Source organism: Pseudomonas sp. P5_152 (genome assembly GCF_033989915.1).
Classification (GTDB): domain Bacteria; phylum Pseudomonadota; class Gammaproteobacteria; order Pseudomonadales; family Pseudomonadaceae; genus Aquipseudomonas.
This window is the reverse complement of record NZ_JASFAH010000002.1, coordinates 1828295-1884607: the sequence shown is the minus strand read 5'-3', so window position 1 is coordinate 1884607 and position 56313 is coordinate 1828295. Positions and strand designations below refer to the sequence as shown.

The following is a 56313-nucleotide window of genomic DNA, read 5'->3' as shown; positions in this document are numbered from 1 at the left end:
GCCTTCGTGCGGCTCCCAGTCACGGGTGCGGCTGACGGCTTTTTTCCAGCCAGCGTAGAGTTTTTCCTTGGCGCTTTCTTCCAGTTGCGGGTCGAATTCGCGCTCGATCACCGCCTTGCCGCGCAGTTCGTCCAGGCTGGCCCAGAAGCCGCAGGCCAGGCCTGCCAGATAGGCAGCGCCGAGTGCCGTGGTCTCGCGCATTTGCGGGCGCTCGACCTGGGTGCCGAGGATGTCGGCCTGGAACTGCATGAGGAAGTTGTTCGCCACCGCACCGCCGTCCACGCGCAAGGCCTTGAGGCGTTCGCCGGAATCCTGTTGCATGGCGTCGAGCACGTCGCGGGTCTGGTAGGCAATCGACTCCAGGGCTGCGCGAATGATGTGGTCGACCCGTACGCCGCGAGTCAAGCCGAACAGGGCGCCGCGGGCATAGGGGTCCCAGTACGGCGCGCCGAGGCCGGTGAAGGCGGGCACCAGGTACACACCGTTGCTGTCCTTGACCTTGTTGGCGAAGTACTCAGTGTCGTGGGCGTCGTTGATGATCTTCAGTTCGTCGCGCAGCCACTGCACGGTGGAGCCGCCGTTGAACACTGCGCCCTCGAGGGCATAGGCCACCTCACCGCGCGGACCGCAGGCGATGGTGGTGAGCATGCCATGGCTGGATTTGACTGCCTTGCTGCCGGTATTCATCAGCAGGAAGCAGCCGGTGCCGTAGGTGTTTTTCGCCTGGCCGGGCTCCACGCACATCTGGCCGAACAAGGCCGCTTGCTGGTCGCCGGCGATACCGCCGATGGCAATGCCGCTCTTGGTGTGGCCATAAATTTCCGACGAGGACTTCACCTGCGGCAGCATCTCGCGGGGGATGTCCAGCAGCTCGAGCATCTTCGCGTCCCACTCCAGGGTGTGGATGTTGAAGAGCATGGTGCGCGAGGCGTTGGTGTAGTCGGTGACGTGGGTCTTGCCGCCGGTAAATTTCCAGATCAACCAGCTGTCGACTGTGCCGAACAGCAACTCGCCGTTGCGTGCACGCTCCCGGCTGCCTTCGACGTTGTCGAGGATCCACTTCAGCTTGGTGCCGGAAAAGTACGGGTCGGTGACCAGGCCGGTGGTGTCGCTGATGTATTGCTCGTGGCCGTCGCGCTTGAGCTGCTGGCAGATCTCGGTGCTGCGCCGGCATTGCCAGACAATGGCGTTGTAGATCGGCCGGCCGCTGGTCTTGTCCCAGACCACGGTGGTTTCGCGCTGGTTGGTGATGCCGATGGCGGCCACCTGGTCGTGATGCAGGCCTGCTTGTGCCAGGGCCTCGACCATCACCGCGCTCTGGGTGGCGAAGATCTCCATCGGGTCATGTTCGACCCAGCCGGCTTGTGGGTAATGCTGGGCGAATTCGCGTTGAGCGGTGCAGACCACGTTGGCGTCGCGGTCGAAAATGATCGCGCGCGAGCTGGTCGTACCCTGATCAAGGGCAATGATGTAGTTCTTATTCTGTGTGTCGGTCATGTCGATTGCCTTGGACGAAATAAGGGAGTGGATCGGGGCGCGTGATCAATGGTGGGCAGGATCACGCGCCGCCGCTATCAGGAAATTCGGGTTTTGCCATCCATCGCCGGTTCTGCCTTTGTTGTAGCAGGTACGGCGCCGGGCAGGTGACGGGCAATCAGCCCGCGATAGGCCGCAGCACCGAGGCAGGCACCGACAATCGGAGCAAAAATCGGAATCAGGAAATAGGGAATATCCCGGCCGCCAGTGAAGGAAATTTCACCCCAGCCAGCGAAGAAAGTCATCAGTTTAGGACCGAAATCCCGTGCCGGGTTCATCGCGAAGCCGGTCAGCGGCCCCATCGAGCTGCCGATCACGGCGATCAGCAGGCCAATCAGCAGCGGTGCCAGCGGACCCTTGGGCAGGCCGTTGTTATCGTCGGTCAGGGACATGATCACGCCCATCAGGATCGCGGTGATGATCATCTCGACCAGGAACGCCTGACCGGTAGACAGCGCCGGGTTGGGGAAGGTAGAGAATACCGACGCCAACTCCAGGCTGGCCTGGCTGCCGCGAACCATTTGCTGGGTTTGTTCGAAATCGAAGAACAGGTTGCTGTAAAGCGTGTAAACCAACAACGCGCCACAGAAGGCGCCCGCCACCTGGGACAAGATGTAGAAGGGCAGTTTGCGCTTTTCAAAATCGGTGAAAATGCTTAGGGCGATGCTGACGGCCGGGTTCAGGTGGGCACCGGAAACGCCCGCAGTCAGGTAGATAGCCATACTGACGCCGACGCCCCAGATGATGCTGATTTCCCACAGGCCAAAGCTGGCGCCCGCGACTTTGAGGGCGGCGACGCAGCCAGTGCCAAAAAAGATCAGCAGTGCAGTCCCCAGGAACTCGGCCATGCATTGGCTCGAGAGCGGTGGTTGTTGTAAAGCAGTGGTCATGAAAACCTCGTTTTTTGTTGTTGTCGGGCGCTCGTCCCACAGGAGATCGGGCGCGATTTTCACCAAGGCAGGATCCCCATCCTGGTCTCGGCTTACTGCTGGGTGCTGCGTAGGATTATTCGCATGGTATTCGGAAACGAAAAAATATAGACAAGAAACGCTGATGTCAAAGGTCGAAAGTGAATCATCAGTCACAAATCAACTATTGTTCGGGTGAATGATCGCGTCTTGAGGGGGGTGGCAACGTTGCAGATTTACCTGGCCGGCAGCGCCGACGACTGGATAGCGGGGCGGTCTTGGAGCCTTTTGCTGCGTGATGACCTAGAATCCGGCGCAGCATTTGTTGTTCTTTCGTTGGCTTGGAGCTGCCATGACCCCCGCATTGGATCTGCTGAAAAAAGTTCGTGCCGAACATCGTGTACACAGTTATGAACATGATCCCAAGGCCGCTTCATACGGGTTGGAGGCGGCGGAAAAGCTTGGGTTGCAGCCGGCCCAGGTGTTCAAGACCTTGCTTGCGGCCAGTGAGAAAGCCGAGTTGCTGGTCGCTGTGGTGCCGGTCGTCGGAAGTCTGGACTTGAAGGCGCTGGCCCATGCGGCAGGGGTCAAGAAAGTCGAGATGGCCGACCCCGCTGCCGCGCAGCGGGCAACCGGGTACTTATTGGGGGGAATTAGCCCGTTGGGGCAGAAGAAGCGGCTGCGTACCTTTATCGATAGCAGTGCCCAAGCTTTTGCGACTATTTATGTCAGTGCCGGTCGACGGGGGCTGGAAGTCGAATTGGCCCCTGCGGTGCTGGCCGAGCATACCCAGGCCAGGTTCGCTGACATCGGCCGGGCTTGACCCGTTCGCTGTATGGTGAAAATCCACTGGCTCTGTCACTGGTGAGCCAGCCACCGCTGCTGCATGCTCGCGCTCGCCTACACAAAAGGAGAGTAGTCATGGAGTTAGCGTTTCATCAGGTCGATGCCTTCAGCGACCGTCCGTTCAGTGGCAACCCGGCGATGGTCTACCGGCTCGAGGCTTGGCTCAGTGATGAACTGATGCAAAACATCGCCGCCGAGCACAACCTCGCCGAGACCGCGTTTGTGGTGCGTGAGGCCCAGGGTTGGCATATCCGTTGGTTCACCCCGACCACGGAAGTGCCGTTGTGCGGCCACGCGACCCTGGCCAGCGCCCATGTGTTGTTCGACCAGTATGAGGAACCGTCGCAAAGCCTGGATTTCATCAGTAAATCCGGGCCGTTGCGCGTGACCCGCGAAGGCGGGCAGCTATGGCTGGATTTCCCGATGATCGCACCGCGTGCGGTGGCGGCCAATCCGCTGATAGCCGCAGCGCTGGGGGTGCAGCCCATCGAGGTGCTGGGTTCCAATGAGTTGTTTGTGGTGCTCGAATCGGAGCAGGCCGTGCGCGATTGCCAGCCCGACATGGTGGCCCTGGCGAAGTTGCCCTGGCTGGGGGCAATCGTCACCGCGCGCGGCACGCAGCATGATTTTGTCTCGCGCTATTTTGCCCCGGCCATCGGCATCAACGAAGACCCGGTCACCGGTTCGACCCATTGCCTGCTGATCCCTTACTGGGCGCAGCAACTGGATAAAACCAGTCTGACGGCCTATCAGTGTTCGGCGCGGGGCGGGGAGTTGTTCTGTCGCCTGGAAGGCGATCGAGTGAAGATTGGCGGGACTGCGACGTTGGTGGCCAGCGGGACGTTGCTGCTGGGCTGACACTGACGTCGCTGCCTGACTGGATGTGTAGGAGCGTGGATCAACTGGCGGTGCTGTACCGGCGGACTCCGGATTCGACGGCCGGTATCTGTGCCGCGGTGCTGCCGGATGCCTGGAACAGCACCAGGTGTTCGGCGGCCACGCGAATGCCGACATCGGCACCCACCAGGTGGTCGGCGTGGCTCGGGAAGATCGATTCCAGCTGGCTGCCGGTGGGCAGTTGCAGGCGGTACAACGTCGAGGCGCCAAGGAAGGTCTTGCCGATGATCCGCGCTTTCAGCGGGCTATCCGGGGCGTAGACGATATCGTCGGGACGCAGCAGCACGTCCACGGCGCCGCCGGTCGGCCAGGTATAGGCGCGGTTGCCACGCAGCTCGCCAAGTTCGGTCTGCACCGACTCGGGGGTCTGCAACTGGCCACGAATGAAGTAACCCTGGCCGATGAAGCTCGCGACGAAAGGTGTCAGCGGCTCGTGGTACAGGTTGTAGGGCGTGTCCCACTGCTCCAGCCGACCTTCCTTGAACACCCCGACCTGATCGCTGACCGCGAAGGCTTCTTCCTGGTCGTGGGTCACCAGAATCGCACTGGTGCCACGGCTCTTGAGGATGTCGCGGACTTCGTGGCTGAGCTTGCGGCGCAATTCGCCATCGAGGTTGGAGAAGGGTTCATCGAGCAGCAGCAGTTGCGGCTCCGGGGCCAGTGCGCGAGCCAGGGCCACCCGTTGTTGCTGGCCGCCGGAAAGCTCGTGGGGGAAGCGCTTGCCGAGGTTCTTCAGGTTCACCAGTTCGAGCATCTCGGCGGTGACCCGGTCTTTGTGCGGGTGCTTGCGAATGCCGAAGGCGATGTTGTCAGCCACGCTCAGGTGCGGGAACAGTGCGTAGTCCTGGAACACCATGCCGATCCGGCGTTTCTCCGGGGCGAGGGTGAAACCGGCACTGGAGATGGTTTCTCCCGCCAGCTGAATTTCCCCTTCGTGGACCGGTTCAAAACCGGCGATGGCCCGCAGGGTGGTGGTCTTGCCACAACCGGAGGAGCCAAGCAGGCAGCCGATATCGCCAGCATTGAGGTGCAGGTTGAGGTTCTGGACAACGCGCTGGTCCTGGTAGCCGCAGGCCAGGTTGCGCAGGTTCAGCAGTAATGTATGACTCATGCGTGGTGGTACGCCGGGGGAACGAGGAATTCGAGCAAGGCCTTTTGCGCGTGCAGGCGGTTTTCTGCCTGGTCCCAGGCCACCGAGCGGCCGTCGTCGAGCAGGTCGAGGCTGATTTCTTCGCCGCGGTGGGCAGGCAGGCAGTGCATGAACAGGACATCCTCGGCCGCCAGGTCGAGCAGGGCGCGGTTGACCTGGTAGGGCGCAAACAGTTTGAGGCGCTTGGCGGTTTCTTCTTCCTGGCCCATGGAGGTCCAGACATCGGTGCTCACCAGGTGTGCGCCACGCACGGCATCCTTGGGGTCGCGGACGATGGTCACGCGATCGCCGGCTGCCGCCACGAATTGCGGGTTGGGCTCGTAGCCCTCGGGGCAGGCGATGCGCAACTGGAAGTCGAACTGGATGGCCGCTTCTATATAGCTGTTGCACATGTTGTTGCCGTCGCCGATCCAGGCCACGGTCTTGCCCTGGATCGAACCGCGATGCTCAAGGAAGGTTTGCATGTCGGCCAGCAACTGGCACGGGTGCAGGTCATCGGACAGGCCGTTGATCACGGGCACGCGGGAGTTGGCGGCGAATTCGGTCAGGGTGCTGTGGGCAAAGGTGCGGATCATCACGGCGTCGAGCATGCGCGACATGACGATGGCGCAGTCGCCAATCGGTTCGCCACGGCCCAGTTGGGTGTCGCGCGGCGAGAGGAAGATGGCCTGGCCGCCGAGCTGGATCATGCCGGCTTCGAACGACAGGCGAGTGCGGGTCGAGGACTTCTCGAAGATCATCCCCAGGACGCGGTTTTTCAACGGCTCGAACAGTACGCCGCGGTTACGCAGGTCTTTGAGCTCAATGCCTCGACGGATCACGCTGACCAGCTCTTCGGGCGTGCAATCCATCAGGGAGAGAAAGTGCCTTGCGCTCATCATTGACTACCTTTTGCAACGGACCGCAGATACTCAAGGCCTTGTTTAATTAAAAAAACGGGCGAGACCTGCGGCGTAAGCCGCACGGGGCGACGAAATAGGGGAAGGCGCAATATTGACATTAAATGTCGCGCCTTACCAATAGGCTACGGTGTTTAGGGGATTTCAGAGGGGCTACGGGGTGACCGCAGTAGCGCTTTTGAAGCCTGTTTCCTGACAGCAGCAAGCCCTTTGTACACTGCCCCCGCGCGCCTTGGCAATCGAGCGCAGCGCACAGGCGGGCGTACCAGGCGGTTTTTGCCCTGCCGGTCGCCAACTGGCGGGGTGCTATCGGCAGGCCTGATGGCCGCCGATTCACAAGACGAACGTCGCTGGTGCAGTGGTCGGACTCGGCCCATAGTTTTACTCCCGCAACCGCGCTCTGGTTGCCCCGAATAAAACAGAGACTGGCCATGACCAAGACTCTTAACCACCGTGCGTGCCACCTGTGTGAAGCCATCTGCGGCTTGACCATCGAAACCACCGCCAGCGACAACGCGGGCCTGCAGATCACTTCGATCAAGGGGGACCCGCTGGATAGCTTCAGTCGCGGTCATATCTGCCCCAAGGCGGTGGCGTTGCAAGATATCCAGAACGATCCCGATCGCCTGCGCCAGCCCATGCAACGCGTCGGCAACGAGTGGCAGGCGATTGGTTGGGACGAGGCCTTTGTGCTGGTCGCCGAGCGCCTGGCGACGATCCAGGAGCGTCATGGGCAGAACGCGGTGGCGGTGTATCAGGGCAACCCCAGCGTGCATAACTACGGGCTGATGACCCACAGCAATTATTTTCTTGGGTTACTGAAGAGCCGCAATCGCTTCTCCGCGACGTCCGTCGATCAGTTGCCCCATCACCTGACCAGCCACTTGATGTATGGCCATGGGTTGCTGCTGCCGATTCCAGACATCGATCACACCGATTTCATGCTGATCCTGGGCGCTAATCCACTGGCGTCCAACGGCAGCATCATGACCGTGCCGGATGTGGAGAAACGCTTGAAGGCGATCCAGGCGCGTGGCGGCAAAGTGGTGGTGGTCGACCCGCGGCGCAGCGAGACGGCGGCGATGGCCGACCAGCATGTATTTGTTCGGCCTGGGGGTGATGCGGCGTTGCTGTTTGGCGTGCTCAATACCTTGTTCAGCGAAGGCCTGAGTCGCGACAGTCATTTGCCGGTGGATGGGCTGGATCAGGTGCGCCAGGCAATTGCTCCATTCGATGCCGAGGCCATGAGCCCGTTGTGTGCCGTGCCGGTCGAGCAGATCCGCCAATTGGCGCGCGATTTTGCCGCCGCGCCGACGGCGGTCTGTTATGGGCGCATGGGGGTTTCGACCCAGGCCTTTGGCACCTTGTGTCATTGGCTGGTGCAGTTGATCAACCTGGTCACCGGCAACCTGGACCGGGTCGGCGGGGCACTGTGCACTGAACCGGCGGTTGACCTGGTGGCGTCGACCTCGGGCGGGCATTTCAATCTGTGGCAAAGCCGGGTCTCCGGGCGGCCGGAATACGCGGGTGAGTTGCCGGTATCGGCCCTGGCCGAAGAAATGCTCACGGGCGGCGAGGGGCAGATTCGCGCACTGATCACGGTTGCAGGCAATCCGGTGTTGTCGACGCCCAATGGCCGGCAACTGGAGCAGGCGCTGGACGGCCTGGAGTTCATGGTCAGCGTCGACCTGTACATCAACGAAACCACGCGTTACGCCGACCTGATCCTGCCTTCGACCTCGGCGTTGGAAAACGATCACTACGACACCACGTTCAATATGTTCGCGGTGCGCAATGTCAGCCGCTTCAACCGGGCGATCCTGCCCAAGCCCGAGGGCGCGCTGCATGATTGGGAAATCTTCGTCGGCCTGGCCAAGGCCTTTGCGGCCAGGACCGGCAAGGAACTCAAGCCTACGCTGCCACCGGCACAGATGATCGACTTTGCCTTGCGTGCCGGTCGCTACGGTGACGCCTCCGAGCACAAGCTGTCGGTGACCAGCCTGTTCGATCATCCCCATGGCGTCGACCTGGGGGCGCTGAAGGCCAACCTGGGGCCGCGCCTGAAAACGCCCAACCAGCACGTGCAAGCGGCGCCAGCGGCGATACTCGCGGACCTGCAGCGCTTTGCCGCCCTGCAAGCGCCGGCGGCGGATGAGTTGTTGATGATTGGCCGACGCCATGTGCGCAGCAACAATTCGTGGATGCACAACTACCACCGCCTGGTGAAAGGCAAGCCGCGTCATCAGTTGTTGATGCACCCGGACGACCTCGCTCAGCGCGGGCTCAGCGACGGCCAGCGGGTGCGGGTCAGTTCGCGGGTCGGCGAGATCGAAGTCGAGGTGCTCGGCAGTCCCGAGATGATGCGGGGCGTGGTCAGCCTGCCCCACGGCTGGGGCCATGCCCGGCCTGGAGTGCAGATGGGCATCGCCACGGCGCAACCGGGGTCCAGCGCCAACGACCTGACAGATGAGCGTCAGCTTGATGAGTTGTCGGGAAACGCAGCGCTCAATGGTGTGCCGGTGACGGTGGCAGCGGCCTAGGTATGTCTGTCGGGGAGACCGAGCATCGCGTCGGTCTTTCCGTTACAATGCGCCACCGTGCCGACAACTGAGTCGGAAAAGTTCAGCCGAGGTGCTCCATGGATATCATCGAAACTATTAAAGAGCAGATTGCCAACAACACCATTCTGCTTTACATGAAAGGCTCGCCGAATGCCCCACAATGTGGCTTCTCCGCGAAAGCCGCGCAGGCCGTCATGGGCTGTGGTGAGAAGTTCGCTTACGTGGACATCCTGCAGAACCCGGAAATCCGCGCCAACCTGCCAAAGTACGCCAACTGGCCAACCTTCCCACAGCTGTGGGTCGGTGGTGAATTGGTTGGCGGTAGCGACATCATGACCGAAATGGCCGCTGACGGTTCGCTGCAGTCGACCATCAAGGCTGCTGTGGAAAAGGCTGCTGCTGGCAAGACCGAAGCCTAAGTGGTGTAGGCGCTGGTTTGCCAGCGAACCCTCGCAGCAGATCAAAAAAAGCCCCGCCTCTCTATAAGAGGGCGGGGCTTTTTAATGGGTGGTAACTTTGCGTTATTCACCCATCTGCGATTGCAGATAGTTCTCGATTCCAACTTTATCGATCAGGCCCAGTTGGGTTTCCAGCCAGTCGATATGTTCTTCCTCGGACTCGAGAATGTCTTCGAGCAGTTCACGGCTGCCGAAGTCGCCAACGGTCTCGCAGTGGGCGATGGCGGTTTTCAGGTCGGCGTGACCGGTACGCTCGATGCGCAGGTCGCACTCGAGCATTTCCTTGGTGTGCTCGCCGATGTGCAGCTTGCCCAGGTCCTGGACGTTCGGCAGGCCTTCGAGAAACAGGATGCGCTTGATCAGCTTGTCCGCGTGTTTCATCTCGTCGATGGATTCTTTGTACTCGTGCTTGCCCAGCTTGTTCAGGCCCCAATCTTCATACATGCGGGCATGCAGGAAGTACTGATTGATTGCGACCAGCTCATTGGCAAGGATCTTGTTGAGATGCTGGATGACTGTTACGTCGCCTTTCATGATGGGGGTCCTGTCCTTAAGTGCGGTATATAAGGCCGAGTTTGAGCCTGCAACTTCTTAGTGTCAAACCTAAGTTATTGAATAATATATGAAAATTAATCGGAATAAGAATGTTTGTGTTCCGCATCCTGACGCTAAGCGATTGAATTACAGACATAAAAAAACCGGACACTAAGTCCGGTTCTCTGAAATTGGTTACTTATGCGGCGGAAAATTCTACGGGAAAGGGAATCGCCGCCTGGCTCATCTGCAAGTCGGCAAGGGTTTCGCGAACCACCTGCTTGGCAAGGCAGGCGCATTTGCCGCATTGGCTAGCAACGCCGGTGGCTTCACGCACCTCACGGTAGCTACAGCAACCTTCGTAGATTGCATCGCGGATCTTGCCGTCGGTGACGCCAGTGCAGAGGCAGACATACATAGAGTGAGAACCCATCGCTGGTTATGGCTCAATTGCGATGGATCTTAATGTTAACGAGAATGATTGTCAAAGTGGTTTCCGTGCCTGTTGTGATCGATCGTCACTTGCCTGACGAACGGCTACATGGCGACAGGTCAAAAACGCAGTGTATGATGGTCGGTCTTTGCGAACGGTAGCCGTTTCACGAAGCTGTCGTTTACCGGCGGCAGACTGGATCGCTACCTTTCTTCACGCACTACACCAGGAGATATCCAATGAGCGTACTCGTAGGCAAACAAGCCCCTGACTTCACCGTACCGGCCGTACTCGGCAATGGCGAAATCGTCGACAGCTTCACCCTGTCCTCGGCCATCAAAGGCAAATACGGCCTGGTGTTCTTCTACCCGTTGGACTTCACCTTCGTTTGCCCGTCCGAGCTGATCGCTCTGGACCACCGCATGGCTGACTTCAAGGCGCGTAACGTGGAAGTGATCGCGGTGTCGATCGACTCGCACTTCACCCACAACGCCTGGCGCAACACCCCAATCAATGCCGGCGGCATCGGTCAGGTCCAGTACATCATGGCTGCTGACATGAAGCACGACATCGCCAAGGCGTACGACGTTGAATCCGACGGCGGCGTAGCTTTCCGTGGCGCGTTCCTGATCGACGACAAAGGTGTTGTCCGCTCGCAGATCGTCAACGACCTGCCACTGGGCCGTAACATGGAAGAGCTGATCCGTCTGGTCGACGCGCTGCAATTCCACGAAGAGCACGGCGAAGTTTGCCCGGCTAACTGGAAAAAAGGCGACAAAGGTATGACTGCTTCGCCAGAAGGCGTTGCTGCTTACCTGTCCGAGAACGCTGGCAAGCTGTAAGCCACGCGCCTCAGGCACAAAAAAACCGGCCCAAGTGGCCGGTTTTTTTGTGGGTTGAGAAAAACCTGCGACCGATCAGTCGTTGAAGTCTTCCCAGCCGCCCATTTGTTTCCAGCGGTTGACGATGCCGCAGAACAGATCAGCGGTCTTCTCGGTGTCGTAGCGAGCCGAGTGGGCCTCGCGACCGTCGAAGTCGATGTCTGCTGCCTGGCAGGCCTTGGCCAGCACGGTTTGGCCGTAGGCCAGGCCCGCCAGTGTCGCGGTGTCGAAGCTGGAGAACGGGTGGAACGGGTTGCGCTTCATGTCCAGGCGCGCCACGGCGGCATTGAGGAAGCCCAGGTCGAAACTGCTGTTGTGACCGACCAGGATTGCCCGTTTGCAGCCATTGGCTTTCAACGCCTTGCGCACGCCGCGGAAGATATCGGTCAGGGCCGTCTCTTCACTCACGGCCATGCGCAGCGGATGATCGAGCTTGATGCCGGTGAACTCCAGCGCCGCAGCTTCGATGTTGGCGCCTTCGAACGGCTCTACACGGAAGAAGTAGGTGTGGTCCGGGAACACAAAACCCTTTTCGTCCATGGCGATGGTCGTCGCGGCAATTTCCAGCAGGGCGTCAGTGGCACAGTTGAAACCACCGGTTTCAACGTCAACGACGACTGGCAGATATCCCCGAAACCTGGCTGCCATCGGGTGACGTGAGCCGCCACCACCTTGACCTTCCTGTTCGTCGTCGTAATGGTCTTCACTCACGCGTGTTCCTCCAGCAGGCGCCAGCGCAGTTTTTCACCGGCGCGCAGCGGGATGACAGTCAGCTCGCCGAAGGGCAGGCTGGTTGGGGCGGTCCATTCTTCGCGGACCAGGGTAATGCGATCGGTGTTCGCTGGCAGGCCGTAGAAACGCGGGCCGTTGAGGCTGGCGAAGGCTTCGAGCTTGTCCAGCGCGTTACGCTGTTCAAACGCCTCGGCGTACAGCTCGATCGCGGCATAGGCGGTGTAGCAGCCGGCACAGCCACAGGCGGCTTCCTTGGCGTGCTGGGCATGGGGAGCCGAGTCGGTACCGAGGAAGAACTTTTCACTGCCACTGGTAGCGGCATCCAGCAGGGCGACCTGGTGGGTGTTGCGCTTGAGGATCGGCAGGCAGTAGAAGTGCGGGCGAATCCCGCCAACCAGCATGTGATTGCGGTTGTACAGCAAGTGGTGCGCGGTGATGGTGGCGCCGACGTTGGCCGAGGCCTCGTTGACGAACTGCACGGCATCGCCGGTGGTGATGTGTTCGAACACCACCTTGAGCGTTGGAAAACGCTCGACGAGCCGACGCATGTGCTCGTCGATGAAGATTTTCTCGCGATCGAAGACGTCGACGTCGCCGCGGGTGATTTCACCGTGGATCAGCAAGGGCATCCCGACTTCGGCCATGGCCTCGATCGCTGGGAAGATCTTGTCGATGCTGGTGACACCGGAGTCCGAGTTGGTCGTTGCACCGGCCGGATACAGCTTGGCGGCGTGCACGAAACCGCTGGCCTTGGCGGTGCGGATTTCGTCCGCGGTGGTGCGGTCGGTCAGGTAGAGCACCATCAGCGGCTCAAAGCGGCTGCCGGCCGGGCGCGCAGCGAGAATGCGCTGGCGGTAGGCGTCGGCTTCAGCGGCATTGCGCACCGGTGGTACCAGGTTGGGCATGATGATGGCGCGACCAAAGGTGCGCGCGACATCCGCGACAGTATTGGGCAACGCAGCACCATCGCGAAGATGAATATGCCAGTCGTCGGGACGCAGCAGGGTCAGGCGGTCGGACATTGGGGATTCCAGGCGGGTCAAACTCATGGGAATGCTACCGGAAAAGACTCTTGCAGGCACTCGCTATCAAGTTTTGTCGGACGTAACCGATATCACCAAGGTATGCCGTAAACATGTGTGTCGGTCTTTTTGTTGCAGAAGTCAGTGGAGCCTCCCGTGCGCCAGCGTTATCTAGCCTTGCTCAGTGTGTTCGCCAGCCTTCCTGCCATGGCACTCACTTTCCAGACGCGCCTGGAGAGCACTGAGTGGAAGGTCGAGGGCGACAAGTTCGAATGCCGCCTGAGCCAACCGATCACCGATTTTGGTGCGGGCGAGTTCGTGCGGCGGGCGGGCGAGCAGGCCACCTTTCGGTTGAAAGCCTATAACCCGATGCTCAGTGGTGGCTCGGCGACCTTGCTGGCGGCGGCGGCACCCTGGCAGCCAGGGCGCGCGGACATCAACCTGGGCTCGGTCAGGTTGGGCAGTGGCGAGGTGCTGTTCAACAGTTCGCAGGCGCAGGCCGGTCGCCTGATCGGTGGTTTGATGGAGGGCCGCAGTCCGTTGATCCGGCATTCGGCGCCTGACGGTCGAGTGTCGGAAGTGCGCCTGCTACCGGTCAGTTTCAGCAAGGCCTATGCCGATTACCAGGGCTGCGTAGCCAAATTGCTACCGATGAACTACGAGCAGGTGAAGCAGGCGGCGGTAGGTTTTCCAGGGGGCGGAATCGAACTGGATGCACAGGCGAAAAGCCGCTTGCAGGCCATGCTGAGCTTCATGAAGGCCGATCCGACGGTCAATCATATTCAAATTGACGGCCATTCCGATAACAGCGGCAATCGCCTGACCAACCGTGACCTGTCGCGACGCAGGGCGCTGGCCGTGATGGATTACCTCAAGGCCAACGGCATCCAGGAATCACAGGTGACCCTGCGCTTTCACGGCGAACGGTATCCAGTGGCACCCAACAGCAGTGCCGCCAACCGGGCGAAAAACCGTCGGGTCAGCGTGCAGCTCGAACGACTCGAACCTGCGGCCGATCCTGCCCCTCAAGTCAGCTCTGCGGGTGGCGCGGCAGCGACCTCCTGAACCCGTCGAAATCGTCGCCCGCTCGACATAATCTGTCGCTTCGTCGTCATAAGCTGTCGCGCCTCTGTAATTTATCCGCTCGCAGCGTTAGACTTATCGGCTTTCCGTAGAACCCCGTGGAGTGATGGCATGGCGGACGTAAACAAGGTCGTTCTGGCGTATTCCGGCGGCCTGGACACTTCGGTGATCCTCAAGTGGCTGCAGGATACTTATAACTGTGAAGTGGTGACATTCACCGCTGACCTGGGTCAAGGCGAAGAGGTCGAACCGGCTCGCGCCAAGGCACAAGCCATGGGCGTCAAAGAAATCTACATCGACGATCTGCGCGAAGAATTCGTGCGTGATTTCGTGTTCCCGATGTTCCGTGCCAACACCGTATACGAAGGCGAGTACCTGCTGGGTACTTCCATCGCACGTCCGTTGATCGCCAAACGCCTCATCGAAATCGCCAATGAAACCGGTGCTGACGCCATTTCCCACGGTGCCACCGGCAAAGGCAACGACCAGGTTCGTTTTGAGCTGGGTGCCTATGCCCTCAAGCCAGGGGTAAAAGTCATTGCTCCATGGCGTGAGTGGGACCTGCTGTCCCGCGAGAAGCTGATGGACTACGCCGAGAAGCACGCGATCCCGATCGAGCGCCATGGCAAGAAGAAATCCCCGTACTCGATGGATGCCAACCTGCTGCACATCTCCTATGAAGGCGGCGTGCTGGAAGATACCTGGACCGAGCACGAAGAAGACATGTGGAAATGGACCGTCTCCCCGGAGAACGCTCCAGATAAACCGCAGTACCTGGAACTGACCTACCGCAACGGCGACATCGTTGCATTGGACGGCGTCGAAATGACCCCGGCCACCGTGCTGGCGACCCTCAACCGTATTGGTGGCGAACACGGTATCGGTCGTCTCGACATCGTCGAGAACCGTTACGTGGGCATGAAGTCCCGTGGCTGCTACGAAACCCCAGGCGGCACCATCATGCTACGCGCCCACCGGGCGATCGAATCGATCACCCTGGACCGTGAAGTGGCTCACCTCAAAGACGAGCTGATGCCCAAGTATGCCAGCCTGATCTACACCGGCTACTGGTGGAGCCCTGAGCGTCTGATGCTGCAACAGATGATCGACGCTTCCCAGGTGCACGTGAACGGCGTGGTTCGCCTGAAACTGTACAAGGGCAACGTGATCGTTACCGGTCGCAAGTCCGACGAGTCGTTGTTCGACGCCAACATCGCCACCTTCGAAGAAGATGGCGGCGCTTACAACCAGGCGGATGCTGCTGGCTTCATCAAGCTCAACGCCCTGCGTATGCGTATTGCTGCCAACAAGGGCCGCAAGTTGTTCTGATGCTGTTGCGCTGATCAACCGTTGTGCGCCTGCTTGAAGCGGGGGCACAACGGTCGCGATCTATTCTGTGGGCCTCGATGGCCAAGCGTTAATCTGTCATCCGGGCAGTAGCGCCGTTATCCGCAATACCGCCAGCTTCCCCCTCCCTTTGTTCCTGCCTCGATGAAAAACCATCTTGCCGGTCTGTCACTGCATCAAGACGGGAATCAGTCTTGCGAACGACAGTCACTGCCTGCGTGCTCACGTTATAGAACAGGCACACGGAATCCTGAGCATTGAGTGCTTTTACATCAGACTTCTTCAACTTTTCATTGATCACTGGCTCCGACTCCTGACAAGTCAGCAGCATTGTCAGTCTCGGTTGGCTTGGCCGGGGTTGGTCGAGTTTCTCCATCAACTGACAGGTGTCCTTTTTCTTGCGGATCCACCGGGCATCGACGATACGTATGTATTGCACCGAAGCGGGCATGGATAACTGCTGTTGAGGGCGCAGGTGGGTGTAGAAGGTGATGCCAGGTGGCGGGTCCTGCGTGCTGGGAAGCAAGTAGTCGGGCTTGGTTTTGACCGCCCCAGGGCTCTTGCGCGGGTCTGGGCGTGCGGGGTTGACCTTGCTTGCTTGGGCCGTGGCAGAAGCGGATTTTTTCTCGCCTCGGGTGGCGTCATCGATCACCTTCAAAAACTGCTTGCTCTTCTGGAAGTCCGAAGGTGCATACAGGGATTTGTAGTTGAAGTTGAGGGTGATGAAAAATAGGAATAGCAGGTAGAAGGGGAAACTGATTAAAAACCATATATATACTTCCCGGTTCTCATCATCGAGGAAGGGCAATGACACCGCGGCGGAAGTTTCGGACAGTGCTGCGAAGATCGCAATGATTGTCATGGGGTTGGCGATTTTTTTCTGAAGTACGTTCATTCTGGCTACTCGCTTGATATTTGAATGAGCTTTGATGGCAATGTTAAGGGGCAACCAGCCTGCGTGGTGCCATAATATCTTTGAAGGGACACTTGTTACGATAAAACTTAATTGGTTTCTCGGTTGTCAGGGTTGTTTCTAGATATTTTTTTGGGTGTTGGTTAGTTTGAGTGTTACCTGGCTTTTATGTGGGGTGGCGGAGTTCCGTTCAAGATTAAAGGTTCTTCAAGTGCTGTTCGCTAGGCTCGACTCATTGTTGTTGGGGTGAGGTTTAGCGAAGGAAGACGCAGTTGCATCCTAAATCTTAGTTTGATCTTCACACCTTGTCATGGGCGAAAATTCGTTATTGGTGCAGGGGGGATGGGGGTCTTAAACTTTAAGCGACATTGTTTTTTGTGATTTCCTGTGGGAATAATCCTTGATGTTTGTAGGGATTGTCTCTCGCAGGGGGGGCTTGCCTTGGGCGGGATCCCCAGGTCGAAACGACTAGGCTATTGTGCTGACTCTAAAAATTCGAACAGCGAAAATTGGACTTGCCCATGAATAAAGTGCTGATCGTGGATGATCACCCCGTCATTCGACTTGCTGTACGCATGCTAATGGAGCGTCATGGCTACGAAGTTATTGCTGAAACGGACAATGGCGTGGATGCATTACAACTTGCCCGTGAACACATGCCGGATATCGTCATACTGGATATAGGCATTCCCAAGCTGGATGGTCTGGAAGTCATTGCGCGTTTGAATTCGATGAGCTTTTCCGTGAAAGTGTTAGTCCTGACTTCACAGACGCCCGGGCATTTTTCGATGCGCTGCATGCAGGCGGGGGCAATTGGATATGTCTGCAAACAGCAGGAGCTCACCGAGCTACTCAGCGCTATCAAGGCAGTATTGTCTGGGTACAGCTATTTTCCGAACCAGGCATTGCACTCGGTCCGCTCGTCGCTGGGTAATACCAGTGAGTCGGATATGGTAGAGCGCTTGTCCGGAAGAGAGATGATGGTGTTGCAACAATTGGCCCGGGGCAAGACCAACAAGGAAATAGCCGATGGCATGTTTCTCAGTAATAAAACCGTCAGTACTTACAAGACTCGGCTTCTGCTCAAGCTGAACGCTCGCTCGCTTGTCGATCTGATTGAACTGGCCCAGCGAAATGGACTGGTCTGAGGTGCGAGGGTACAAGACGGCTAGCCCGACACTTCGCCACCGAAGTACTTTTTGGGGCACGGATCGCTAAATGACAAAAGCCTCCACGGAGGGAGGCTTTCAGCGGTCAGAGGTCAAAGTCGTAATCGGCCAACTGCTTTTGCAGACGTCGCTCCTCCAGGAGATTATCGATGGTGCGGCGCTTGTTCAGGTTGGTCTTGGCGACCTCCACCATAGGTTCTGCATCATCGCTCTCAACAGGGGCGAAGTCGTCTTCTACGTCCAGTTGTTCTTTGCCAGTACTCATCAGGTTAACTCCAGGCTAAGAGAGCCATTGGCGCCCCTTATATCGACAATCTCCTGGCGGGTAAAAAAGATTTTTTCAATCGATAAATCAATAAAACCAATAGCGCCTCAATCGTCGGAGGTTTTTTGCTTGAATTCGCACAGGTCTTCGATCCTGCAACTGCCACACCGGGGCTTACGCGCCAGGCACACATAGCGGCCATGCAAGATCAGCCAGTGGTGGGAGTCGAGGAGAAATTGCTTGGGCACAAACTTCATCAGCTTGTGTTCGACTTCGACGACATTCTTCCCGGGGGCAATACCGGTTCGGTTACTGACCCGGAAAATATGGGTGTCGACGGCCATGGTCAACTGTCGGAACGCCGTGTTCAGCACCACATTTGCAGTCTTTCTGCCGACTCCTGGCAGTGCCTCAAGCTCTTCCCGGGTTTGCGGCACCTCACCGCCATGCAGCTCCACCAGCATGCGGCAGGTCTCGATGACATTCTTCGCCTTGCTGTTGTACAGCCCGATAGTCTTGATGTACTCGGACAAGCCCTCGACGCCGAGCGCATGAATCGCCGCCGGGGTGTTGGCTACCGGGAACAGCTTGGCCGTGGCTTTATTGACGCCGACATCGGTAGATTGCGCAGAGAGGATCACCGCGATCAACAGTTCGAAGGGCGATGAATAGGCCAGCTCGGTTTTCGGTTCTGGATTGTCTTCGTGGAACCTGCGGAAAATTTCCAGGCGTTTTGCGGCATTCATGGGCAGAGCAATTCCTTGCAGGCGTTCAGGGTGTCGGGGAGCGGCCGAGCCAGGCTTGCCTGGCTGCCAGCAGCAATCCCAACAGGATAAACCCACCGGGGGCGAGGATGGCCAGTCGTACGCTGCCGTCGGCAGCCAGCCATGGCAAATGCCAACTGATCGAGCCGTGCCCCAGCACTTCGCGCAGCAAGCCCAGGCCAATCATCAGGCTGACGAACAGGGCACACAAACGCAATCGGTCAAGCAGGCGGGTCTCGGTGAAAAAACCGTTGCACTCCAGCACCACGCATTGCAGGGCGATCAAGCCGATGTAGAGGCCCAAGTGCTGATGCAGCTCAAGCGCCCAGGCCTGAGTCGCCAGCGCGGCCAGGCTAGTCAAGGTGGCGGCTAGCAGCACCCCGGCAGGCAGATGCAACGACTCGCTGAGCCAGGCTCGCAACAGACGCATTTTCAGCCCATAGACAGCGATCACCAGCACGCACAGCAGCGCCAGGCTCAAGGCCGTCAGCAACGTGTCACTGGCGCCGATCAGAGGCGCCAGCATCAAGGAGTTCTGGAGGGTCGAGGTCTTGTTCATGGCGCGCTGCCGAGCAGTTGTGGTTGGTGTTCATCGAAATAGCGCAAGGCATCGTGGGTCGCACTGATCACCGCACGGGAGGTGATGGTCGCACCGGCCAGTTGATCGAACTGGCCCTGGTCCTTTTTCAGCGCCCAGCCGCTGTCGCCCGGCTCACTCCGCGACTTGCCGATAAAACCCGCCAGCCAAGGGTTGGGGTGTGTGGCGATCATGGCTCCCAGCCCCGGGGTTTCCCCTTGCTTGAGGGTTTTGACGCCCAGCAGCCTGCCCTGGCTATCGATCACCAGCAGCAGGTCGATGGGGCCTTCATAGCCGGTGACCCGACTCAGCAAAATGATCGCCGCAGGCTTGCCATTGAGGTTCGCCCGGTAGCCACCCAGCAGTGTGCTGTTGGCCAGGACCACGCCCTTGATCGCCAGTGGCTGGTCCAGCGGCTGATTGTCGTAGCTATCCGCCGGCAGCATGTCCAGCAGGTTGCGGCTCTCGATCAACCGCTGTTGCGCGCCAATCCGCGGCGCTAAGAGCTGTTGCACCAGGTAAGTGGCGCCAGCACACAGGACGGCGATGATCACCAGGCTCAGGACGCTGAGGCTGCGTTTCATGATGCCGGCTCCGGTTGCGCTGCACAGAGGCGCTCTAGGGCCGGCACGCAGAGGTTCATCAGCAGCACTGCAAACGCCACTCCGTCGGGGTATCCGCCCCAGGTTCGGATAAGGTAGGTCAACAGGCCCACGCCGACACCGAACAGCAGGCGTGCCTTGGGACTCTTGGCCCCGGACACCGGTTCGGTGACGATAAAAAACGCGCCGAGCATGGTGGCACCGCTCAACAGGTGAAACAGTGGCGAACCGTGGGAGTCGGACCCCGAGCCGTTCCAGCACAACAGGCTGATGACGAACAGGCTGCCGAGCATCCCCACCGGGGCGTGCCAACTGAACACCCGTTGCTGCAAGAGAAAGGCGCCGCCGGCGAGAAATGCCAGGCTCACCCATTCAATCCCCTTGCCACCCAGTTGCCCAAATGCCGGGTTGGCGGCGAACAGTTCGTCGATGGTCAGGCTTTTATTGATTCGCAGGCTGTCCAGCGCGGTGGCCTGGGCCCAGGCGTCCGGTTGCGCAGCTGCGCTGAAGCCGAAAATCTGCTGCAGGCCACCCTGCAGACTCAGTCCGTGGCTGGGCCAGTGGGTCATCTGTTGCGGGAAACACACCAGCACCAGGGCAAAGCCGAGCATGGCCGGGTTGAACGGGTTTCTACCCACGCCGCCATACAGGTGTTTGCCGAGCAGCATCGCCCCGGCCGCCGCGCTCACCGTCAACCACCAGGGGCAGTAGGCGGGCAGTGCCAGAGCCAGCAAGGTGGCGCTGACCAGGGCGCTGCCGTCACTCAGGGCCGGCTTGAGCGGGTAACCGCGCAGGCGCAGCACCGCGGCTTCCACTGCCAGTGCACTGGTACACGCCAGCAGCAGATTGAACAGCACGCCCCAGCCGCTAAACCACAGCAACAGCAGGATGCCCGGCACGGTGGCCAACAGCACACGCTGCATCGCCTGTTGCAGGCGATCGTCGACGGGTTCAAGGGGCGACATAGTCGCTCACCTGGCGCTCGGCCTCCTCGAGCCTGGCGCGTGCCTGGCTCAAGAGCTCTGCCGGTGTCTGGGCCTGTCGCTGCAGTTTGCTCACCTCGGCGCGGGCATAGGCCAGTTCAGTCTTGAGTTGTCGCAGCTGACTGTCGATCGGGCGTTTTTCCCGGCGCAGTAATTGCGGTGGCGGTTTGTCGCTGGCGTCCTCGGCGGCGTGCAAGGCGTGTTCGGCCTGTTCCAGCGCGGCGCTCAGGGCCGCCAGTTGCTCGGCAGGCGCAGCGTTGCCCTGGGCTTTCCTCAGTTCGGCGCGGCGCATCGCCAAGTGGATTTTCGCCCGCTTGAGTTCAGCGTCATTGGCTGGTGCGGGTGGTTGCGGAGGATTGGCCTTGGCGCTGCTTTCGAGCTTCGCCAAGGCGTGTTCGGCGGCTTCGAACTGCTGTTGCAGCACCACCAGTTGAGCTTGTTGCTCGCTGGTCGGCGGATGGCCGAAGGCTTTCAGGGATTTGTGCAGTTGCGCGCGGCTCATCGCCACATCGATCTTGGCTTTTTTCAGGGCCGCATCGGCCGCTGCGGCTTTTTGCGCTTGCACGCGGGCGATGGCGTCCTGCACCGGATTGGCACCAGTGGCTGCCGGCTGTGCGGCTTTGGCTGCGCGTGCCGCGCGCTCGGCCAGCCTCTGCTGTTCTTCGCGCTCCAGCCGGGCGTTGCGTTGTTCGAAGCGCCGGCGGGCATGCTCGCGTTTGACGCTGCGCGCTTGAAATTGCTCGGGAGTGAACGCCAGGCCGCCAACGATCGGCAGTACCTGGGCCGAGGGCAGGGGGTGCATTTCGATGCAGTCCACCGGACAGGGGGCTACACACAAGTCACAGCCGGTGCATTCGTCGATGATCACGGTGTGCATCAGCTTGGCTGCGCCGACAATCGCGTCGATCGGGCAGGCCTGGATGCACTTGGTGCAGCCGATGCATTCGGCTTCCCGGATATAGGCAACCTGTGGCGGCGCCGAGCCCCGGCTGTGGTCCAGTTGCATGACCGGCAGCTTCAGCAGTTCGGCGAGTGCGGCGATGGTCTCGTCACCGCCTGGCGGGCACTTGTTGATCGCCTCGCCGCTGGCAATGCCTTGGGCATAGGGCTTGCACCCGGGGTGACCACACTTGCCGCATTGGGTCTGGGGCAGGAGGGCGTCGATGCGTTGAATCAGACTCATGTTTTGATCAGTCCACTGAATCCGAGAAATGCCACGGCGATCAATCCGGCGCTGATCAGGTCGATCGGCAAGCCACGAAAGGCCATCGGCACATCGTTATTGAGGGTGCGCTGGCGCAGGTCGCTGAACAGGCCCAAGACCAGCCAGAAGCCCAATCCGGCGCCCAGACTCAGGGCCAGGTGCCGGGTCAGGCCCTGGTCGCTATGCATGCTCATCAAGCTCAAGCCCAGCACGCCGGCGTTGCCGAGCAGCAACGGCCAGAGTCCGGCAAATGGCAATTGCGGCAAGGCCCGCGTCAGCCCCCGCAGCAGCAGTGAAATGGGCAGCACACTCAAGGGCAACAACAGCAGCAGGTACAGGGCAGTCAGGCCCAGCGGCACCAGCAGCCAATGATAAGCGGCATAACCCAGGATGCCGTTGAGCAGCATCAGGCAGGTGGTGCTGATGCCCAGGGCGTGGACCTGGCGCCGTTCTGCCTGGGGGGCGCGAGCGGCTTGCAGCAAGGGATCGACGCCCAGCGGCCACTGCAACAGAAAGTTGTTGATCAGGGCAGTGCTGATGAGTGTAAGCAGAAGGTCGGTCATGGCGTGCCGGGTCGAGGGAAAGGCCTGTACATGAAGATTAGGCAGTATCCGGCGGGGCAGATATGAAAATCCCACCGTCGCGGCGTTGCGTGACGGTGGGATCGGTCCAGCCAGGCGGATTACTTGATGCGCTGCCCCGGCTTGGCGCCGCTGTCCGGGCTCAACAGGTAGATCTCTGCGCCGCCAGGACCGGCTGCCATGACCATGCCTTCGGAGATACCGAAGCGCATTTTACGTGGCTTGAGGTTGGCGATCATCATGGTCAGGCGACCTTCGAGCTTGGCCGGGTCCGGGTAGGCACTCTTGATGCCCGAGAACACGTTGCGTTGCTCATCACCGATGTCCAGGGTCAGGCGCAACAATTTGTCCGCACCTTCCACAGCTTCGGCCTTGAGGATCAGGGCGACACGCAGGTCGACGGCGGCAAAGGCGTCGAACTCGATCTCGGCCGACAGTGGGTCCTTGGCCAGCTCACCGTTGCCTTGTGGGGCCGCGGTGCCGGTGTCGGTCTGGCTGGCCGCGAGGTCTTCTTTCGAAGCGTCGGTCATGGCCTGGACCTTGACCGGGTCGATCCGGGTCATCAGCGGCTTGAACTCGTTCAACTGATGGTTGGCGAGCAAGGTCGTGTGGTCGTTCCAGGTCAGCGGCGCGACGTTGAGGAACGCCTCGGCGTCGGCGGCCAGCAACGGCAGCACTGGCTTGAGGAAGATCACCAGTTGACGGAACAGGTTGACGCCGGTGGCGCAGATCGCCTGGACTTCTTCCTGCTTGCCTTCCTGTTTGTTCAGCGACCACGGCGCCTTGTCGGCGATCCAGGCGTTGGCGCGGTCGGCCAAGCCCATGATTTCGCGCATGGCGCGGGCGAAGTCGCGGACTTCATAGGCGTCGGCGATGCTCGGTGCAGCGGCCAGGAAGGCCTCGGTCAGCTCCGGCGCGGCGTTGCTGTCGACCAGCACGCCGGCATTGCCTTTGTGGATGAAACCGGCGCAGCGACTGGCAATGTTGACGACCTTGCCCACCAGGTCCGAATTGACCTTCTGCACGAAGTCTTCCAGGTTCAGGTCCAGGTCGTCGACACCACGGCCCAGCTTGGAAGCGTAGTAGTAACGCAGGTATTCCGGCGACAGGTGGTCCAGGTAGGTGCGGGCCTTGATGAAGGTGCCGCGCGATTTCGACATTTTCTGGCCGTTGACGGTCAGGTAGCCGTGCACGTTGATCCCGGTCGGCTTGCGGTAGCCCGCGCCCTCGAGCATGGCTGGCCAGAACAGGGCGTGGAAATTGACAATGTCCTTGCCGATGAAATGGTACAGCTCGGCGGTGGAGTCCTTGGCCCAGTACGCGTCGAAGTCCAGCTCGGGACGACGGGCACACAGGTTCTTGAAGCTCGCCATGTAGCCGATGGGGGCATCCAGCCAGACGTAGAAGTACTTGCCTGGCTCGTCTGGGATCTCGAAGCCGAAGTACGGCGCATCGCGGGAGATGTCCCACTGTTGCAGGCCGACATCCAGCCATTCGGCGATCTTGTTCGCTACAGCGTCCTGCAGGGTGCCGCTGCGGGTCCAGGTCTGGAGCATCTGCTGGAAGTCCGGCAGCTTGAAGAAGAAGTGCTGGGAATCCTTGAGCACCGGGGTGGCACCAGAGATCGCCGACTTCGGATTCTTCAGGTCGGTGGGCGCATAGGTGGCGCCGCATTTTTCGCAGTTGTCGCCGTACTGGTCTTCGGTGCCGCATTTCGGGCAGGTGCCCTTGATGAAGCGATCGGCCAGGAACATTTGCTTTTGCGGGTCGAAATACTGGGTGATCGAACGCGTGGCAATGTGCCCGGCGTCACGCAGCTTGAGGTAGATCTGGCTCGACAGCTCACGGTTTTCTTCGGCGTGAGTGGAGTGGAAATTGTCGAAGTCCACCAGGAACTCGGCAAAGTCGGCGCTGTGTTCGGCCTGGACGTTGGCGATCAGTTGTTCCGGGGTGATCCCCTCTTTTTCTGCCCGCAGCATGATGGCCGAACCGTGGGCGTCGTCCGCGCAGACGTAAGTGCATTGATTGCCGCGATGCTTCTGGAAGCGCACCCACATATCGGTCTGGATGTACTCAAGCATATGGCCAAGGTGGATTGAACCATTGGCATAGGGCAGGGCGCTGGTGACGAGGATCTTGCGTGGCTCGGACATGGGGCTCGGCTACTTGATGAAACGGAGGTCGGCCACTATAAAGCGCTGGCGCAGAATTTTCACCCCGTGTGGTTGTTTCCTCCGATGATTGAATAAGGGGGGCCGCGAAAAGATCAGAACAGGTAGGATAGTCGCCTGTTTTTCCAGACTTGTTATCGGAGTTGCCCATGAGCGCCGTCAATCGCGCAGCGGTGGAAGCCGTCCTTCGCCAGTACACCGACCCTTACCTGAACCAGGATCCGATCAGCGCCGGTTGCCTGCGCGGCATCGATATCCAGGGTGATCGCGTCAGCGTCCAGCTGGAACTGGGTTACGCCGCCGGCCTGTTCAAGAACGGCTGGGCACAGATGCTGCAGATGGCGATCGAAGGCCTGGACGGCGTGACGTCGGCCAAGGTCGAGATCACCACGCGGATTGCCGCGCACAAGGCCCAGGCACAGATTCCGGGCCTGGCCAACGTCAAGAACGTGGTGGCGGTGGCGTCCGGCAAGGGCGGGGTGGGCAAGTCCACCACGGCCGCGAACCTGGCCCTGGCCCTGGCCCGTGAAGGCGCCCGGGTGGGCATTCTCGATGCCGATATCTACGGCCCGAGCCAAGGCATCATGTTCGGTATCGCCGAGGGCACCCGGCCCAAGGTCAAGGACCAGAAATGGTTCGTGCCGATCGAGTCCCATGGGGTCGAGGTGATGTCCATGGCGTTCCTCACCGATGACAACACGCCGATGGTCTGGCGCGGACCGATGGTCTCCGGTGCCCTGTTGCAATTGGTCACCCAGACCGCCTGGGGTGACCTGGACTACCTGGTGATCGACATGCCGCCAGGCACCGGTGACATTCAACTGACCCTGGCGCAGAAAGTCCCGGTGGCGGGCGCGGTGATTGTCACCACCCCCCAGGACCTGGCACTGCTGGATGCGCGCAAAGGTGTCGAGATGTTCCGCAAGGTCAACATCCCGGTGCTGGGCGTGGTGGAAAACATGGCCGTGCACATCTGCTCCAACTGCGGTCATGCCGAGCATCTGTTCGGTGAGGGCGGTGGCGAGAAGCTCGCCAGCCAGTACGGCGTCGAACTGTTGGCGTCGTTGCCATTGTCGATGGTGATTCGCGAGCAGGCTGACGGTGGCAAACCAACCGTGATCGCCGAGCCGGACAGCCAGATCGCCATGGTTTACCAGGAACTGGCACGTCACGTTGGCGCACGGATTGTATTGCAGGAAGCTTTGACGCCGGCGATGCCGAATATCAGCGTCAGCGACGACTAATAAGCTGAAATACGAATCCCTGTAGGAGCGAGCCTGCTCGCGATGGTGTATCAGTCGACACCGCGGTGCCTGACACACCTTCGCGAGCAGGCTCGCTCCTACAGTTGTTCTTTGTCGCGTCTTAGATCCGCAACCCGCCATCCATCTCCAGAATCCGCCCGGTGTAGTAGTCGTTCTCGAAGATGTAGGCCGCCGAATGGGCGATCTCTTCGGGCTTGCCCATGCGCTTGAGCGGAATCCCTGCGGTCATTTTTTCCAGGGCTTCGGGCTTCATGCCCAGGGTCATTTCGGTTTCGATGAACCCCGGGGCGATGCCCGCGACACGGATGCCGTAGCGCGCCAACTCCCGCGCCCAGGTCACGGTGGCCGCGGCGACACCGGCCTTGGCGGCGGAGTAGTTGGTTTGGCCAACGTTGCCGGCGCGGGAAATCGACGAAATGTTGATGATCGCGCCGGATGATTTGAGCTCGATCATCTTCGCCGCTACCTCGCGGGTGCACAGGAACACGCCCGTCAGGTTGATGTCGATCACTGCCTGCCATTGGGCCAGGCTCATTTTGCTCATCTCGCCGTCCTTGACCTTGACCAGCAGGCCGTCACGCAGGATCCCGGCATTGTTGATCAAGCCATGGATCGCGCCGAAGTCTTCGGCCACCTGGCTCACCATGTGGCACACCTGCTCTTCATTGGCGACGTTGCACAGGTAGGCGCGGGCTTGGACACCGGCCGCCTGGCACGCGGCGACTGCCTGCTCGAGCTTGTCCTGGTTGAGGTCGACCAGGGCCAGTTTCGCGCCCTTGGCGGCGAAATACTCGGCCATGGAGCGGCCTAAACCCTGGCAACCGCCAGTGATAATGATTACTTTGTCAGTGAGTTGCATTCGCATGCCCCAGTTGCAGGTCGAAGTGGTTTCCTCGTAGAGGGCCTCCCGATCTGCGCCTGACGTGGCTAGGCTGCACATGAGAATTGCCCCCCGATGGCATCGCTGGAACTTTCTCCAGGAGCCTGTCCGTTTTTTCGACGGATTCTATATAAGGAGTCATAAATTGAGCGTTGAAGCTGCCAAGCATGCCCGAGAATTGCTGCTCAAGGAATACCGTGGAGTGCTCTCGACCCTCTCCAAGGCGATGCCCGGTTTCCCGTTCGGCTCAGTGGTTCCTTACTGCCTGGACGAGCAGGGCCGGCCGCTGATCCTGATCAGCCGGATCGCCCAGCACACCCACAACCTGCAAAAAGACCCGAAATGCTCGCTGCTGGTGGGGGAGCGTGAGGCCGAGGACGTCCAGGCCGTTGGTCGCTTGACCTACCTCGCCGAGGCGCAAAAGCTCGAAGACCCGGCAGCGATCGAAGCAGCGGCGGGACGCTACTATCGTTATTTTCCGGACTCGGCCAATTACCACCAGGCCCATGACTTCGACTTCTGGGTGCTCAACCCGGTGCGTCATCGCTACATCGGCGGTTTTGGCGCGATTCACTGGGTCGACCAGTTGACCCTGGCCAACCCCTTCGCCGGCAAGGCCGAAGTGAGCATGGTCGAGCACATGAACGCCGATCACGCCAAGGCCATCGCCCATTACGTGGAACTGGCCGGCTTGCCGAAGACCGCACCGGCAGAACTGGCGGGCATCGATACCGAAGGCATGCACCTGCGCATTGGCCAGGCGCTGTACTGGCTGCCGTTCCCGCAGGTCTGCAATACGCCGACACAAGTACGCGAAGCCTTGGTTTTACTGGCTCACGCCGAGCATTGGCCAACAAATGCAGTCAGCGAGGCTTGAAATCACGAAACGGCGACGTCATCTAAGGCTTACTTGCAAGGCATTCTTGCGTTGAGGAACCATTTGATGCGCCCTTTCTTATTGCTCTTTCTGCTGTTTCCGGTGCTGGAGCTGTTCGTATTCGTCAAGGTCAGCGCTGCTATCGGGTTTTTCCCGGCACTGTTGTTGATTATTCTCGGCTCGATGCTCGGCGTGTTCGTGCTGCGTATCGCCGGCCTGGCGACCGCATTGCGGGCCCGTGAAAGCCTGAACCGGGGCGAGTTGCCCGCGCAGACCATGATCGAAGGCCTGATGCTGGCCCTGGGTGGCGGTCTGTTGATCGTGCCGGGTTTTGTCAGCAGCGTGCTGGGCCTGATCATGATGCTGCCGCTGACCCGTCGCCTGCTGGCCAATAAAATGCGCCAGCGCGCCGAAGAGCAGGCGATTCGCCAGCGTGCTTTCGCCGACGACCTGCAACCGCGTGGCGGCCCGGTTCCGCGTGAGCCTCTGGGCCGCGAGCCGAACGTGATCGAAGGCGAGTTCGAACACCGCGACTCCAAGTAACTGCAACATCGACACGGCACCTGCGGGTGCCGTGTGCGTTTCGGTGGCCACTGAAGTAAAAAATTTCGCTGTGCTGCCCTTGTAATAAGCTTGCGCGCCCTTATGTAACGGTCACCGCAAGGTTTCTGGTGATGCTCACCAGACAGACTTCCGCGACTCGCTCGACGAGTCGCAACCGGCACCGCCGGAAATTAACCCCGCCGGGACTACACCGGCCGCTGAAACTACAATTAGGAGAGATCGACAATGAAGCTTCGTCCTCTGCATGACCGCGTCGTCATCCGTCGCAGCGAAGAAGAAAAGAAAACCGCTGGCGGTATCGTTCTGCCAGGTTCGGCTGCTGAAAAAGCCAACAGCGGCGAGATCCTCGCTGTGGGTACCGGCCGCGTGCTGGACAACGGTGAAGTGCGTGCGCTGGCCGTGAAAGTGGGTGACAAGGTTGTGTTCGGCCCGTACTCGGGCAGCAACACCGTGAAAGTCGACGGCGAAGACCTGTTGGTAATGGCTGAGAACGAGATTCTCGCTGTTATCGAAGGCTAAGACCCCTCGTTCATTTTCCCGCGACTACTCAAGTATTTAAGGAATATCGATCATGGCTGCTAAAGAAGTTAAATTCGGCGATTCCGCCCGTAAGAAAATGCTCGCCGGTGTTAACGTCCTGGCTGACGCAGTAAAAGCGACCCTGGGCCCTAAAGGCCGTAACGTGATCATCGAGAAGAGCTTCGGCGCTCCGACCATCACCAAGGACGGCGTTTCCGTTGCCAAAGAAATCGAGCTGAAAGATCGCTTCGAAAACATGGGCGCGCAGCTGGTCAAAGACGTTGCCTCCCGTGCCAACGATGACGCAGGCGACGGCACCACCACCGCTACCGTTCTGGCTCAATCGATCGTCAACGAAGGCCTGAAAGCCGTCGCTGCCGGCATGAACCCGATGGACCTCAAGCGCGGTATCGACAAAGCGACCATCGCGATCGTCAAAGAGCTGAAGTCCCTGTCCAAGCCTTGCGCTGACACCAAGGCCATCGCTCAGGTCGGCACCATCTCGGCCAACTCCGACAGCTCCATCGGCGACATCATTGCCGAAGCCATGGAAAAAGTCGGCAAAGAAGGCGTGATCACCGTTGAAGAAGGCTCGGGCCTGGAAAACGAACTGTCGGTTGTTGAAGGCATGCAGTTCGACCGTGGCTACCTGTCCCCGTACTTCGTCAACAAGCCAGAGACCATGACTGCCGAGCTGGACGGTCCGCTGATCCTGCTGGTCGACAAAAAGATCTCGAACATCCGCGAAATGCTGCCAGTCCTGGAAGCCGTTGCCAAAGCCGGCCGTCCACTGCTGATCGTGGCTGAAGACGTTGAAGGCGAAGCCCTGGCGACTCTGGTTGTGAACAACATGCGTGGCATCGTTAAAGTCGCAGCCGTCAAGGCTCCAGGCTTCGGCGACCGTCGCAAGGCCATGCTGCAGGACATCGCCGTCCTGACCGGCGGTACCGTTATCTCCGAAGAGATCGGTCTGAGCCTGGAAAGCACTACCCTGGAACACCTGGGTAATGCCAAGCGCGTGATCCTGTCCAAAGAAAACACCACCGTGATCGACGGCGCTGGCGTTGAGGCTGACATCCAGGCTCGCGTTCTGCAGATCCGCCAGCAAGTGGCTGACACTTCGTCCGACTACGACCGTGAAAAACTGCAAGAGCGCCTGGCCAAGCTGTCCGGCGGCGTTGCAGTGATCAAGGTTGGCGCTGGCTCCGAAGTTGAAATGAAAGAGAAGAAAGCCCGCGTTGAAGACGCCCTGCACGCTACCCGTGCAGCCGTTGAAGAAGGCGTGGTACCTGGCGGTGGCGTGGCACTGGTTCGCGCCCTGCAAGCCATCAGCGAACTGAAAGGCGACAACGCCGATCAGGACGTCGGTATCGCTCTGCTGCGTCGCGCTGTTGAAGCACCACTGCGCCAGATCGTTGCCAACTCCGGTGACGAGCCAAGCGTAGTAGTCGACAAGGTCAAGCAAGGCTCGGGTAACTTCGGTTACAACGCAGCGACCGGCGAATACGGCGACATGATCGAAATGGGTATCCTGGACCCGGCCAAAGTGACTCGTTCGGCTCTGCAAGCGGCTTCGTCGATTGCCAGCCTGATGATCACCACCGAAGCCATGATCGCTGAGATCAAGGAAGACGCACCAGCTGGCGGCGGCATGCCAGACATGGGCGGTATGGGCGGCATGGGCGGCATGATGTAAGCCAGCCTTACCCCGTACGAGCTACACCTGTAAAAAACCCCGCCTGCGCAAGCCGGCGGGGTTTTTTATTGGCCCTCTTATCAGGCGTTGACGCCCTGGGCCTTGCCGGCCGGCTCGACCTTGCTCGCCGGTCGATACAGCACGTAGTAATACGCGCCCAGGCAAATCAGCCAGCAAAACACCGCCGTCCATACGTTGTGCGAGAAAAAGTGTGCGCCCTGCATCATGCGGCTGACGGAAAACACCGTGCCCAGCCCAAACGCAAAGAGAAAGGCCGCGCGGGCCAGTTTCGGGCGCCGGTCGCGCAACACGAAAAACAGCGCAAACAAGGCAAACCCGGTGGCTGCATGACCGCCGGGCCAGCAACGTCCCGGTTTGTCAGTGGCTGGGCGCGGGCTGAGCAGTTCGCTGTAGGTTTCCTTGCCACCGAACTCCTTCAGGCTCCACGGGCACTGTACGGCGGTCACGGCCTTGACCGGCGTGACAAACGCCGTGGCCAGGCCCAGCGACAGCACCAGGCAGCCCAGTTCGCGCTTGAACGGCTTGAGCCGGGCGACGAAGAACGAACCGGCAAACCCGATCACCGCCAGCACCGAGAAAGCGATGACCACTTGCTTGGCCCGGTCATGCAGGATGTTTTCCAGGAAGTAGCTGTGGCGACCGATAAACCCTCCGCCATCGGGGTCGTAGAACAACTGGGCCAGGCTCATGTCCAGGGACGTCAGTTCAAGCAGCAGCAGAGTAATCGCGGTGATGGCGGGAATGCCCAGGTACAACCACAGGTTAAGTGGACGCGAAGCGGGACGAGCGATAGTTGATGACATCAAGGATCCAGACCATTGGAGTCGCCCCGGCTCTTCCTCCCGGGGCGGATCGATTTAGCGCTCGCTGACTTGAGTCGTGCCCTCCTTGGGCGCTTTCCAGCCGAGCAACTGTTGTTTAAAGCCATAACTGGCCGTTTGGTAATAGGTGATGGCACGGGCAATCAGCGGATCGCTGGTAGTGGCCGGGGATTCGATGCTTTCGGTCAGCGCCTGGTCATGCCGGCGTAACCCTTGGCGTGGACTGAGGATGGCCAGGTTTTGACCGTCGAACAGTCCCAGATGCTGGTAGTTGCCCACCACCACTCGTGGCGGCAGGTCATTGGGCTGCAACAGGTTACGGCCGAAGAACGTCGACTGATAGTCCAGGTTGAGCAACCCCAGCAAGGTCGGGGCCAGGTCGATCTGGCTTGCCAGTTGCGCGGTTTCCCGGGGTTCGATCAGCTTCGGGGCATAAATGAACAGCGGGATCTGGTAGTTGCTGATTGGCAAGTCCTCCTTGCCTGCACTGCCGGCGGTGTGGTCGGCGACAAACACGAAGATCGTATTGTCGAACCACGGTTTAACGCGCGCCTGCGCGAGGAACTGGCCAATGGCGTAGTCGGTGTATTTCACCGCGCCGTCGCGACCGTTACCGGAAGGAATGTCGATTCGACCGTCGGGATAGGTATAGGGGCGATGGTTGGAGGTGGTCATCAATTGCAGCAGGAATGGCTGCTGTTTGGCGTAGTCGGCGTCGGCGAGTTTGAGCGTCTGCTTGTACAAATCCTCATCGGCCATGCCCCAGGCGTTCTTGAAGTGGATCTCGTCTTCTGGAACGCTGCTCTGGTCGACTACCCGATAACCATTGCCACTGAAAAATGCATTCATGTTGTCGAAATAACCGCGGCCGCCGTAGACGAACACGCTGTCGTAACCCACTGCGCTCAACTGCTGGCCGAGGCTGGCGAAGCCGCTCTCACGGCCGATGCGCTTGACGATCGAGCGGCCAGGTGTCGGCGGGATCGCCAGGGTGATCGCCTCCAGGCCGCGGTCGGTACGGGTCCCGGTGGCGTAGAAATTGTTGAAGTACAGGCTCTGCTTGCGCAAGGCGTCAAGGTTGGGCGTCAGGTTGCGCTCGTCACCGTTGCTGCCCATGTACTTGGCACTCAAGCTTTCGATAGTCACCAGCACAATGTTGGGGTGACGGGTGATGCCGGGGTTGTCGATCATCCGCCGGATGTCTTGCGGGTCCTGGCCGATGAAATGGGCGTTGGGTTCGCTCAATTCCGCGCGCACCTGGTTGGCCACTTCGGCAGGGGGCAGGGTGCTGTAGAACTGCTGATAGTCCAGGTCGTTATTACGGAAAGCAGCGAAGAACTGATAGGGGCCGTTGCTCGCCAGTTCGTTCTGGTAGGCATTGCCACCTTGCGCGCGCGGACTGCCCTGGTTGAGCACTTGATGGCTCAGGCCAGTGGCTACCAGCAGGGCGAAGACGGACGCCAATCGACCACGTGCTGTCGGCAGCGGGGCGTCTAGGGCAGCGGTGAGCGCTTTGTGGCTCGCCACACTGAAGATCACGGCCAACAGTGCCAGGACGCCGAGCAAGGTGCCGATCGGATAGGACTCCAGCAGGTTGTTCAGAACCTCATCGGAATACACCAGGTAATCGACGGCGATAAAGTTGAACCGCACCCCGAACTCGTCCCAGAACAGCCATTCGGCCACGGCGGTGAACAGCATGGCGAACAGGCTGACGCTCAGTAGCCCTTGCAGGAACCAACGGTGTCCGCGCCGCCGCCAAAGTGCAGGAGGACAGAGCAACAGGTAGAGGCCCAGGGGCAGTGCAGCGTAGGCCAGGAAACCCAGGTCGTAGAGCAGGCCAAGGCCGAACACGGAAACAACGCCGCTGCCGGCCTCATCCAGGTGGGTGAGCAGCAGTACTGCACGGGTCAGTACAAAAATCGTCAGCCAGAGACCGGTTACCAGCAGCAAAAAGCGCATGGGGGCAGTCTTGAGAAAGTCCATTAACGTGTATTCCTTGTTTAGATATCGGCAAAGTGTGAGTGGATCACTGTCGTGAAGCCGTGAACCGATAGTGAAAAACTCGTTAAGCCCCTTTGTCCGTTTATTGCCAGGTTTTGCCGCTAGCCCTGAATCCCGCTTGGCCTTAAGCTGCGCGAGCCAAGACGGCCGTTACTGTGTACGGAGCAAATACCCATGCGAATTCTATTGGTTGAAGACAACCGCGATATCCTTGCCAACCTGGCGGATTACCTGGGGCTCAAAGGCTATACCGTGGATTGTGCGCAGGACGGCTTGTCGGGTCTGCACCTGGCGGCCACCGAGCATTACGACCTGATCGTGCTCGACATCATGCTGCCCGGCATCGACGGCTACACCCTGTGCAAGCGCCTGCGCGAAGATGCCCGGCGTGATACTCCGGTGATCATGCTCACCGCCCGTGACCAATTGGATGACCGGCTGCAGGGCTTCAAGTCCGGCGCCGACGACTACCTGATCAAACCCTTTGCCCTGTCTGAACTGGCCGCGCGCATCGAAGCGGTGATGCGCCGCACCCAGGGCGGGGGGCGGCGTGCCTTGCAGGTCGGCGACCTCAGTTATGACCTGGACACGCTCGAAGTTACCCGCGAAGGGCGCCTGCTGAAACTCAACCCGGTCGGCCTCAAGCTGCTGGCGGTACTGATGCAGAAGAGCCCCCATGTGCTGCGCCGCGAAATTCTCGAAGAAGCCTTGTGGGGCGATGATTGCCCGGACAGCGACAGCCTGCGCAGTCATGTCCACCAGTTGCGCCAGGTGATCGACAAACCCTTTGCCAAGCCGTTGCTGCAGACCGTGCATGGTGTCGGTTATCGCTTGGCCGAGGGACGTGATGGAGTTTAGACAGAGCCTTGCCCAGCGGATCATCATCGCCTTTGCGCTGATGAGTGCGCTGGTGGCGGGGGCATTTGCCATGGGCATCGTGGCCACCGTGCACCTGGTCGAAGAAAAACTGATTTCCGCCGGCCTCGGAGGCGACCTCCAGCGTTTGCTGTTGATGGACAACATGTCCGAGTGGAGCCACCGGCCGGAGCCCGACCAGTTGTTCTATTTCAGTGGCGGCCCGGGTGACTTCGAATTACCCAAGGACTTGCGCCACTTGGATGCGGGTTTCCACGAAGTGTTTCGCGAGCATTTGTCGTACCACGCGATGGTGGAAATCGTCGACGGCCGGCATTACGTGCTGCTGCAGGACCAGAGCGATTTCGAGGAACGCGAGCGCGTGCTGTTTGCCGTGGTGCTGGTCGGCTTCGTATTGAGCCTGGCGCTGGCGGTGTTCCTCGGCTGGGTCCTGGCGCGCAAGGTGATGGCGCCGGTGGTGCGCCTGGCCCGTCAGGTCCGGCACCGCGATCAACTGCTTGGCCTGGCCCCACCCCTGGCCCCGGACTATGCCGCCGATGAAGTCGGCGAGTTGGCAGTGGCCTTCGATGCCACCTTGGGCCGGCTGCGTAAGGCATTGAACCGCGAGCGATTGTTTACCAGCGACGTCAGCCATGAGCTGCGCACACCTTTGATGGTCCTCGCCAGTTCCTGCGAACTGCTGCTGGAAAACCCCGGTATCGACCAGCGCGGTCGCGCCCAGGTCGAGCGCATTGCACGTGCCTGCGAGGAGATGCGCGAGCTGGTCCAGACCTTCCTGATGCTCGCCCGGGCCCAGCATGAAGCAGCAGGCATGTCGCCGCAGGTGACCTTGCAGCAGGTGGCCGAGGATCTGCTCGGCTTGTGGCGCGAGCCTATTGAAGCCAAGGGCCTGCAATTGATCCATGAACCCGGCCAGCCGCTGCCGATGCGCTACAACGCGACTTTGCTGCACGCAGTCATGGGTAACCTGTTGCGTAATGCGCTGCACTACACCGACAGCGGTTTTATCCGCCTGACCCTGCTGCCCAACGGGTTCCTGGTGGAGGACAGCGGGGTGGGCATTCCCGAGGAAAAACGCGAGGCGATGTTCGAGCCCTTTGTCCGTGGCACGGAAAATCGCGGCGAAGGCCTGGGACTGGGCCTGTCGCTGGTACAGCGAATTTGTGAAAACCAGGGCTGGAGCGTCAGCCTCACTACCCGAGAGCCGAGCGGTTGCCGGTTCCAGGTCGAACTGTGCCGGATGAGCGACTGAGGCCCTGCGGCGGCGGGGTCTGTAGGCTTTTTCTTACGTTGGCGTGGGTGCATACTGAAATCGAAGGTGTAAAATTCTGTAATACTTAAGGGCTTTTCCTAACGAAATTTTCACAACTGGATGACCTGAAACTCACACCCTGCTCCCTAAGGTGGCTGTCATCAGTTCTGGAGACATTGATGATGGACGACCCGATCAAACTCGAATTTTCCGAGAAGTACGACGACGAACACGCCCAGCGTTATCTGCGCAAGCACAAGGACGGTCTTGGCCGTCAACTGTCGCACAAGCGTGATTTGCAACTGGCGCGCACCGCACTCAAGCGTGTCGGTGAGCCGGGCCTGGTCCTTGACCTGCCCTGCGGTGCTGGTCGTTTCTGGCCGATGCTGGCGGAAAAATCCAATCGGGTGATCATTGGTGCCGACAACTCTGCCTCGATGGTCAAGATCGCCACCCAAGCCCAACCGGCCAATGTGGTGGAACGGGTACGACCTTTGCAGACCTCTGCATTCGACATCGCACTGCCCGACAATTCCGTAGACAGCATTTTCTGCATGCGTTTGCTTCACCACATCGGCGAGGCCGAGCATCGCCTGGCTATCTTGCGCGAATTCCAGCGGGTCACCCGTGACAGCGTCATCCTGTCGTTGTGGGTCGACGGCAATTTCAAGGCCTGGAAACGTAAGCGTGCTGAAAAAGAACGTGCGCAGGAGGGTTACCAGAACCGCTTTGTGTTACCGGCCGCTACGGTAGAAGCCGAATTTGAGCAAGCCGGTTTCCGTGTTCAGGAACATTTGGACTTCATTCCGCTCTACGCCATGTGGCGCGTTTATATTTTGCGAAAGAGGTAACAGCATGGCAGTTCAACAGGTTTCGGATGCGCAGGACGCGCCTGAAGATCGCTTTGATTACTTCTGGAGCCAGCGTGGCGAATGGGTAGAAGAACCCAACGTCCGGCGTGGCGGGGAAAGTGGCGTCCAACGTATCCATGCACCTAATGGCCAACTGCTGTATGCCAAGCGCCAGACCGGGCATATCTACCGTAGCTGGTTGCACCCTTTCGGGCGCCCAACTGTGCTGCGCGAGCTGGATGCGCTGACGGGGCTGCACAAACTTAACGTGCGGGTACCGCAGATCGTCTTCTGTGGTGCGCAGCGCGATCCGGTGCATCAGTGGCGAGCGCTGCTGGTGACTCAGTCACTGGACGGCTTTGTCGAGATCGAAGACTGGTACGCCAGCGGCGGTCGCGAGCGTCACGGCGAGGCTTTCCATGAGCAGGTCCTGCAGGACCTTGCGCAGAACCTGGCGCGCATGCACAAGGGGCGTTGGCAACACAGCTGCTTGTACATCAAGCACATTTTTGTCCGGGTGACCGGTGAGGGGGCAACGGCCAAGGCCGAGATCGCCCTGCTGGATCTGGAGAAGTGCCGACAGCGTCTGTTGAGCACCCAGGCGGCGGCTCACGACATGAAGCAATTGCGTCGCCACTCGTCGTGGAACGCGGCAGATTGGGACAAACTCGTCTATTTTTATAAGACGGCGTTTGGCAGCGCTATCAAAGGTTTATAGCGATGAAACTAGAAATTGCTCGAGGTTTGTTTCTAATAGGAGCCTTGGCAGTTGCTTCATTGGCGGTGGCCGCTTGGGAGCAGCCCCGCACGCAGGTCCTCAGTGCTGCGCATGGTGACGCGCATTGTCCATTGCCACGGGTGGCGAAAGCCACCGCGGCAGTCCATCCCGATAATGATCTGCTGTTGTTCATGTTCGGCATGGCCCAGGGAATGAGACCGCAAAGTTGAAAACGATGAAGCCCAAATAAAAGGCCTCGCAATTGCGAGGCCTTTTTTATGCGTGTCTGATTCCCGATCACGCGGGTTCGGATGCCTTGTCGGGTTTAGCCAGCAGGGTGTAGACGCAGGGCAGCACGAACAGGGTGAACAGGGTGCCGATGGACATCCCGGTGGCAATCACCATGCCGATATCAAACCGGCTGACGGCCCCTGCACCTGTTGCAATGATCAACGGCAGCATGCCGAACACCATGGCCGCGGTGGTCATCAGTACCGGACGCAGGCGGATGGCGGCGGCTTCCTCGACCGCCTCGCGTGGTGACAGGCCCTTGTCCTTGCGCAATTGGTTGGCAAATTCGACGATCAGGATCCCGTGCTTGCTGATCAGTCCGATCAGGGTCACCAGCCCCACCTGGGTATAGATGTTCATGCTCGACCAGCCCAGGAACAGCGGGATCAACGCGCCGCAAATCGACAGCGGCACGGTCACCAGGATCACCAGCGGATCGCGGAAGCTCTCGAACTGTGCAGCCAGCACCAGGAAAATGATCGCCAGCGCCAGGGCAAAGGTTACCCACAATGCGCTGCCTTCCTGCACGAACTGGCGGGAGGCGCCGGCGTAATCGAACGCATAGCCCGGCGGCGCTTCTTCCAGGGCGATCTGGTGCACGGTTTCAATCGCCTCGCCCATGCTGACCACCGGGAAGCCCGAGAGGATCGCCGAGTTCAGTTGCTGGAACTGGTTCAGTTGCCGCGGACGGGCCCGGTCCTTGACCGTGATCAGGGTCGACAGGGCAAGCAGTTCGCCCTGGGCATTCTTCACGTAATAGTTGTTCAGCCAGTCCGGGTTATCGCGATAGGCCCGCTCCACTTGGGCGATCACCTTGTAGCTGCGACCTTCGATGGTGAACCGGTTGATTTCAGCCTCGGCCAGCAAGGTCGCCAAGGTCGTGCCCAGGTCGAGCATGGACACGCCCATCTGTGCGGCCTTGGCGCGGTCGATGTCGACCACCACCTCCGGCTTGTCGAAGGCCAGGTCGATATCGACGAAGGCGAACTTGCCGGACTCCAGCGCGCGTTTTTTCACCCGGTCGACCACCGCCAGCAGCGACTCGTAGTCATTGGCGGTGTTGATCACGAACTGGAAGGGCAAGCCTTCCCCGGTGCCAGGCAGCGAGGGCAGGTTAAAACCGAAGATCTGCAGCCCGGGGATGCGTGACAGCTTGCTCTGGACCTCCGGCAGGATCTCCATCTGGGTCCGACTGCGCTCGTTCCATGGCTTGAGCAGGAAGCCGCCGATCCCCGATTGCACGCCGTTGAAGCCGTTGATCTGGAAGGAGGAGTAGTACTCGGGGAACTCTTTGAAAATGGTGATGAATTCGTCGGTATAGGAATTCAGATACTCGAGGTTGGTTGGCTGCGGGGCATTGGCCATCATGAAAATGATGCCCTGGTCTTCGTCCGGCGCCAGTTCCGACTTGCTGAACTTGAGCAACACCGGAATCAGGCACAGCACGATCACCGCGAACACCAGCACCACCGGCCGGGTGTTGAGGGTGCCGTGCAACATGCTCTGGTAACGCCGCTTGAGCCTGTCGAACAACTGGTCGAGGCGGTGGGCCAGCCCGGACGGGTTCGGGTCGTGGCGCAGGAGCAGGGCGCACATCATGGGCGACAGGGTCAGGGCGACGATGCCGGAGATCACCACGGCGCCCGCCAGGGTCAGGGCGAACTCCTTGAACAGCGCCCCGGTCAGACCCGTCAGGAAACCGATCGGCGCATACACGGCGGCCAGGGTGATGGTCATCGAGACCACCGGCATGGCGATTTCCCGCGCGCCTTCGAGCGCAGCGTCCAGCGGAGTCTTGCCTTCCTCGATATGGCGGTGGATGTTCTCCACCACGACGATGGCGTCATCCACCACCAGGCCGATGGCCAGCACCATGGCCAGCAGGGTCAGCAGGTTGATCGAGTAGCCCATCAGTTGCATGAAGAACATCACGCCGATCATCGACAGCGGAATGGTCACCACCGGGATCACCACCGAACGCAAGGCACCGAGGAACAGGAACACCACGACAATCACGATCAGCACGGCTTCGAACAGGGTTTTCACCACCTCGTCGATCGAAGCCTGGATAAACAGCGTGGCGTCGTAGGCGATTTCCGCCTTGAGGTTGGGCGGTAGCTGAGACTCCAGCTCCGGCATCAGCTTGCGCACTTCCTTGATCACGTCCAGCGGGTTGGCCCCGGGTGTTGGCTTGATCCCGATGTACACCGAGGGCGTACCGCCGAACGAACTGATGGTGTCGTAGTTCTCCGCGCCCATTTCCACGCGGGCCACGTCGCTGAGCAGCACCCGGCTGTCGCCATCGACTTTCAGCGGGATCTGGCCGAAGGCTTCGGCGGTTTTCAGTTCGGTGTTGGCGTTGACGCTGGTGACCACGTACTCGCCCTTGACCTCACCGGCGGCCGACAGAAAGTTGTACTGGCGCACCGCGCTGGTCACGTCGCTGGCGCTCAGGCCAAAACCGGCAAGCTTGACCGGGTCCAGCCACAGGCGCATGGCAAAGACCTGGTTGCCGAGGATCTCGGCTTCAGCCATGCCGGGCAGGGTCGCGAGCTTGGGCTGGATCACACGCGACAGGTAGTCGGTGATCTGCGGGTTATTCAACTCCTTGCTGAAGAAGCTGATGTACATCAGCACCGAGGCGTCCGCCGCCTCCTTGCTCAGCACCGGGTCTTCGGCGTCTTGAGGCAGCTTGTTCTTGACCTCGTTGGCCTTGGCCAGCAACTCGGTGAACAACCGGTCGCTGTTGGAGCCGATGCGCGCGTAGATCGAGATCACCGAGAAGTTCTGGCGGCTGACCGAGGTCATGTAGTCGATGCCTTCGGCACTGGCCAGGCTCTGTTGCAGGGGCTGGGTGATGTAGCCCTGGATGGTCTCGGCGTTGGCCCCGGGGTACGCGGTGGTGACCGTGATCAGCGCGTTCTCCATCTGGGGATACTGGCGCAGCGGCAGCTTGCTCCAGGCCTGGAAGCCCAGCAGCACGATCAACAGGCTGACCACGGTAGCGAGCACCGGGCGACGGATGAACGGGTCGGTAAAAGCCATGGGGATTCCTTGATCAGTCAGCGCGTGGCTGGCTGTTCTGTTCGGCCGGCAGGTTTTTGTCCGGGCTGATGACGATGTGCATGCCGTTTTCGAGTTTGATCTGCCCGGCGCTGATGACCTGCTCGCCGTCCTTCACGCCTTTGTTGATCAGAACCAGGCCATCCCGGCGTTCGCCGGTTTCGATGAACCGCCGTTCGGCGACCAGCACTGGCTGGTCCTTGTCGTCTTTTTCGAGATTGCCCTCGGCGTCCTTTTTCTGCGCGACGACGTACAGCGAGTTGCCATACAGGGTGTAGGTCACTGCACTTTCCGGGACCACGATTTTTGCCTCTGGGTCCGGCATCAGCACCTGCAGGCTGGCGAACATGCCCGGTAGCAACTTGCCGTCGGGGTTGGCCAGGGTGGCGCGCACCAATACGTTACGGGTGCTGTTCTCGACCTTGGGGTTGATGGCGCTGATGGTGCCGGGGAAGGTCTGTCCGGTGTAGGCGGAGACGCCAACGTTGACCGGCTGGCCCTTGGCGATCTTCGGCAGCACCTGTTCCGGTACGTAGAAGTCCACATACAGGCTGCTGAGGTCTTGCAGGGTGGCGATCACCGTGCCGCTGGCGAGATAGTCGCCGACGTCGACCTGGCGAATGCCGATGGTGCCGCTGAAGGGCGCGACAATGTGCTTTTTCGCCAGCGAGGCCTTGAGTTGATTGACCGTGGCCTTGTTCTTGGCCAGTTGCGCGCTGAGGCGGTCGAACTCACCCTTGGAAATAGCGCTGCTGCCCACCAGTTGGCTGCCGCGGCCGTAGTCCAGTTGCGCCAGGCCGAGGTCGGCCTTGGCGGTCTCCAGCAGGGCGCTTTCGACGGCGCTGTCGAGCTGGATGAGCGGCTGCCCGACCTTGACCTGTTGCCCGGACTGGAACTGCACGTCGGTAACGGTACCGGCGACCTCCAGGCTCAGGTCGACCCCCTGCAGCGCCTTGAGGGTGCCCACGGTGGGCAGGCGAACCTGCCAGGGACGTTCGCTGGCGCTGGCCACGGCGACGCTCTCCGGCGGCTTTGGCGCAGCGAAGGTCTGGATCATCTGATAGATGGAGAAGGCCTTGTAGCCCCCCAGCATCAGCACGATCAACAGCACAACCCCCAACATGATCAGCATGCGGCGACGCAGCATATTCCACTTCCTTGGAAAAAAATCAGGCGAGACAGGCGGCACATTACTCCCTGTGTGCCTGTGATTCCATATGTGTCGGGTCAGCCCTGACCGCTGTAGGCATCAGACCAAATGCAAATGGTTGTCCCAGAGCCCTGCCGGCAATTCCAGGGGCTGGGCCATCAGCGGTGCCTTGCGGCAATCATAAAAACGGCAACGACCCTGGCCCGAGGTCACGACAAAACCATCGGCTACCGCGCCGACCCCGGCGCAATCGGGCAGCGGGGCATCAAGCTGCACTTCGCCGCTGTCCAGGTCCCAGATGAAAAAGCGGTTGCCCCGTGGCGCGGTCAACGCCACCAGGCGCAGTTCACTGTGGACCGCGACACTGGCGGTGTAGTGCCCCATGGCTTGCAACTGGTGCTCATCGACCGGGAAGGCGACGAAGGGCTGGCCGGGACGCTTGATGGCCAGCAGCTCGGACGACTCGTGGGCGGCGCCCATGAATTGCTGGCCAGTGACGATGGTGCCATCGCTGGCGATGCCCATATGCCGCACGCTGTTCATCTGCTGGGCCAGGGTTTCCTTGCTCAGCAGGGTGCCGTCGCGCTGCATCAGCACCAGGCTGGGTGCCATGGCGTCGAGGTTCATTTCGACCCGGCTTTCGGCCTCGGTGCGAATCCCGCCGTTGGCCACCACCAGGGTTTCACCGTCGGGCATCCAGGAGACCTGGTGCGGGCCGATGCCGTGAGTGGAAATCTCGCCGCTGTGCACCAGGCGCTCGCCCTCGAAACGGTACACCCCGAGCAGGCCGCGGCCCGGGTCGGTGGTGTCGTTTTCGGTGGCGTACAGCCACTCGCCATCCTTGTGGATGACCGCGTGGCCGTAGAAGTGCCGGTTCGCTTGCGAAACCACGGTTTGCAGCAACCTGCCGTCGCGCAGGTCCACCAGGTAGCTTTCGGTCCCCGGTCGCCGGGCGACGAACAGGGCGATCGGCAGCTCGGGGTGATTGATGATGTCGTGGCAGCGCTGGCCGACTTCGGTGGCGAACACTCGAGTGCCGTCCAGCCGATAGCCGACGGCGTAGTGCTTGCCGTCGCTGTCATCGCGGGCTGAAAGCAGCAAAGGGCCGTGGTCCGTTTGCTTGAACAGCTTCCAGCCGCCCAGCGTCACCGCGCCCAGCAACAAACTGCCGAAAGTCAGAGCCTGGCGTCGCAGCATGGAGCTAACCCTCATCAGTCACCGTCGTTGGCGTTGAAGCCCAGTTGGATGCCCAGCGCCTTGGCCAGTTCGCCTTCGTGCAGGCGATGGACGACGTTGAGGCTGTCGTAGAGATCGTTGAGTTGCTGGCGGCCGGCATCGTCACCGAGCATTTCGGTCAGCGAACTCTGGTTGCTGTCGAACAGCTTCAGCGACGCGGCATAGGCGGCGTCGATCTTGTCTGCCAACGGCTTTTGCTCGGCGGGCAACAGGCCACGCAGGCCTTTGTTGTCGACACCAACCCAGACGGTTTGCGCGGCGCTGAGGCTGGCCCGCAGGCTAGGCAGCGACGACTGGCTACGCCAGGCATCAGCCTGGAACGGTTGGGGAATGCCCTTGGTCTGGCGGCCCATTGGCGTGCCGAGTTTTTTCTTCAGGGTATCCAGCGCAGTCACTTGGGCGCGCAGCAGGTCGGCGATGGCTTCGTGGGAGTCCGCGTACCGCTGGTTGGGGAACTTGGTCATCTGCGCCAGCATGCCGTCGGTGCTGTTCCAGCTGGCGAGAATTTCTTCGGCCAGCAGTTTCTGCCGTTCGCCAATGGCGGTCAGCAGCGGGCAGTAGCGGGCTTTCTGCGCAGCGTCGGCAACGTTGCTCTTGGCGTCGAACAGAATGTACTCATAGGCCGACAGGCCCTGGACCACCACGCTGGATTTAGCCAGTGCCGCGGCATCGATCTGCGGCTGGGCGCTAAGCAATTGCTCGACCTGGCGTCCGACCAGGTTCTTCTTGTCCGGCCAGAACTGGATCTGCCAGGAGCGGTTGCCCTCGGCCAGCGGACCGACCAGCAACGGCTGCAGTTCGGCCCAGGCTTTTTGGGCGTGGAGGAAGTCGGCGCGGGCGGTGGCCAGGTCAGACTTGCCTTCGCAGTAGGACAGGGCGCTGACCGCCAGTTGGCGATCGGCGTCGACCCAACGGCTGTAGGTCGGCAGGATCACTTGCTTGGCGATGGCTGCCGAAGTAACCGCTTGTGGGTCCTGGGGCGCGCAGGCGCCGAGGGCGAGGGCGGCAAGGCTGGTGAACAACAACTTGGGACGAAACATGTCGGGCTCCCTATGTGTATGGGGCAAAGCAAATGGGATAGGCGTTCAAAGCGAATTCAAAAAGGCCAGCAGCGACGCGCGCTGCTCGGCACTGAAAGCTAAAACCTGTTGCTGCGCCGCTGAAGCCTCTCCACCGTGCCAGAGTACGGCTTCGAGCAGGTTGCGGGCGCGGCCGTCATGCAGGAACTGGGTGTGGCCGCTGACCGTCTGCGTCAGGCCAATGCCCCACAGTGGCGGGGTGCGCCAGTCGCGACCGGAGGCCTGGAACTCGGTACGGTTATCCGCCAGGCCTTCACCCATGTCATGCAGCAGCAGATCGCTGTAGGGGCGAATCACTTGATTGGCCAACTCGGGTTCGGCGGCAGTGGCGGCGGTGGTGAATTTGGGTGTGTGGCACGACTGGCAGCCGGCCTGGAAAAACAGGTTCTTGCCGGCCAGCACCTGGGCATCGTTGACGTCGCGGCGGGCCGGTACGCCGAGGTTGCGGCTGTAGAACAGCACCAGGCGCAGGATGTTGTCGCTGACTTCCGGCTCGCCATCGGGGCCATTGCCGTTGGGCGCGTGCAAGCAGTCGGTCTGGGTTGCGGTGCAGTCATCGAAAGGCCTGAGGCTGGTGGTCAGGCCCATATCACCAGAAAACGCGTGAATATTTTGTTGATTGAGATTCGGTTGCCCGGCTTTCCAGCCAAAACGCCCCAGCACGGTTTTTTGCTGCGCGTCGTCCCAGACCAGGTTCGGCCGGCCCTTGATGCCGTCACGGTTGTTGTCCTGCGGGTCGGCGTTGGCCAGGATCGCCGCATCGGGGATGGCTTCCAGCAGGCCAAGGCCGATCATCGGCGGGGCCACTCGCGCGGAAAACCGTGTGTCCGGGTGCATCGGGCCGTAGCCCAGTTGGCTGATCTGCAGGCTGGGTTTGCGCAGTTCGACGGTGCTGCCGTCCTTGAATTGCACAACCACCGGGGTGTATTCGACCCGGACCTTGCCTTCCGGTGTGACACCGGGGACCGCCATGTCCTGGAACTGCCCACCGTAGACCGGCTCGGGGACTACTCCGACCTGCTCGATCAGCTTGGCGTAGGCCGGCGCATCGGGAATCGACAGGCGCACCAGCATCGAGACCGAGTTCTCGGCATCCGGCGCCGGAGGGTGGCCACGACCGTCCTTGATGTGGCAATTCTGGCAGCCGTTGGTATTGAACAGCGGGCCCAGGCCGTCACGGGCGGTGGTCGTCGAGGGGGCGGTGACCCACGGGCTGCGGAAAAAGCTGTTGCCGACACTGAAATCCAGCCGCCTTGTCGGCGAGAGATTGGCCGACGGCAGGGAAAACGCGTTCTGGTCGCTCTTGCGCACGGTTGCCGCGCCCCCGGAGCGGGCTTCACCGGGTTCTGCCTCGGTAAACCGCGGGGCGTCATCGCAGGCACTCAGGCCCAGGGCCAGTAGCAGTGCAGACAAGCGAAGAGGCAGCGAGGGCATCGGGTATCCAGAAAGTCGAGCAAAACAGGGCGCAAAGTCTAACAGGGCAGGGGAATTTGAATAAGAGGAATTATCGTTTGGTTGATTCGTCACGGCGGGTCGACAGGGTGGCGCCCATAAAAAAGGCGACCCTAAGGTCGCCTTTCTATTTTGCCGGGGTTGATCAGAACTCGTGATCAGCGTTATCCGGGTTCAGGTCGCTGATACCCAGCTTGCCAGCAGCCTGCTCGATCGAACCGGTCTGCTTGACCAGGGCGGCGATGGCGTCGCGCACGATCTGGTTGCCTGCGGTGTTGCCAGCGGCGATCAACTGGTCGTAGTGCTCACCCTTGTTGGCGTGATCGACCATGACCTGCAGCTTGGCTTCGGTTGCAGCCAGGTCCGCCTTGAGGGCGGTATCGGCAGCCGGGTCGGCCTTGGCCACCAGCGACGACAGGCTGGCGCCGGTCATCTTGGTGCCGTCGGTACGGGTGTATTCGCCCAGGTACACGTTACGCACGCCCTTGGCGTCGTAGAAGTGCGAGTTGTGGGTGTTGTCGCTGAAGCAGTCCTGCTCGTCTTCAGGCGAGTTGGCTTCCAGGGACACTTTCATCCGCTCGCCGGCCAGTTCGCCCAGCGAGAGGCTGCCCATGCCGAACAGCATTTTGCGCAGGCCGGTCTCGCCTGGCTCGGCTTCCAGGGTGGCGCGGTAGTTGTCGGCCACGTTCGGCTTCCAGTTACCGACCATTTCTTCCAGGTCGCTGACCAGCAGTTGGGTCACGGCCTTGAGGTAGGCGCGACGGCGATCGTTGTGGCCGCCGGTAGCGCCGGTGCCTTCCAGGTAGTCCGAGGCTGGACGGTTGCCAGCGCCTGGGCCGGTGCCGTTCAGGTCCTGGCCCCAGAGCAGGAACTCGATGGCGTGGTAGCCCGTGGCGACGTTCGCCTCGGAACCGCCGAGCTCGTTCAGGCTGGCGAGTTTTTCCGCGGTGATGTCTTTCACGTCAACTTTGTCTTCACCCACCTGGACTTCGGTGTTGGCGATGATGTTGGCGCTGGCACCCGGGTTACCCAGGGCGTGCTCGTAGCTCTTGTCGACGTAGTCGATCAGGCCTTCGTCCAGGGGCCAGGCGTTAACCTGACCTTCCCAGTCGTCGATGATGGTGTTGCCGAAGCGGAACACTTCGCTCTGCAGGTAAGGCACACGAGCGGCAACCCAGGCAGCCTTGGCGGCCTTCAGTGTTTCGTCGTTCGGCTTGGCGAGGAAGGCGTCGATCGCGGTTTGCAGGTTTTTCGCGGTGGATTCGGCATCGCTGAAGACGGCGAAGACGATATCGGCGTAATGCGCGACTACGGCCTTGGCAGCGGCTTCGTCGACTTTGCCTGTGGCAGCCGGAGCAGCAGGTGCTGCGGTGCTGGCGGCTGGAGTAGGCGCTTGAGGAGCAGCAGCCTTGTCTTTACCTTCGCCGCAACCGGCGAGGGAAATAGCGATGGCCAGCAAACTGGCGGTAGCCAGAGGCATACGAATCATGGCGAACATCCTGCTTCGGTAGATGAGGGGCAAGCGCGGTGGACGCGCAAAACTGCGACATAATGCAAATCTTTCGCATTATGTGTAAAGGGTTGTACCTGGAAATATTTCTTATTCATCGACGCGGGCTCGACCGCTGCTACACGCTGCTACAGCGGGCTCAAGACGTTGCTGCGTTGCGCCTGTTTCAGGTACGCACTCAATTCCCGGGCCGGCAGCGGCTTGCTGTAGAAGTAACCCTGACCTTCGTGGCAGCCCTCAGAGATGATGTAGGCCTCTTGCTCAGCGGTCTCCACCCCCTCGGCAATCACCTGCATGCCCAGGCTTTTACCCAACTGGATGATCGCGCGCACGATGGTGGCATCGTCATCGTCGTCCAGCAGGTCCTGGACGAAGCTCTTGTCGATCTTGATCTTGTCCAGCGGCAGGCTTTTCAGGTAGCTGAGGGAGGAGTAGCCGGTGCCGAAGTCGTCGATGGCGATCAAGGCGCCGGAGCGGCGCAGGCTGAGCAGGTGCTGGGCGGCGGTGCTGATGTCTTCCATCAGGCCGGTCTCGGTCACTTCCAGCTCCAGGCTGCGCGGCGGCAGGCGGTACATCTGCAGCAGGTTGTTGACCACCCGTGGCAGCTCGGCGTGGTGCAGTTGCACGGTGGAGAGGTTGACCGCCATGCGCAGGTCGCTGAAGCCCTGGTCGTGCCAGTCGCGCAACTGGCGACAGGCCTGGTCCAGGACCCACTCGCCGATGGCGATGATGCTGCCGTTCTGTTCTGCCAGTGGGATGAACAGGTCTGGCGGAACCAGTCCGTGCTCCGGATGCTGCCAGCGAATCAGCGCCTCGACCCCTACCACCCGGTGATCGCGATAGCTGATCTGCGGTTGATAGACCAGGAACAGCTGTTCGCGACGCAGGGCCTCGCGCAGGTCCTTTTCCAGTTCGCGGCGCCGGCGCATTTCGCTGTCGACGCTGGCAATGTAGAACTGGTAGCGGTTGCGCGAGCGGGTCTTGGCCAGGGTCATGGTCTGCTCGGCTTTCTGCAACAGCTTTTCGGTGCTGTCGCCGTCCTCCGGGAACAGGGTGATGCCGATGGTGGCGCGCAGGCGGATCTCCTGATGATCGAGGGCAAACGGCTCTTCCAGGTCATCAAGAATGCTTTGCGCCAGTTCGGCGGCTTCATAGGGTTGCTCGATATCAGCCTGCACCAGGGCGAACTGGTCGCCACCCAGGCGGGCTAGCGCGCCGAGGCGACCGCTGTGGGCGCGCAGGCGGTCGGCCAGGGCCAGCAACAGTTGGTCACCGGTCTGGTAGCTGAATTGCTCGTTGATGCCCTTGAAGTCGTCCAGGCCAACGCAGATCACCGCGACCCGGCGTTGCAAGCGCCCGGCATCCACCAGGATCTTGTCCAGTTGCTGCTGCAACTGCTGGCGGTTGGGCAGGCCGGTAAGAAAGTCGTACTGGGCCATGCGCAGCAGGCTGTTCTCCGCTTCATGGCGCAGATGGGTATTGCGCTCGATGGATTCGAGCAACTGGTTGGCAGTGTTGATCCACAGCCCCAGTTCGTTTTTCTCGTGGCCTTTGAGCTGGGGGATCTTGTGTTCGCTGGGGCGGTCGGGGTTGATGGTGGTCAGGTGCTCGATGATCCGCGACAGCGGCTTGGTCAGCAGCCAGTGATAGACCAGGTACAGCACCAGCCCCATGGCCAATGCCCGCAATACGCCGGAAATGAAGATGATCACCGAGCTGACAATAAATCCCTGGCCATAGGTGGCGGTGTCGAGGGTAATGCTCAGGTCGCCGTAGTACTCACTGTAGGGACCGCGACCCACCAACTGGGTGGTGAAGGTGCGCTCCTTGCCCAGGATCAGGTCGGTCAGCCAACGACTGTCGGAGTGCTGCAACTCACGGCTTTTTTCCGCCAGCATGGTTTCATTGGGATGGCCGATGGAGGCCATGCGCACGGCATCATCCTGGAACAGCCCTTCGATCACCTGCATGCCCATTTCCCGGTCCAGGCTGTAGACGGCCTGGGTCGATGGGTCGCGAAACATGTCGAGGATGCGTTCGGCATCGTTGGCCACCGCCTGGCGCGTCTTGTAGGCATCAAAGACTATCTGTGCGCAGCTCAAGACCACACCCACGATCAATGCCGACAACAGCACAACCCGGAGCAACTTCACCGACAAGCTGTTTTTGAGTTCCAGCTTCAAAGGGTAATTCCTTGTTCCGTGCGGGTAACGTCAAGATGCCATGAGTATTGGCAATCCCGTGATGGCAGTCAAAGGGACAATCGAGCCAGGTGGATGTTGTCCGCCGGCCTGGCCGCATAACCTTGGGTAAGCGGTTATTGAAGCCCATTTGTATTGTGTCGGTACGCACCTCCTGCAACTTGAGGGGCAGGGGAGAATATTTGTATTTGCTAGATGGTAGCCGCCTGCGGCGCTGGAGCAAGGGCAGCGGTGTTTTCTGGGGGCATGGGCCAGCCACAGGCATAAAAAAACCCGGCAATGCCGGGTTTTTTCACAGCAAGCGGACTCAAGCGGTGAAGGTTTTGCCTTCGAACTGCTCAGCCACGAACTTCCAGTTGACCAGGTTCCAGAACGCTTCCACATACTTTGGACGCACGTTGCGGTAGTCGATGTAGTAGGCGTGTTCCCAGACGTCGCAGGTCAACAGCGGGGTGTCGCCGTTAGTCAGCGGGTTGCCGGCGCCGATGGTGCTGGCCAGGGCCAGGGAACCGTCAGCCTTTTTCACCAGCCAGCCCCAGCCGGAACCGAAGGTACCGATGGAGGTTTTGCTGAACTCTTCCTTGAACTTGTCGAACGAACCGAAAGCAGCGTTGATGGCTTCAGCCAGCGCGCCGGTTGGTTGACCGCCGGCGTTTGGCGCCAGGCAGTTCCAGTAGAAAGTGTGGTTCCACACTTGAGCGGCGTTGTTGAAGATGCCACCCGAAGAAGACTTGACGATTTCTTCCAGAGTCTTGCCTTCGAACTCGGTGCCTGGCACCAGGTTGTTCAGGTTCACGACGTAGGTGTTGTGGTGCTTGTCGTGGTGAAACTCCAGCGTTTCCTTGGAAATGTGCGGCTGCAGTGCATCGTGTGCGTAAGGCAGTGGCGGCAATTCGAAAGCCATGGTGATTCTCCTAATCAGGTCAGTTGCGGTGAGCGCAAGGCCGATCACGGGCGGCCAGACTAGCGCCGGGGAGTTTGTACTCTTTGCGGCGCAGGTGTCGGATCATAGCACCGGGGGTGCGGCATAACCACGCAACAACTGTGTGGGATAGAGGTTCCAGAGCCTTTTGCGATATTCAACTGGCGACAATTAATTGAAAGGCCACCGCGAACATCATCACCGCCACCAGCAAGTCGAGAATCCGCCAGGTGCTGGGGCGAGCCAGCCAGGGAGCGAGCCAGGCCGCGCCGAGGGCCAGGGTGAAGAACCACAGCAACGAAGCACTGGCCGCGCCGACCACATAGGCCCCAGGCTCGGTCTGTTGGGCGCCGAGCGAGCCGATCAGCAACACCGTATCGAGGTAGACGTGGGGGTTGAGCAGGGTCACCGCCAGTGCGCTGAGCAGCACTGCGCGCAACGAGCGCACAGTCTGGTCCTCACCTTGTTGCAGGCTCTGTTTCGAACAGGCCCGACGCAGCGCCAGGCTGCCGTACCAGATCAGGAACGCCGCGCCGCCCCAGCGCGCGATGGCCAGCAGGGTCGGGTTCTGCGCGAGCACGGTGGCCAGGCCAAACACCCCGGCCGCCACCAGCAGCGCGTCGCAGACCACACACAGTGCGGCCACCGGCAGATGATGTTCACGGCGCAGGCTTTGCGCCAGGACAAAGGCGTTTTGCGTGCCGATCGCCATGATCAGGCCGAACGCCACCAACAGGCCGTTTACATAGCTTTGCCACATGAGCCTTACTCCGCGTTCGCCGCCAGTTGCGTCAGTACGGTCATGGCGCGTTCTGCATCGCCCTGGCCGACAAACAGATGGTCGTGGTAGTAGCCGGCAATCACGTTGCAACTGATACCGGCCTGGCCCAGGGCTGTGGCGAAGGCGGCGGTGAGGCCGACAGCTTCCAGGGCCGAGTGCACGTTGAGGGTGATCCAGGCCGCCACGTAGTCGAAGGCCAGCCCACATTTCAGGGCGCTGGAGCGTTCGAGGATCACCGTCAGGCCTTCCTGTTCACGAAAGCTGCCGATGATTTCGCAACCAACTGGCAGTTGCCCGTCGGCAATCGTGCAGAACACGTATTCGCCGTCGTTCAGGTGCGGGCTCATGCTGCGCAGCAAGGTGTTGAGTGAGGTTTCGCCAGCCATGTCGCTGATCCTTGGGCAAGAGTGGATGCTGGCTATTCTCCTGTTCCAAGCTGTATAAGAAAAACCAATATTGCTGATCGCTCATTAGGAAAACTGATGTTCGACTATAAGTTGTTATCCGCCCTGGCTGCCGTGGTTGAGCAAGCCGGCTTCGAGCGTGCGGCGCAGGTGCTGGGACTCTCGCAGTCGGCGATTTCCCAGCGGATCAAGCTGCTCGAAGCGCGGGTCGGCCAGCCAGTGTTGGTGCGGGCCACGCCACCGGCACCGACCGAGATCGGCCGGCGTCTGCTCAACCATGTCCAGCAGGTGCGCCTGCTTGAGCGCGACCTGCAAAGCCTGGTGCCGGCGCTGGATGAAGCCGGCCTGCCCGAGCGCCTGCGCATCGCCCTCAATGCCGACAGCCTGGCGACTTGGTGGGCGGGGGCGGTGGGGGATTTTTGTGCAGAACAGCATTTGCTGTTGGATCTGGTAGTAGAGGACCAGACCGTCGGCCTCAAGCGCATGCGTGCCGGAGAAGTGGCGGCCTGCCTGTGTGCCAGTGAGCGCCCGGTGGCCGGTGCGCGTAGTGTCTTGCTGGGCGCCATGCGTTATCGGGCCCTGGCCAGTCCGGCCTTTATAAGCCGGCATTTCCCGCATGGGGTGCAAGCCGAACAACTGGCTCGCACCCCGGCACTGGTGTTTGGTCCTGACGATTTCCTGCAGCATCGCTACCTGGCGTCCCTGGGCGTCGAGGGCGGTTTTGAGCATCATTTGTGCCCGTCTTCCGAAGGTTTCATTCGCCTGACCGAAGCGGGCCTGGGTTGGGGCCTGGTGCCGGAATTGCAGGTGCGCGAACAACTTGAGCGCGGTGTGCTGGTGGAGTTGTTGGCAGATAAACCGATCGATGTGCCGCTGTACTGGCATCATTGGCGCAATGGTGGCCAACTGCTCGGCTTACTCACCGAGCATCTGGTGCGTTTATCCAGCCAATGGTTGGTGCCGTTGGAGCAGCGGTAAGCGTCAAGCAGCAAGCGATAAGTGAAGAGCTTGCGTACCGTTTTTAACTTGCAGCTTGTGGCTTGAAGCTTGGAACTGCATCTGTAGGAGCAATACATGAAAATTCTGGTCACCGGCGCAAGCGGCTTCATTGGCGGGCGCTTTGCGCGGTTCGCCCTGGAGCAGGGCCTGGACGTGCGGGTCAACGGTCGCCGGGCCGAGAGCGTCGAGCATCTGGTGCGCCGCGGTGCCCAGTTCGTCCAGGGCGACCTGACCGATGGGCAACTGGTGCGCGACCTGTGCGTGGACGTCGATGCCGTGGTGCATTGCGCCGGTGCGGTAGGGGTGTGGGGGCGCTATCAGGATTTCCATCAGGGCAACGTGCTGGTCACCGAAAACGTGGTCGAGGCCTGCCTCAAGCAAAACGTCCGGCGCCTGGTGCACCTGTCCTCGCCGTCGGTCTACTTCGATGGCCGCGACCACCTGGGTCTGACCGAAGAGCAAGTGCCCAAGCGGTTCAAGCATCCCTACGCGGCAACCAAGTACCTGGCCGAGCAGAAGGTCTTCGGCGCCCAGGAGTTCGGGCTCGAAGTGCTGGCCCTGCGCCCGCGCTTTGTCACCGGCGCCGGTGACATGAGCATCTTCCCGCGACTGCTGAAAATGCAGCGCAAGGGGCGCCTGGCGATTGTCGGCAATGGCTTGAACAAGGTCGACTTCACCAGCGTGCAGAACCTCAATGAGGCCATGCTCAGCTGTCTGCTGGCCAGCGGTTCGGCGCTGGGCAAGGTGTATAACATCAGCAATGGTGCCCCCGTGCCGGTGTGGGACGTGGTCAACTATGTGATGCGCCAGATGGAAGTCCCGCAGGTCACGCGGTACCGTTCCTACGGCCTGGCCTACAGCGTTGCGGCGCTGAACGAGGGCTTTTGCAAACTCTGGCCGGGGCGCCCCGAGCCGACCCTGTCGCGCCTGGGGATGCAGGTGATGAACAAAAATTTCACCCTGGACATCAGCCGCGCCCGGCATTATCTGGACTACGACCCGAAAGTCAGCCTGTGGGCGGCGCTGGATGAATTCTGTGGCTGGTGGAAGGCCCAGGACATCGGCGGACACCCCCGGCACTGAACCGAGTGACGGGTTCGGGGTCGATCAATGCGCCGAGTTCAAGGTTTATACTCGGCGCATTTAGCCATTTCTGTGGTTCCAAAAGGTTGACTCATGTCCATGCGTAACGATGCCAACGACGACTTCGATAATGTGCCGAGCCTGCGTGCCGACAGCTTCGATCACGATGACTTCCACGCCGCCGGCCCCACCCGCGTGCAGGCGCGCAGCGTCCCTGCGGTCCAGGTCAAGGGGCCAAGCACCGGCCCGTTGTGGGCGTTGGTGGGCGCGCTGTTCTTTGCGTTCATTGGCCTGGCCTGGTGGAGCTTCCAGCAGATCTCCCTGATGGAGCAGCAGTTGGTGGCCACCCAGGAAAGCTTCGCGCGCATCAGTGAGGAAGCGGCCGGGCGCTTGCAGGACATTTCCGGCAAGGTCGTCGCCAGCCAGACCAACGTCAGTAGCGACAGTGAAGCACTCAAGTTGCAAATCAAACAGCTGGAGAGCCAGTTGCTGGAGCAAAGTCAACAACAGCAGGGCGTGGTGGGGCAGGCGACTGACCTGGACAAACGCCTGGCACAGATCGCGGCGCAAAGCGCCGAGCAGCGTACCCTCAATAGCCAGTTGCAAAGCGAACTCAAGACCCTGGGCGCCGAGGTGACCACCCTCAAGAGCACGCCGGCCGATACCAGCAAGGTCGAGGCTGAGCTTAAAAGCCTCAGTGCCGAGATCGCCGCATTGAAGAAGCAGGGTAATCCGAGCGCGGCCATCGACCGTCTGGAGCAGGAGCTGCTGGTGATCAAGAGCGAGCAGGACAATCGCCCGACGACCCCGCAAGGCGGCGCTACAGTGGCCGAGTTCGATGCTTTCCGTGGCCAGGTCACACGCAACATCACCACCTTGCAGACCCAGATCCGCAATTTGCAGCAGCAGATCAGCACTCGCCCTTGATCGGGTCGGCTGGGTTTTGCTGAATATTCGTACATAGCCTCAAGCCGTCTACGCTCTTGAAACATCAACAAGAACGAGGGACGCGCAATGAGGTTTCTGCAAAAAGCCGTGCTGCTCGGCGGGTTACTGCTGTTGTGCCTGGGGCAGGTGCAGGCGGCGGCCAAGGTCGCCGATGAGGACAAGGCCGCGCTGGCCTTGCTGGAAAAGGCCCTGGCCTATTACCACGACCACGGGGACAAGGCGTTTGCCGCCTTCAGTCGCCAGGGTGAGTTTGTCGACAAGGACAAATACGTCTTTGTGCTCGACACCAAGGGCACGATGCTCGCCAGTGGCGGGCCGTCCTCGGCATTGATCGGGCGCGATGTGTCCGAAGTGCTCGGCCCTGATCTGCAGAAAGCCTTCAAGAACGCCTTGCTGGTGCCTGAGGGCAACGGCATCCAGACCGCCGAGTATCGCTGGCAGAACTGGGCTGACGGCAAGGTCGAGCGCAAACGTGTGTACTACCAGCGCATCGGCCAGCGGATTCTTGCGGTCGGTTACTACCTGCCACGGGCGTCCGCCGAGCAGGCCAAGGCCCTGCTCGACAAAGCGGCGGCCGACCTGGCCAAGGATGAACAGGCCACGCTCAAATCGATCAATTCCCTACAGGGCGGTTTCCTGCAGGACGACCTGTATGTGTTCGTGGTCAATCTCGACAATCAACGTTACCTGGCCCACGGCACCAACCTGCGCTTGATCAATACCGACTTCGGCAAGATCAAGGATCCGGAGGGCAAACCGGTGGGCGAGCCGATCCTGGCGCTGATGGCTACGCAGGATCAGGGCGAGTACCAATACCGTTGGAAAAACCCGGTTACCGGCAAGGTGGAGAACAAGCACGCCTACTTGAAAAAAGTCGGCAACCGGCTGGTGGCGGTGGGGTATTACAGTCCTTGACCCTACTTGGCGTTGTGTTCGCGGCCGCGCAGCAGTTGGTTGGGCATCGCGATGGCGGCCGCCAGTCCTAGCAGCGACACCGCCGCACTGACCATCAGCAAATGCCGGAAGGTCAGCAGCAATTCGGCGCGCAGGGCGTGCTGCGCGTCGCCCGGGGCGGCGTTCAAACCGTCGAGCAGGACGTTGCCGGAACTGCCTTCGCTCACCAGCGATGTGCCTGCCAGGTGGGCGAAGCTGGAATCCTGCAATAGCGCCAGCAACAGGGCCGACATCAATGCCACGCCCACCGCGCCGCCGAGCGAGCGGAACAGGTTGGTGGTGCTGGTGGCGACGCCGATGTCCCGTTGCTCCACCGAATTTTGCGTGCCCACCAGCGAGGTCGGAAACTGCATGCCGGCGGCGATCCCGCTGAGCAGCATGAACAGGCTGCTGAGGAGCATCGCTTGCGGCGGACTGTAGGCCATGCCGAGGATTGCGATCGGGGTCAGCAGCGCGCCCGTGAGGATCATCGGTTTGTAGCGTCCGGTCACCGAGGTCCGGCGCCCGGCGTAGTAGGCCCCCATCGGCAAGCCCATGGCCAGCGGCAACAGGTGCAGCGCGGCGCTGTCGGCACCGGCGCCGGTGACGCTCTGAAAGCGCAGCGGCATCAGCACGATCAGGGAGATCGCCTGGAAACTGGTGAAGAAAATCGTGCACCAGCACAGCAGTGCATTGCGGTTGGCAAACAGGTGCATCGGCAGCAGCGGTTCGCGGGCACGGCGCTCGTGCCAGACGAACAGCGCCAGGGTCAGTACCGCGCCAGCCAGCAGCCCCAGCACCTCGGCACTGCGCCAGGCGTGACCCTGGCCAACCTGGGTGATGCCGAGCAGCAGGGCGGTCAGGCCGATGATCATCAGTAGCGTGCCGAGGTAGTCGATCAGCGGTTTGCGTTGCGGCACCGGCAAGCCCACCAGTGTGCGGTTGGCCACCAGCCAGGCGCCCAGGCCCAGGGGCAGGTTGATCAGGAATACCCAGCGCCAGGACAGGTACTCGGTCATGTAGCCGCCGAGCACCGGCCCGGCGACGCTGGCCACCGCGTACATGCTGCTGAAGTAGCCCTGGTACCGGCCGCGTTCGCGCGGTGGCACGATGTCGCCGATGATCGCCTGGCTGACCGAAATCATCCCGCCGGCACCGATGCCCTGGATGATCCGCGCCAGGACCAGTTGCTCCATGCTCTGTGCCAGGCCGCACAGCAACGAGGCCAGGGTGAACAGGCCCATGCCGAACAGCATCAGCTTGCGCCGACCGTAGAGGTCGCCGAGCTTGCCGTAGATCGGCACCGCCACCGTCATCGCCACCATGTAGCCGGAAATCACCCAGGCCAGCAGGCTGACGTCCTTGAACTGGGCGGAAATGGCCGGCATCGACACGGCAACG

At 60.6% G+C, this 56313-nt stretch carries 53 protein-coding genes (2 of these 53 only partly in view); 22 read left to right on the top strand and 31 right to left on the bottom strand.

Going from position 1 to position 56313, the window contains the following annotated elements; genetic code table 11:
- A protein-coding gene (gene glpK, locus QMK50_RS08455) for a glycerol kinase GlpK (protein ID WP_095165935.1) crosses the window boundary here: on the bottom strand, positions 1–1497 show its 5' portion. The gene continues 9 nt to the left of window position 1, outside the view; the window shows 1497 of its 1506 coding nt (coding positions 1–1497); its start codon is at positions 1495–1497; the stop codon falls past the left edge of the window.
- 77 nt (positions 1498–1574) lie between these two features.
- Positions 1575–2426 (bottom strand): MIP/aquaporin family protein, encoded by an 852-nt coding sequence (locus tag QMK50_RS08450; protein WP_095165933.1) that lies wholly within the window; start codon positions 2424–2426, stop codon positions 1575–1577.
- A 370-nt stretch (positions 2427–2796) separates the two neighbouring features.
- On the opposite strand from QMK50_RS08450, the gene ybaK reads away from it, so the two are divergent.
- Both ybaK and QMK50_RS08440 read left to right on the top strand, forming a co-directional pair.
- Positions 2797–3267: a Cys-tRNA(Pro) deacylase gene (gene ybaK / locus QMK50_RS08445; protein WP_320332938.1), complete on the top strand. Its 471-nt coding sequence runs from the start codon at positions 2797–2799 to the stop codon at positions 3265–3267.
- Positions 3268–3365: 98 nt separating this feature from the next.
- Positions 3366–4148, top strand: a complete 783-nt coding sequence (locus QMK50_RS08440; protein ID WP_320332937.1) for a PhzF family phenazine biosynthesis protein — start codon at positions 3366–3368, stop codon at positions 4146–4148.
- A gap of 40 nt (positions 4149–4188) precedes the next feature.
- Here QMK50_RS08440 and QMK50_RS08435 read toward each other — a convergent pair whose 3' ends face one another.
- Both QMK50_RS08435 and argF read right to left on the bottom strand, forming a co-directional pair.
- Positions 4189–5298, bottom strand: a complete 1110-nt coding sequence (locus QMK50_RS08435) for an ABC transporter ATP-binding protein (protein ID WP_095165928.1) — start codon at positions 5296–5298, stop codon at positions 4189–4191.
- Positions 5295–6215, bottom strand: a complete 921-nt coding sequence (argF, locus tag QMK50_RS08430) for an ornithine carbamoyltransferase (RefSeq protein WP_095165926.1) — start codon at positions 6213–6215, stop codon at positions 5295–5297. The genes QMK50_RS08435 and argF overlap by 4 nt, the downstream gene beginning before the upstream one ends.
- 452 nt (positions 6216–6667) lie before the next feature.
- On the opposite strand from argF, the gene QMK50_RS08425 reads away from it, so the two are divergent.
- Together QMK50_RS08425 and grxD are read left to right on the top strand one after the other, a co-directional pair.
- Positions 6668–8776, top strand: a complete 2109-nt coding sequence (locus QMK50_RS08425) for a molybdopterin oxidoreductase family protein (protein ID WP_320332936.1) — start codon at positions 6668–6670, stop codon at positions 8774–8776.
- Positions 8777–8874: 98 nt separating this feature from the next.
- Positions 8875–9216, top strand: a complete 342-nt coding sequence (grxD, locus tag QMK50_RS08420; RefSeq protein ID WP_095165923.1) for a Grx4 family monothiol glutaredoxin — start codon at positions 8875–8877, stop codon at positions 9214–9216.
- 102 nt (positions 9217–9318) lie between these two features.
- On the opposite strand, the gene bfr is transcribed toward grxD, so the two are convergent.
- Both bfr and QMK50_RS08410 read right to left on the bottom strand, forming a co-directional pair.
- Entirely contained in the window at positions 9319–9789 is a 471-nt protein-coding gene (gene bfr / locus QMK50_RS08415) for a bacterioferritin (protein ID WP_095165921.1), read from the bottom strand.
- Positions 9790–9988: 199 nt separating this feature from the next.
- Positions 9989–10207, bottom strand: coding sequence for a bacterioferritin-associated ferredoxin (locus tag QMK50_RS08410; protein ID WP_095165919.1), 219 nt, complete (start codon positions 10205–10207; stop codon positions 9989–9991).
- A gap of 254 nt (positions 10208–10461) precedes the next feature.
- Between QMK50_RS08410 and QMK50_RS08405 the strand changes: the two genes are divergently transcribed.
- Complete coding sequence (locus QMK50_RS08405) at positions 10462–11064, top strand: peroxiredoxin (protein WP_320332935.1); 603 nt, start codon at positions 10462–10464, stop codon at positions 11062–11064.
- Between the two features lie 75 nt (positions 11065–11139).
- On the opposite strand, the gene rnt is transcribed toward QMK50_RS08405, so the two are convergent.
- Both rnt and pyrC read right to left on the bottom strand, forming a co-directional pair.
- Positions 11140–11814 carry a ribonuclease T gene (gene rnt, locus QMK50_RS08400; RefSeq protein ID WP_095165917.1) on the bottom strand — a complete coding sequence of 225 codons (675 nt, stop codon included), beginning with the start codon at positions 11812–11814 and terminating at the stop codon, positions 11140–11142.
- Positions 11811–12857, bottom strand: a complete 1047-nt coding sequence (pyrC, locus tag QMK50_RS08395; protein ID WP_095165915.1) for a dihydroorotase — start codon at positions 12855–12857, stop codon at positions 11811–11813. The genes rnt and pyrC overlap by 4 nt, the downstream gene beginning before the upstream one ends.
- A 156-nt stretch (positions 12858–13013) precedes the next feature.
- Here pyrC and QMK50_RS08390 point away from each other — a divergent pair, with 156 nt between their 5' ends.
- Positions 13014–13922, top strand: coding sequence for a flagellar protein MotY (locus QMK50_RS08390; protein ID WP_159997727.1), 909 nt, complete (start codon positions 13014–13016; stop codon positions 13920–13922).
- A 129-nt stretch (positions 13923–14051) separates the two neighbouring features.
- On the top strand, positions 14052–15269 hold the full coding sequence (locus QMK50_RS08385) for an argininosuccinate synthase (RefSeq protein ID WP_029295244.1): 1218 nt from the start codon (positions 14052–14054) through the stop codon (positions 15267–15269).
- 88 nt (positions 15270–15357) lie between these two features.
- Here the strand turns inward: QMK50_RS08385 and QMK50_RS08380 are convergent, their stop codons facing one another.
- Entirely contained in the window at positions 15358–16182 is an 825-nt protein-coding gene (locus tag QMK50_RS08380) for a hypothetical protein (RefSeq protein WP_320332934.1), read from the bottom strand.
- Positions 16183–16721: 539 nt separating this feature from the next.
- Here QMK50_RS08380 and QMK50_RS08375 point away from each other — a divergent pair.
- Positions 16722–17348 carry a response regulator transcription factor gene (locus tag QMK50_RS08375; RefSeq protein WP_095165911.1) on the top strand — a complete coding sequence of 209 codons (627 nt, stop codon included), beginning with the start codon at positions 16722–16724 and terminating at the stop codon, positions 17346–17348.
- Positions 17349–17454: 106 nt separating this feature from the next.
- Here QMK50_RS08375 and QMK50_RS08370 read toward each other — a convergent pair whose 3' ends face one another.
- The 8 genes from QMK50_RS08370 to metG form a co-directional block, all read right to left on the bottom strand.
- On the bottom strand, positions 17455–17634 hold the full coding sequence (locus tag QMK50_RS08370; RefSeq protein ID WP_095165910.1) for a PA3496 family putative envelope integrity protein: 180 nt from the start codon (positions 17632–17634) through the stop codon (positions 17455–17457).
- A 107-nt stretch (positions 17635–17741) separates the two neighbouring features.
- On the bottom strand, positions 17742–18380 hold the full coding sequence (nth, locus tag QMK50_RS08365) for an endonuclease III (protein ID WP_095165908.1): 639 nt from the start codon (positions 18378–18380) through the stop codon (positions 17742–17744).
- A gap of 25 nt (positions 18381–18405) precedes the next feature.
- Positions 18406–18957: an Rnf-Nqr domain containing protein gene (locus QMK50_RS08360; protein WP_320332933.1), complete on the bottom strand. Its 552-nt coding sequence runs from the start codon at positions 18955–18957 to the stop codon at positions 18406–18408.
- The gene (locus QMK50_RS08355) at positions 18954–19559 is read right to left on the bottom strand and encodes an RnfABCDGE type electron transport complex subunit G (protein ID WP_320332932.1); all 606 of its coding nucleotides are present in this window, start codon (positions 19557–19559) and stop codon (positions 18954–18956) included. The genes QMK50_RS08360 and QMK50_RS08355 overlap by 4 nt, the downstream gene beginning before the upstream one ends.
- The gene (locus QMK50_RS08350; RefSeq protein ID WP_320332931.1) at positions 19556–20542 is read right to left on the bottom strand and encodes an RnfABCDGE type electron transport complex subunit D; all 987 of its coding nucleotides are present in this window, start codon (positions 20540–20542) and stop codon (positions 19556–19558) included. Before QMK50_RS08350 ends, QMK50_RS08355 begins: the two co-directional genes overlap by 4 nt.
- Positions 20529–21743, bottom strand: coding sequence for an electron transport complex subunit RsxB (gene rsxB / locus QMK50_RS08345; protein WP_320332930.1), 1215 nt, complete (start codon positions 21741–21743; stop codon positions 20529–20531). The genes QMK50_RS08350 and rsxB overlap by 14 nt, the downstream gene beginning before the upstream one ends.
- Positions 21740–22327, bottom strand: coding sequence for an Rnf-Nqr domain containing protein (locus QMK50_RS08340; RefSeq protein ID WP_320332929.1), 588 nt, complete (start codon positions 22325–22327; stop codon positions 21740–21742). The genes rsxB and QMK50_RS08340 overlap by 4 nt, the downstream gene beginning before the upstream one ends.
- 119 nt (positions 22328–22446) lie before the next feature.
- Positions 22447–24498 carry a methionine--tRNA ligase gene (gene metG / locus QMK50_RS08335; RefSeq protein WP_320332928.1) on the bottom strand — a complete coding sequence of 684 codons (2052 nt, stop codon included), beginning with the start codon at positions 24496–24498 and terminating at the stop codon, positions 22447–22449.
- 167 nt (positions 24499–24665) lie between these two features.
- On the opposite strand from metG, the gene apbC reads away from it, so the two are divergent.
- Entirely contained in the window at positions 24666–25760 is a 1095-nt protein-coding gene (apbC, locus tag QMK50_RS08330) for an iron-sulfur cluster carrier protein ApbC (protein WP_095165895.1), read from the top strand.
- A gap of 121 nt (positions 25761–25881) precedes the next feature.
- On the opposite strand, the gene QMK50_RS08325 is transcribed toward apbC, so the two are convergent.
- The gene (locus QMK50_RS08325) at positions 25882–26640 is read right to left on the bottom strand and encodes an SDR family oxidoreductase (RefSeq protein WP_320332927.1); all 759 of its coding nucleotides are present in this window, start codon (positions 26638–26640) and stop codon (positions 25882–25884) included.
- 166 nt (positions 26641–26806) lie between these two features.
- Between QMK50_RS08325 and QMK50_RS08320 the strand changes: the two genes are divergently transcribed.
- The 4 genes from QMK50_RS08320 to groL all read left to right on the top strand — a co-directional run bounded on the left by QMK50_RS08320 (position 26807) and on the right by groL (position 30317).
- Complete coding sequence (locus QMK50_RS08320; protein ID WP_095165891.1) at positions 26807–27538, top strand: HugZ family protein; 732 nt, start codon at positions 26807–26809, stop codon at positions 27536–27538.
- A 66-nt stretch (positions 27539–27604) separates the two neighbouring features.
- Positions 27605–28081, top strand: a complete 477-nt coding sequence (locus tag QMK50_RS08315) for an FxsA family protein (protein ID WP_095165889.1) — start codon at positions 27605–27607, stop codon at positions 28079–28081.
- Between the two features lie 246 nt (positions 28082–28327).
- Entirely contained in the window at positions 28328–28621 is a 294-nt protein-coding gene (locus QMK50_RS08310; RefSeq protein ID WP_019827816.1) for a co-chaperone GroES, read from the top strand.
- Positions 28622–28673: 52 nt separating this feature from the next.
- Entirely contained in the window at positions 28674–30317 is a 1644-nt protein-coding gene (groL, locus tag QMK50_RS08305; RefSeq protein ID WP_095165887.1) for a chaperonin GroEL, read from the top strand.
- Between the two features lie 80 nt (positions 30318–30397).
- On the opposite strand, the gene QMK50_RS08300 is transcribed toward groL, so the two are convergent.
- Both QMK50_RS08300 and QMK50_RS08295 read right to left on the bottom strand, forming a co-directional pair.
- Complete coding sequence (locus tag QMK50_RS08300) at positions 30398–31141, bottom strand: phosphatase PAP2 family protein (RefSeq protein WP_320332926.1); 744 nt, start codon at positions 31139–31141, stop codon at positions 30398–30400.
- A gap of 54 nt (positions 31142–31195) precedes the next feature.
- Positions 31196–33145: an LTA synthase family protein gene (locus QMK50_RS08295; RefSeq protein WP_320332925.1), complete on the bottom strand. Its 1950-nt coding sequence runs from the start codon at positions 33143–33145 to the stop codon at positions 31196–31198.
- A gap of 192 nt (positions 33146–33337) precedes the next feature.
- Between QMK50_RS08295 and colR the strand changes: the two genes are divergently transcribed.
- The 5 genes from colR to QMK50_RS08270 all read left to right on the top strand — a co-directional run bounded on the left by colR (position 33338) and on the right by QMK50_RS08270 (position 37090).
- On the top strand, positions 33338–34021 hold the full coding sequence (gene colR / locus QMK50_RS08290; protein ID WP_027619748.1) for a two-component system response regulator ColR: 684 nt from the start codon (positions 33338–33340) through the stop codon (positions 34019–34021).
- The gene (locus QMK50_RS08285) at positions 34011–35291 is read left to right on the top strand and encodes a HAMP domain-containing sensor histidine kinase (protein WP_320332924.1); all 1281 of its coding nucleotides are present in this window, start codon (positions 34011–34013) and stop codon (positions 35289–35291) included. The genes colR and QMK50_RS08285 overlap by 11 nt, the downstream gene beginning before the upstream one ends.
- Positions 35292–35473: 182 nt before the next feature.
- The gene (locus tag QMK50_RS08280) at positions 35474–36142 is read left to right on the top strand and encodes a class I SAM-dependent methyltransferase (protein WP_095166136.1); all 669 of its coding nucleotides are present in this window, start codon (positions 35474–35476) and stop codon (positions 36140–36142) included.
- Between the two features lie 4 nt (positions 36143–36146).
- Positions 36147–36860: a lipopolysaccharide kinase InaA family protein gene (locus QMK50_RS08275; protein ID WP_095165881.1), complete on the top strand. Its 714-nt coding sequence runs from the start codon at positions 36147–36149 to the stop codon at positions 36858–36860.
- Between the two features lie 2 nt (positions 36861–36862).
- Positions 36863–37090: a hypothetical protein gene (locus tag QMK50_RS08270; RefSeq protein WP_095165880.1), complete on the top strand. Its 228-nt coding sequence runs from the start codon at positions 36863–36865 to the stop codon at positions 37088–37090.
- 67 nt (positions 37091–37157) lie between these two features.
- Here the strand turns inward: QMK50_RS08270 and QMK50_RS08265 are convergent, their stop codons facing one another.
- The 10 genes from QMK50_RS08265 to QMK50_RS08220 all read right to left on the bottom strand — a co-directional run bounded on the left by QMK50_RS08265 (position 37158) and on the right by QMK50_RS08220 (position 50931).
- Positions 37158–40196: a multidrug efflux RND transporter permease subunit gene (locus QMK50_RS08265; protein WP_320332923.1), complete on the bottom strand. Its 3039-nt coding sequence runs from the start codon at positions 40194–40196 to the stop codon at positions 37158–37160.
- Between the two features lie 13 nt (positions 40197–40209).
- Positions 40210–41361, bottom strand: coding sequence for an efflux RND transporter periplasmic adaptor subunit (locus QMK50_RS08260; protein WP_095165876.1), 1152 nt, complete (start codon positions 41359–41361; stop codon positions 40210–40212).
- Positions 41362–41463: 102 nt separating this feature from the next.
- Positions 41464–42561, bottom strand: a complete 1098-nt coding sequence (locus QMK50_RS08255) for a DUF1513 domain-containing protein (RefSeq protein ID WP_159997701.1) — start codon at positions 42559–42561, stop codon at positions 41464–41466.
- Positions 42562–42575: 14 nt separating this feature from the next.
- Positions 42576–43640: an imelysin family protein gene (locus tag QMK50_RS08250; protein ID WP_095165873.1), complete on the bottom strand. Its 1065-nt coding sequence runs from the start codon at positions 43638–43640 to the stop codon at positions 42576–42578.
- 45 nt (positions 43641–43685) lie between these two features.
- A complete protein-coding gene (locus QMK50_RS08245) occupies positions 43686–45113 on the bottom strand; it encodes a di-heme oxidoredictase family protein (RefSeq protein WP_320332922.1) in 1428 nt (475 codons plus the stop codon).
- 163 nt (positions 45114–45276) lie between these two features.
- Positions 45277–46620, bottom strand: a complete 1344-nt coding sequence (locus QMK50_RS08240) for an imelysin family protein (protein ID WP_320332921.1) — start codon at positions 46618–46620, stop codon at positions 45277–45279.
- 149 nt (positions 46621–46769) lie between these two features.
- A complete protein-coding gene (locus tag QMK50_RS08235) occupies positions 46770–48824 on the bottom strand; it encodes a putative bifunctional diguanylate cyclase/phosphodiesterase (protein ID WP_095165867.1) in 2055 nt (684 codons plus the stop codon).
- A 325-nt stretch (positions 48825–49149) separates the two neighbouring features.
- Positions 49150–49746, bottom strand: coding sequence for a superoxide dismutase (locus tag QMK50_RS08230; RefSeq protein WP_095165865.1), 597 nt, complete (start codon positions 49744–49746; stop codon positions 49150–49152).
- Between the two features lie 175 nt (positions 49747–49921).
- Positions 49922–50524, bottom strand: coding sequence for a LysE/ArgO family amino acid transporter (locus QMK50_RS08225; protein WP_159997695.1), 603 nt, complete (start codon positions 50522–50524; stop codon positions 49922–49924).
- Positions 50525–50529: 5 nt separating this feature from the next.
- Positions 50530–50931 (bottom strand): ACT domain-containing protein, encoded by a 402-nt coding sequence (locus tag QMK50_RS08220; RefSeq protein WP_320332920.1) that lies wholly within the window; start codon positions 50929–50931, stop codon positions 50530–50532.
- A 96-nt stretch (positions 50932–51027) separates the two neighbouring features.
- On the opposite strand from QMK50_RS08220, the gene QMK50_RS08215 reads away from it, so the two are divergent.
- The 4 genes from QMK50_RS08215 (at position 51028) to QMK50_RS08200 (ending at position 54894) form a co-directional block, all read left to right on the top strand.
- Positions 51028–51927: a LysR family transcriptional regulator ArgP gene (locus tag QMK50_RS08215; RefSeq protein ID WP_095165860.1), complete on the top strand. Its 900-nt coding sequence runs from the start codon at positions 51028–51030 to the stop codon at positions 51925–51927.
- Positions 51928–52023: 96 nt separating this feature from the next.
- Complete coding sequence (locus QMK50_RS08210) at positions 52024–53031, top strand: NAD-dependent epimerase/dehydratase family protein (RefSeq protein WP_095165858.1); 1008 nt, start codon at positions 52024–52026, stop codon at positions 53029–53031.
- Between the two features lie 93 nt (positions 53032–53124).
- On the top strand, positions 53125–53958 hold the full coding sequence (locus QMK50_RS08205) for an ATPase (RefSeq protein WP_320332919.1): 834 nt from the start codon (positions 53125–53127) through the stop codon (positions 53956–53958).
- A gap of 87 nt (positions 53959–54045) precedes the next feature.
- On the top strand, positions 54046–54894 hold the full coding sequence (locus QMK50_RS08200) for a cache domain-containing protein (RefSeq protein WP_095165857.1): 849 nt from the start codon (positions 54046–54048) through the stop codon (positions 54892–54894).
- A 2-nt stretch (positions 54895–54896) separates the two neighbouring features.
- Here QMK50_RS08200 and QMK50_RS08195 read toward each other — a convergent pair whose 3' ends face one another.
- Positions 54897–56313: the 3' portion of an MDR family MFS transporter gene (locus QMK50_RS08195; RefSeq protein WP_320332918.1), read on the bottom strand. It continues 101 nt past the right edge of the window; the window shows 1417 of its 1518 coding nt (coding positions 102–1518); the start codon falls outside the window, past its right edge; the stop codon is at positions 54897–54899.

Bases quoted from the DNA above. Each gene is read 5' to 3' on its own strand.
- QMK50_RS08450 (WP_095165933.1), bottom strand. From the start codon at position 2,426: ATGACCACTGCTTTACAACAACCACCGCTCTCGAGCCAATGCATGGCC.
- ybaK (WP_320332938.1), top strand. From the start codon at position 2,797: ATGACCCCCGCATTGGATCTGCTGAAAAAAGTTCGTGCCGAACATCGT.
- QMK50_RS08440 (WP_320332937.1), top strand. From the start codon at position 3,366: ATGGAGTTAGCGTTTCATCAGGTCGATGCCTTCAGCGACCGTCCGTTC.
- QMK50_RS08435 (WP_095165928.1), bottom strand. From the start codon at position 5,298: ATGAGTCATACATTACTGCTGAACCTGCGCAACCTGGCCTGCGGCTAC.
- argF (WP_095165926.1), bottom strand. From the start codon at position 6,215: ATGAGCGCAAGGCACTTTCTCTCCCTGATGGATTGCACGCCCGAAGAG.
- QMK50_RS08425 (WP_320332936.1), top strand. From the start codon at position 6,668: ATGACCAAGACTCTTAACCACCGTGCGTGCCACCTGTGTGAAGCCATC.
- grxD (WP_095165923.1), top strand. From the start codon at position 8,875: ATGGATATCATCGAAACTATTAAAGAGCAGATTGCCAACAACACCATT.
- bfr (WP_095165921.1), bottom strand. From the start codon at position 9,789: ATGAAAGGCGACGTAACAGTCATCCAGCATCTCAACAAGATCCTTGCC.
- QMK50_RS08410 (WP_095165919.1), bottom strand. From the start codon at position 10,207: ATGTATGTCTGCCTCTGCACTGGCGTCACCGACGGCAAGATCCGCGAT.
- QMK50_RS08405 (WP_320332935.1), top strand. From the start codon at position 10,462: ATGAGCGTACTCGTAGGCAAACAAGCCCCTGACTTCACCGTACCGGCC.
- pyrC (WP_095165915.1), bottom strand. From the start codon at position 12,857: ATGTCCGACCGCCTGACCCTGCTGCGTCCCGACGACTGGCATATTCAT.
- QMK50_RS08385 (WP_029295244.1), top strand. From the start codon at position 14,052: ATGGCGGACGTAAACAAGGTCGTTCTGGCGTATTCCGGCGGCCTGGAC.
- QMK50_RS08380 (WP_320332934.1), bottom strand. From the start codon at position 16,182: ATGAACGTACTTCAGAAAAAAATCGCCAACCCCATGACAATCATTGCG.
- QMK50_RS08375 (WP_095165911.1), top strand. From the start codon at position 16,722: ATGAATAAAGTGCTGATCGTGGATGATCACCCCGTCATTCGACTTGCT.
- QMK50_RS08370 (WP_095165910.1), bottom strand. From the start codon at position 17,634: ATGAGTACTGGCAAAGAACAACTGGACGTAGAAGACGACTTCGCCCCT.
- nth (WP_095165908.1), bottom strand. From the start codon at position 18,380: ATGAATGCCGCAAAACGCCTGGAAATTTTCCGCAGGTTCCACGAAGAC.
- QMK50_RS08360 (WP_320332933.1), bottom strand. From the start codon at position 18,957: ATGAACAAGACCTCGACCCTCCAGAACTCCTTGATGCTGGCGCCTCTG.
- QMK50_RS08355 (WP_320332932.1), bottom strand. From the start codon at position 19,559: ATGAAACGCAGCCTCAGCGTCCTGAGCCTGGTGATCATCGCCGTCCTG.
- QMK50_RS08350 (WP_320332931.1), bottom strand. From the start codon at position 20,542: ATGTCGCCCCTTGAACCCGTCGACGATCGCCTGCAACAGGCGATGCAG.
- rsxB (WP_320332930.1), bottom strand. From the start codon at position 21,743: ATGAGTCTGATTCAACGCATCGACGCCCTCCTGCCCCAGACCCAATGC.
- QMK50_RS08340 (WP_320332929.1), bottom strand. From the start codon at position 22,327: ATGACCGACCTTCTGCTTACACTCATCAGCACTGCCCTGATCAACAAC.
- metG (WP_320332928.1), bottom strand. From the start codon at position 24,498: ATGTCCGAGCCACGCAAGATCCTCGTCACCAGCGCCCTGCCCTATGCC.
- apbC (WP_095165895.1), top strand. From the start codon at position 24,666: ATGAGCGCCGTCAATCGCGCAGCGGTGGAAGCCGTCCTTCGCCAGTAC.
- QMK50_RS08325 (WP_320332927.1), bottom strand. From the start codon at position 26,640: ATGCAACTCACTGACAAAGTAATCATTATCACTGGCGGTTGCCAGGGT.
- QMK50_RS08315 (WP_095165889.1), top strand. From the start codon at position 27,605: ATGCGCCCTTTCTTATTGCTCTTTCTGCTGTTTCCGGTGCTGGAGCTG.
- QMK50_RS08310 (WP_019827816.1), top strand. From the start codon at position 28,328: ATGAAGCTTCGTCCTCTGCATGACCGCGTCGTCATCCGTCGCAGCGAA.
- groL (WP_095165887.1), top strand. From the start codon at position 28,674: ATGGCTGCTAAAGAAGTTAAATTCGGCGATTCCGCCCGTAAGAAAATG.
- QMK50_RS08300 (WP_320332926.1), bottom strand. From the start codon at position 31,141: ATGTCATCAACTATCGCTCGTCCCGCTTCGCGTCCACTTAACCTGTGG.
- QMK50_RS08295 (WP_320332925.1), bottom strand. From the start codon at position 33,145: ATGGACTTTCTCAAGACTGCCCCCATGCGCTTTTTGCTGCTGGTAACC.
- colR (WP_027619748.1), top strand. From the start codon at position 33,338: ATGCGAATTCTATTGGTTGAAGACAACCGCGATATCCTTGCCAACCTG.
- QMK50_RS08285 (WP_320332924.1), top strand. From the start codon at position 34,011: ATGGAGTTTAGACAGAGCCTTGCCCAGCGGATCATCATCGCCTTTGCG.
- QMK50_RS08280 (WP_095166136.1), top strand. From the start codon at position 35,474: ATGGACGACCCGATCAAACTCGAATTTTCCGAGAAGTACGACGACGAA.
- QMK50_RS08275 (WP_095165881.1), top strand. From the start codon at position 36,147: ATGGCAGTTCAACAGGTTTCGGATGCGCAGGACGCGCCTGAAGATCGC.
- QMK50_RS08270 (WP_095165880.1), top strand. From the start codon at position 36,863: ATGAAACTAGAAATTGCTCGAGGTTTGTTTCTAATAGGAGCCTTGGCA.
- QMK50_RS08265 (WP_320332923.1), bottom strand. From the start codon at position 40,196: ATGGCTTTTACCGACCCGTTCATCCGTCGCCCGGTGCTCGCTACCGTG.
- QMK50_RS08260 (WP_095165876.1), bottom strand. From the start codon at position 41,361: ATGCTGCGTCGCCGCATGCTGATCATGTTGGGGGTTGTGCTGTTGATC.
- QMK50_RS08255 (WP_159997701.1), bottom strand. From the start codon at position 42,561: ATGCTGCGACGCCAGGCTCTGACTTTCGGCAGTTTGTTGCTGGGCGCG.
- QMK50_RS08250 (WP_095165873.1), bottom strand. From the start codon at position 43,640: ATGTTTCGTCCCAAGTTGTTGTTCACCAGCCTTGCCGCCCTCGCCCTC.
- QMK50_RS08245 (WP_320332922.1), bottom strand. From the start codon at position 45,113: ATGCCCTCGCTGCCTCTTCGCTTGTCTGCACTGCTACTGGCCCTGGGC.
- QMK50_RS08240 (WP_320332921.1), bottom strand. From the start codon at position 46,620: ATGATTCGTATGCCTCTGGCTACCGCCAGTTTGCTGGCCATCGCTATT.
- QMK50_RS08230 (WP_095165865.1), bottom strand. From the start codon at position 49,746: ATGGCTTTCGAATTGCCGCCACTGCCTTACGCACACGATGCACTGCAG.
- QMK50_RS08225 (WP_159997695.1), bottom strand. From the start codon at position 50,524: ATGTGGCAAAGCTATGTAAACGGCCTGTTGGTGGCGTTCGGCCTGATC.
- QMK50_RS08220 (WP_320332920.1), bottom strand. From the start codon at position 50,931: ATGGCTGGCGAAACCTCACTCAACACCTTGCTGCGCAGCATGAGCCCG.
- QMK50_RS08215 (WP_095165860.1), top strand. From the start codon at position 51,028: ATGTTCGACTATAAGTTGTTATCCGCCCTGGCTGCCGTGGTTGAGCAA.
- QMK50_RS08210 (WP_095165858.1), top strand. From the start codon at position 52,024: ATGAAAATTCTGGTCACCGGCGCAAGCGGCTTCATTGGCGGGCGCTTT.
- QMK50_RS08205 (WP_320332919.1), top strand. From the start codon at position 53,125: ATGTCCATGCGTAACGATGCCAACGACGACTTCGATAATGTGCCGAGC.
- QMK50_RS08200 (WP_095165857.1), top strand. From the start codon at position 54,046: ATGAGGTTTCTGCAAAAAGCCGTGCTGCTCGGCGGGTTACTGCTGTTG.